General features: G+C 57.2%; 67 protein-coding genes, 2 tRNA genes and 1 pseudogene (1 of these 70 running past the window's edge). 27 read left to right on the top strand and 43 right to left on the bottom strand.

Annotated elements, in window-relative coordinates; translation table 11 throughout:
- The first annotated feature begins 226 nt into the window (after positions 1-226).
- The 10 genes from BLW70_RS15645 (at position 227) to BLW70_RS31295 (ending at position 5,611) form a co-directional block, all read left to right on the top strand.
- Positions 227-532: a hypothetical protein gene (locus BLW70_RS15645; protein ID WP_328586402.1), complete on the top strand. Its 306-nt coding sequence runs from the start codon at positions 227-229 to the stop codon at positions 530-532.
- Complete coding sequence (locus tag BLW70_RS15640; protein ID WP_074875354.1) at positions 529-744, top strand: hypothetical protein; 216 nt, start codon at positions 529-531, stop codon at positions 742-744. Before BLW70_RS15645 ends, BLW70_RS15640 begins: the two co-directional genes overlap by 4 nt.
- Positions 741-935: a hypothetical protein gene (locus BLW70_RS15635; protein WP_074875352.1), complete on the top strand. Its 195-nt coding sequence runs from the start codon at positions 741-743 to the stop codon at positions 933-935. Before BLW70_RS15640 ends, BLW70_RS15635 begins: the two co-directional genes overlap by 4 nt.
- A gap of 157 nt (positions 936-1,092) precedes the next feature.
- Complete coding sequence (locus BLW70_RS15630; RefSeq protein ID WP_074875350.1) at positions 1,093-1,845, top strand: recombinase RecT; 753 nt, start codon at positions 1,093-1,095, stop codon at positions 1,843-1,845.
- Positions 1,842-3,473: a YqaJ viral recombinase family protein gene (locus tag BLW70_RS15625; RefSeq protein ID WP_074875348.1), complete on the top strand. Its 1,632-nt coding sequence runs from the start codon at positions 1,842-1,844 to the stop codon at positions 3,471-3,473. The genes BLW70_RS15630 and BLW70_RS15625 overlap by 4 nt, the downstream gene beginning before the upstream one ends.
- Complete coding sequence (locus tag BLW70_RS30700) at positions 3,470-3,640, top strand: hypothetical protein (protein WP_159439164.1); 171 nt, start codon at positions 3,470-3,472, stop codon at positions 3,638-3,640. The genes BLW70_RS15625 and BLW70_RS30700 overlap by 4 nt, the downstream gene beginning before the upstream one ends.
- 38 nt (positions 3,641-3,678) lie before the next feature.
- Entirely contained in the window at positions 3,679-3,981 is a 303-nt protein-coding gene (locus BLW70_RS15620; RefSeq protein WP_139273388.1) for a helix-turn-helix domain-containing protein, read from the top strand.
- A 123-nt stretch (positions 3,982-4,104) separates the two neighbouring features.
- Positions 4,105-4,710, top strand: a complete 606-nt coding sequence (locus BLW70_RS15615) for a hypothetical protein (protein ID WP_139273387.1) — start codon at positions 4,105-4,107, stop codon at positions 4,708-4,710.
- Between the two features lies 1 nt (position 4,711).
- Positions 4,712-5,008: a hypothetical protein gene (locus BLW70_RS15610; RefSeq protein ID WP_074875342.1), complete on the top strand. Its 297-nt coding sequence runs from the start codon at positions 4,712-4,714 to the stop codon at positions 5,006-5,008.
- Between the two features lie 471 nt (positions 5,009-5,479).
- Positions 5,480-5,611: a hypothetical protein gene (locus BLW70_RS31295; protein WP_268877135.1), complete on the top strand. Its 132-nt coding sequence runs from the start codon at positions 5,480-5,482 to the stop codon at positions 5,609-5,611.
- An 18-nt stretch (positions 5,612-5,629) separates the two neighbouring features.
- Here BLW70_RS31295 and BLW70_RS15600 read toward each other — a convergent pair whose 3' ends face one another.
- Positions 5,630-6,448 (bottom strand): toll/interleukin-1 receptor domain-containing protein, encoded by an 819-nt coding sequence (locus tag BLW70_RS15600; protein WP_074875340.1) that lies wholly within the window; start codon positions 6,446-6,448, stop codon positions 5,630-5,632.
- A 110-nt stretch (positions 6,449-6,558) separates the two neighbouring features.
- On the opposite strand from BLW70_RS15600, the gene BLW70_RS15595 reads away from it, so the two are divergent.
- Positions 6,559-7,284 (top strand): hypothetical protein, encoded by a 726-nt coding sequence (locus tag BLW70_RS15595; protein WP_074875338.1) that lies wholly within the window; start codon positions 6,559-6,561, stop codon positions 7,282-7,284.
- Here the strand turns inward: BLW70_RS15595 and BLW70_RS15590 are convergent.
- From BLW70_RS15590 to BLW70_RS31670, 4 genes and pseudogenes are all read right to left on the bottom strand, one after another.
- Complete coding sequence (locus tag BLW70_RS15590; protein ID WP_174553765.1) at positions 7,281-7,472, bottom strand: hypothetical protein; 192 nt, start codon at positions 7,470-7,472, stop codon at positions 7,281-7,283. The genes BLW70_RS15595 and BLW70_RS15590 overlap by 4 nt on opposite strands.
- 116 nt (positions 7,473-7,588) lie before the next feature.
- Complete coding sequence (locus BLW70_RS15585) at positions 7,589-8,338, bottom strand: hypothetical protein (protein WP_074875336.1); 750 nt, start codon at positions 8,336-8,338, stop codon at positions 7,589-7,591.
- Positions 8,339-8,480: 142 nt separating this feature from the next.
- Entirely contained in the window at positions 8,481-9,428 is a 948-nt protein-coding gene (locus BLW70_RS15580; protein WP_074875334.1) for an HNH endonuclease, read from the bottom strand.
- Between the two features lie 35 nt (positions 9,429-9,463).
- A pseudogene (locus BLW70_RS31670) lies at positions 9,464-9,691 on the bottom strand (DUF7662 domain-containing protein); the annotation flags it as partial.
- Between the two features lie 412 nt (positions 9,692-10,103).
- On the opposite strand from BLW70_RS31670, the gene BLW70_RS15575 reads away from it, so the two are divergent.
- A complete protein-coding gene (locus tag BLW70_RS15575; RefSeq protein WP_074875332.1) occupies positions 10,104-10,538 on the top strand; it encodes a hypothetical protein in 435 nt (144 codons plus the stop codon).
- Complete coding sequence (locus BLW70_RS15570; protein ID WP_074875330.1) at positions 10,535-10,828, top strand: DUF4406 domain-containing protein; 294 nt, start codon at positions 10,535-10,537, stop codon at positions 10,826-10,828. Before BLW70_RS15575 ends, BLW70_RS15570 begins: the two co-directional genes overlap by 4 nt.
- 25 nt (positions 10,829-10,853) lie before the next feature.
- Here BLW70_RS15570 and BLW70_RS15565 read toward each other — a convergent pair whose 3' ends face one another.
- Entirely contained in the window at positions 10,854-11,528 is a 675-nt protein-coding gene (locus BLW70_RS15565) for a hypothetical protein (protein ID WP_074875328.1), read from the bottom strand.
- A 408-nt stretch (positions 11,529-11,936) separates the two neighbouring features.
- On the opposite strand from BLW70_RS15565, the gene BLW70_RS15555 reads away from it, so the two are divergent.
- The 5 genes from BLW70_RS15555 to BLW70_RS15545 are packed head-to-tail and all read left to right on the top strand — an operon-like array spanning position 11,937 to position 14,668.
- Complete coding sequence (locus BLW70_RS15555) at positions 11,937-12,521, top strand: hypothetical protein (protein ID WP_074875324.1); 585 nt, start codon at positions 11,937-11,939, stop codon at positions 12,519-12,521.
- Positions 12,522-12,579: 58 nt separating this feature from the next.
- A complete protein-coding gene (locus BLW70_RS15550; RefSeq protein WP_074875322.1) occupies positions 12,580-12,936 on the top strand; it encodes a hypothetical protein in 357 nt (118 codons plus the stop codon).
- Between the two features lie 50 nt (positions 12,937-12,986).
- Positions 12,987-13,157: a hypothetical protein gene (locus BLW70_RS30815; protein ID WP_162842854.1), complete on the top strand. Its 171-nt coding sequence runs from the start codon at positions 12,987-12,989 to the stop codon at positions 13,155-13,157.
- Between the two features lie 42 nt (positions 13,158-13,199).
- Positions 13,200-13,619, top strand: a complete 420-nt coding sequence (locus BLW70_RS31095) for a hypothetical protein (protein ID WP_235865001.1) — start codon at positions 13,200-13,202, stop codon at positions 13,617-13,619.
- Entirely contained in the window at positions 13,505-14,668 is a 1,164-nt protein-coding gene (locus tag BLW70_RS15545) for a tyrosine-type recombinase/integrase (RefSeq protein WP_235865038.1), read from the top strand. The genes BLW70_RS31095 and BLW70_RS15545 overlap by 115 nt, the downstream gene beginning before the upstream one ends.
- 79 nt (positions 14,669-14,747) lie before the next feature.
- Here the strand turns inward: BLW70_RS15545 and BLW70_RS15540 are convergent.
- The 9 genes from BLW70_RS15540 to thrS all read right to left on the bottom strand — a co-directional run bounded on the left by BLW70_RS15540 (position 14,748) and on the right by thrS (position 22,203).
- Positions 14,748-14,824 (bottom strand) — tRNA-Pro (locus BLW70_RS15540).
- A gap of 89 nt (positions 14,825-14,913) precedes the next feature.
- Complete coding sequence (locus tag BLW70_RS15535; protein ID WP_003179985.1) at positions 14,914-15,270, bottom strand: MerR family transcriptional regulator; 357 nt, start codon at positions 15,268-15,270, stop codon at positions 14,914-14,916.
- Entirely contained in the window at positions 15,251-15,553 is a 303-nt protein-coding gene (ihfA, locus tag BLW70_RS15530) for an integration host factor subunit alpha (protein WP_002553164.1), read from the bottom strand. The genes BLW70_RS15535 and ihfA overlap by 20 nt, the downstream gene beginning before the upstream one ends.
- A gap of 3 nt (positions 15,554-15,556) precedes the next feature.
- A complete protein-coding gene (gene pheT / locus BLW70_RS15525; RefSeq protein ID WP_074875318.1) occupies positions 15,557-17,938 on the bottom strand; it encodes a phenylalanine--tRNA ligase subunit beta in 2,382 nt (793 codons plus the stop codon).
- Between the two features lie 26 nt (positions 17,939-17,964).
- A complete protein-coding gene (pheS, locus tag BLW70_RS15520; RefSeq protein WP_007905876.1) occupies positions 17,965-18,981 on the bottom strand; it encodes a phenylalanine--tRNA ligase subunit alpha in 1,017 nt (338 codons plus the stop codon).
- Between the two features lie 109 nt (positions 18,982-19,090).
- Entirely contained in the window at positions 19,091-19,447 is a 357-nt protein-coding gene (gene rplT / locus BLW70_RS15515; RefSeq protein WP_007905879.1) for a 50S ribosomal protein L20, read from the bottom strand.
- Between the two features lie 27 nt (positions 19,448-19,474).
- Positions 19,475-19,669 (bottom strand): 50S ribosomal protein L35, encoded by a 195-nt coding sequence (gene rpmI, locus BLW70_RS15510; protein ID WP_008145659.1) that lies wholly within the window; start codon positions 19,667-19,669, stop codon positions 19,475-19,477.
- A gap of 60 nt (positions 19,670-19,729) precedes the next feature.
- On the bottom strand, positions 19,730-20,281 hold the full coding sequence (gene infC / locus BLW70_RS15505) for a translation initiation factor IF-3 (RefSeq protein WP_169857083.1): 552 nt from the start codon (positions 20,279-20,281) through the stop codon (positions 19,730-19,732).
- Entirely contained in the window at positions 20,281-22,203 is a 1,923-nt protein-coding gene (gene thrS, locus BLW70_RS15500; protein ID WP_008145656.1) for a threonine--tRNA ligase, read from the bottom strand. Before thrS ends, infC begins: the two co-directional genes overlap by 1 nt.
- 374 nt (positions 22,204-22,577) lie before the next feature.
- Here thrS and BLW70_RS15495 point away from each other — a divergent pair, with 374 nt between their 5' ends.
- Entirely contained in the window at positions 22,578-22,880 is a 303-nt protein-coding gene (locus tag BLW70_RS15495) for a hypothetical protein (protein ID WP_074875316.1), read from the top strand.
- A 292-nt stretch (positions 22,881-23,172) separates the two neighbouring features.
- Positions 23,173-23,385: a cold-shock protein gene (locus BLW70_RS15490; RefSeq protein ID WP_003179963.1), complete on the top strand. Its 213-nt coding sequence runs from the start codon at positions 23,173-23,175 to the stop codon at positions 23,383-23,385.
- Between the two features lie 72 nt (positions 23,386-23,457).
- On the opposite strand, the gene BLW70_RS15485 is transcribed toward BLW70_RS15490, so the two are convergent.
- Both BLW70_RS15485 and BLW70_RS15480 read right to left on the bottom strand, forming a co-directional pair.
- Entirely contained in the window at positions 23,458-23,778 is a 321-nt protein-coding gene (locus tag BLW70_RS15485) for an I78 family peptidase inhibitor (protein WP_074875314.1), read from the bottom strand.
- 165 nt (positions 23,779-23,943) lie between these two features.
- Positions 23,944-24,249, bottom strand: coding sequence for a hypothetical protein (locus BLW70_RS15480; RefSeq protein WP_074875311.1), 306 nt, complete (start codon positions 24,247-24,249; stop codon positions 23,944-23,946).
- Between the two features lie 132 nt (positions 24,250-24,381).
- Here BLW70_RS15480 and BLW70_RS15475 point away from each other — a divergent pair, with 132 nt between their 5' ends.
- Entirely contained in the window at positions 24,382-24,588 is a 207-nt protein-coding gene (locus BLW70_RS15475; protein WP_074875309.1) for a hypothetical protein, read from the top strand.
- Positions 24,589-24,627: 39 nt separating this feature from the next.
- Here BLW70_RS15475 and BLW70_RS15470 read toward each other — a convergent pair whose 3' ends face one another.
- The 8 genes from BLW70_RS15470 to BLW70_RS15435 all read right to left on the bottom strand — a co-directional run bounded on the left by BLW70_RS15470 (position 24,628) and on the right by BLW70_RS15435 (position 32,296).
- Positions 24,628-25,656 carry a nucleoside hydrolase gene (locus tag BLW70_RS15470; protein WP_074875307.1) on the bottom strand — a complete coding sequence of 343 codons (1,029 nt, stop codon included), beginning with the start codon at positions 25,654-25,656 and terminating at the stop codon, positions 24,628-24,630.
- A 43-nt stretch (positions 25,657-25,699) separates the two neighbouring features.
- Positions 25,700-26,104, bottom strand: coding sequence for a D-ribose pyranase (rbsD, locus tag BLW70_RS15465; RefSeq protein ID WP_074875305.1), 405 nt, complete (start codon positions 26,102-26,104; stop codon positions 25,700-25,702).
- Entirely contained in the window at positions 26,101-27,018 is a 918-nt protein-coding gene (gene rbsK, locus BLW70_RS15460; protein ID WP_074875303.1) for a ribokinase, read from the bottom strand. Before rbsK ends, rbsD begins: the two co-directional genes overlap by 4 nt.
- A gap of 57 nt (positions 27,019-27,075) precedes the next feature.
- Complete coding sequence (locus BLW70_RS15455) at positions 27,076-28,095, bottom strand: LacI family DNA-binding transcriptional regulator (protein WP_074875301.1); 1,020 nt, start codon at positions 28,093-28,095, stop codon at positions 27,076-27,078.
- Between the two features lie 3 nt (positions 28,096-28,098).
- Positions 28,099-29,076, bottom strand: coding sequence for an ABC transporter permease (locus BLW70_RS15450; protein ID WP_008145645.1), 978 nt, complete (start codon positions 29,074-29,076; stop codon positions 28,099-28,101).
- On the bottom strand, positions 29,073-30,626 hold the full coding sequence (locus tag BLW70_RS15445; protein WP_074875299.1) for a sugar ABC transporter ATP-binding protein: 1,554 nt from the start codon (positions 30,624-30,626) through the stop codon (positions 29,073-29,075). The genes BLW70_RS15450 and BLW70_RS15445 overlap by 4 nt, the downstream gene beginning before the upstream one ends.
- A gap of 56 nt (positions 30,627-30,682) precedes the next feature.
- Entirely contained in the window at positions 30,683-31,639 is a 957-nt protein-coding gene (locus BLW70_RS15440; RefSeq protein WP_074875298.1) for a sugar ABC transporter substrate-binding protein, read from the bottom strand.
- 195 nt (positions 31,640-31,834) lie between these two features.
- Entirely contained in the window at positions 31,835-32,296 is a 462-nt protein-coding gene (locus tag BLW70_RS15435; RefSeq protein ID WP_074875296.1) for a hypothetical protein, read from the bottom strand.
- 349 nt (positions 32,297-32,645) lie between these two features.
- Here BLW70_RS15435 and BLW70_RS15430 point away from each other — a divergent pair, with 349 nt between their 5' ends.
- From BLW70_RS15430 to BLW70_RS15420, 3 genes are all read left to right on the top strand, one after another.
- Positions 32,646-33,734 (top strand): asparaginase, encoded by a 1,089-nt coding sequence (locus BLW70_RS15430; RefSeq protein ID WP_074875294.1) that lies wholly within the window; start codon positions 32,646-32,648, stop codon positions 33,732-33,734.
- A gap of 171 nt (positions 33,735-33,905) precedes the next feature.
- Positions 33,906-34,196, top strand: coding sequence for a DUF1654 domain-containing protein (locus tag BLW70_RS15425; protein ID WP_074875292.1), 291 nt, complete (start codon positions 33,906-33,908; stop codon positions 34,194-34,196).
- Positions 34,197-34,200: 4 nt separating this feature from the next.
- Complete coding sequence (locus BLW70_RS15420; protein WP_074875290.1) at positions 34,201-34,890, top strand: endonuclease; 690 nt, start codon at positions 34,201-34,203, stop codon at positions 34,888-34,890.
- Positions 34,891-35,104: 214 nt separating this feature from the next.
- Here the strand turns inward: BLW70_RS15420 and BLW70_RS15415 are convergent, their stop codons facing one another.
- Positions 35,105-35,470: a penicillin-binding protein activator LpoB gene (locus tag BLW70_RS15415; RefSeq protein WP_074875288.1), complete on the bottom strand. Its 366-nt coding sequence runs from the start codon at positions 35,468-35,470 to the stop codon at positions 35,105-35,107.
- Positions 35,471-35,720: 250 nt separating this feature from the next.
- Between BLW70_RS15415 and csrA the strand changes: the two genes are divergently transcribed.
- On the top strand, positions 35,721-35,915 hold the full coding sequence (csrA, locus tag BLW70_RS15410) for a carbon storage regulator CsrA (protein WP_007938114.1): 195 nt from the start codon (positions 35,721-35,723) through the stop codon (positions 35,913-35,915).
- A gap of 179 nt (positions 35,916-36,094) precedes the next feature.
- Here the strand turns inward: csrA and BLW70_RS15405 are convergent, their stop codons facing one another.
- Positions 36,095-36,550, bottom strand: a complete 456-nt coding sequence (locus tag BLW70_RS15405) for a DUF2214 family protein (RefSeq protein ID WP_074875286.1) — start codon at positions 36,548-36,550, stop codon at positions 36,095-36,097.
- Between the two features lie 172 nt (positions 36,551-36,722).
- Here BLW70_RS15405 and BLW70_RS15400 point away from each other — a divergent pair, with 172 nt between their 5' ends.
- Positions 36,723-36,935: a hypothetical protein gene (locus tag BLW70_RS15400; protein ID WP_074875284.1), complete on the top strand. Its 213-nt coding sequence runs from the start codon at positions 36,723-36,725 to the stop codon at positions 36,933-36,935.
- 98 nt (positions 36,936-37,033) lie between these two features.
- Here BLW70_RS15400 and BLW70_RS15395 read toward each other — a convergent pair whose 3' ends face one another.
- From BLW70_RS15395 to BLW70_RS15385, 3 genes are all read right to left on the bottom strand, one after another.
- Positions 37,034-37,228, bottom strand: a complete 195-nt coding sequence (locus BLW70_RS15395) for a hypothetical protein (RefSeq protein WP_074875283.1) — start codon at positions 37,226-37,228, stop codon at positions 37,034-37,036.
- 125 nt (positions 37,229-37,353) lie between these two features.
- Positions 37,354-37,590, bottom strand: coding sequence for a hypothetical protein (locus BLW70_RS31500; protein ID WP_074875281.1), 237 nt, complete (start codon positions 37,588-37,590; stop codon positions 37,354-37,356).
- 208 nt (positions 37,591-37,798) lie between these two features.
- Positions 37,799-37,875 (bottom strand) — tRNA-Val (locus BLW70_RS15385).
- 184 nt (positions 37,876-38,059) lie between these two features.
- Here BLW70_RS15385 and BLW70_RS15380 point away from each other — a divergent pair.
- Entirely contained in the window at positions 38,060-39,343 is a 1,284-nt protein-coding gene (locus tag BLW70_RS15380) for an NAD(P)/FAD-dependent oxidoreductase (RefSeq protein WP_074875279.1), read from the top strand.
- A gap of 60 nt (positions 39,344-39,403) precedes the next feature.
- Here BLW70_RS15380 and BLW70_RS15375 read toward each other — a convergent pair whose 3' ends face one another.
- The 13 genes from BLW70_RS15375 to BLW70_RS15315 form a co-directional block, all read right to left on the bottom strand.
- Positions 39,404-40,030, bottom strand: a complete 627-nt coding sequence (locus tag BLW70_RS15375) for an RraA family protein (RefSeq protein ID WP_083383372.1) — start codon at positions 40,028-40,030, stop codon at positions 39,404-39,406.
- Positions 40,027-40,809, bottom strand: coding sequence for an IucA/IucC family C-terminal-domain containing protein (locus BLW70_RS15370; protein WP_074875275.1), 783 nt, complete (start codon positions 40,807-40,809; stop codon positions 40,027-40,029). Before BLW70_RS15370 ends, BLW70_RS15375 begins: the two co-directional genes overlap by 4 nt.
- The gene (locus BLW70_RS15365; protein ID WP_074875273.1) at positions 40,806-41,597 is read right to left on the bottom strand and encodes an ABC transporter ATP-binding protein; all 792 of its coding nucleotides are present in this window, start codon (positions 41,595-41,597) and stop codon (positions 40,806-40,808) included. Before BLW70_RS15365 ends, BLW70_RS15370 begins: the two co-directional genes overlap by 4 nt.
- Before the next feature lie 12 nt (positions 41,598-41,609).
- Positions 41,610-42,641 carry a FecCD family ABC transporter permease gene (locus tag BLW70_RS15360; RefSeq protein ID WP_074875271.1) on the bottom strand — a complete coding sequence of 344 codons (1,032 nt, stop codon included), beginning with the start codon at positions 42,639-42,641 and terminating at the stop codon, positions 41,610-41,612.
- A complete protein-coding gene (locus tag BLW70_RS15355) occupies positions 42,634-43,623 on the bottom strand; it encodes a FecCD family ABC transporter permease (RefSeq protein WP_074875269.1) in 990 nt (329 codons plus the stop codon). Before BLW70_RS15355 ends, BLW70_RS15360 begins: the two co-directional genes overlap by 8 nt.
- On the bottom strand, positions 43,620-44,540 hold the full coding sequence (locus BLW70_RS15350) for an ABC transporter substrate-binding protein (protein ID WP_074875267.1): 921 nt from the start codon (positions 44,538-44,540) through the stop codon (positions 43,620-43,622). Before BLW70_RS15350 ends, BLW70_RS15355 begins: the two co-directional genes overlap by 4 nt.
- Positions 44,533-46,380, bottom strand: a complete 1,848-nt coding sequence (locus tag BLW70_RS15345; protein WP_074875265.1) for an IucA/IucC family protein — start codon at positions 46,378-46,380, stop codon at positions 44,533-44,535. The genes BLW70_RS15350 and BLW70_RS15345 overlap by 8 nt, the downstream gene beginning before the upstream one ends.
- A 4-nt stretch (positions 46,381-46,384) precedes the next feature.
- The gene (locus BLW70_RS15340; protein ID WP_074875263.1) at positions 46,385-47,158 is read right to left on the bottom strand and encodes an HpcH/HpaI aldolase family protein; all 774 of its coding nucleotides are present in this window, start codon (positions 47,156-47,158) and stop codon (positions 46,385-46,387) included.
- Positions 47,152-49,017 (bottom strand): IucA/IucC family protein, encoded by a 1,866-nt coding sequence (locus BLW70_RS15335; protein WP_371916939.1) that lies wholly within the window; start codon positions 49,015-49,017, stop codon positions 47,152-47,154. The genes BLW70_RS15340 and BLW70_RS15335 overlap by 7 nt, the downstream gene beginning before the upstream one ends.
- A 25-nt stretch (positions 49,018-49,042) precedes the next feature.
- Entirely contained in the window at positions 49,043-50,470 is a 1,428-nt protein-coding gene (locus BLW70_RS15330) for a DHA2 family efflux MFS transporter permease subunit (RefSeq protein WP_074880586.1), read from the bottom strand.
- Positions 50,467-51,678, bottom strand: a complete 1,212-nt coding sequence (locus BLW70_RS15325) for a type III PLP-dependent enzyme (RefSeq protein WP_074875259.1) — start codon at positions 51,676-51,678, stop codon at positions 50,467-50,469. The genes BLW70_RS15330 and BLW70_RS15325 overlap by 4 nt, the downstream gene beginning before the upstream one ends.
- Positions 51,671-53,455: an IucA/IucC family protein gene (locus BLW70_RS15320; RefSeq protein WP_074875257.1), complete on the bottom strand. Its 1,785-nt coding sequence runs from the start codon at positions 53,453-53,455 to the stop codon at positions 51,671-51,673. The genes BLW70_RS15325 and BLW70_RS15320 overlap by 8 nt, the downstream gene beginning before the upstream one ends.
- Before the next feature lie 212 nt (positions 53,456-53,667).
- On the bottom strand, positions 53,668-53,692 hold the 3' portion of the coding sequence (locus tag BLW70_RS15315) for a diaminobutyrate--2-oxoglutarate transaminase (protein ID WP_074880584.1). It continues 1,352 nt past the right edge of the window; only the last 25 of its 1,377 coding nucleotides appear in the window; its start codon lies beyond the right edge, outside the window; the stop codon is at positions 53,668-53,670.

The raw sequence follows: 53,692 nt of genomic DNA, 5'->3' as shown, positions 1-53,692 counted from the left end.
GACGAAAGGCCCGCATGGCCGATGAATCCCGCCGCATTGGCTGCGGTCAATATGTTTAAAACGGATGGGTGGTCCTCGCCTACTCCACCTCGCCCATCTGGAGGCGATCATGAACACCCCGCATAGTTCGCAGATTAAACACCAGCCCCGCATGCCGCCTCCAGTGAGTAGTAGCCCGCCGAATACAGCTCGCTCTGAATGGCTTTACAACGCTGCCGAGGACCTGATGCGAGGCTCTGACGTGATCATCCAGCGCCGCATGCGCCAGCCACACGGCGTGACGGCGGATCAATTCGCGCTGGCGGTTGATGAGTACGTCAACAATCGCCTTGCTGACTGCAAGGTTCAGACCTCTGCGCTTGGCTGGCTGATCATCACCGCCGAGCGAGGACTGGCCGACAAGACCGCTACAGCCGAACTGCTGGGTCCCAGCGATCACCCACTGGGCAAGCTTGGCGAAATCGCCGAGGCGCTACTTGAGCCACTGGCCGATGAAGCTCTGATCGCCCAAGCCGAGGACAGCGAGCTGTGAGCACCCAGAAAGCTATTGCCTGTATTGAGTTCGAGATAGCGAGACTTTCGCGCTCTTTCAACCCGGTGCCGGACCGAACGTTTGTTATGGGCATGATCGAATTGGCCGAAATCGCCGAGCTTATCGATCGCGCCACGGCAAACCGTTTCCGCGATGCGCTTGATGCGAAGTTCTGCGAGCGCAATGATTTCTTGAAGAGGACTTCCACTTGAGTACTGCATCGGTTAAATCACTGATCGACGAGCAGCTCGACGAGATCGAATCGAAGCTGGTCCTGCTGGGTTTTGGCCTACCGTTCAACGAGGTGATTGGCAGGTCTCGCGAAGCCCTAGTTGCCAGCCTGCCACGCCGTCTGGCGGCAACCATGAAAGGCGGCCGGATCGCGGTGAGAATTCGGCCATGACTGCCTATCAGCGCGCAAAGCGCTTTTGGTTCTGGCGCGGCTCAGCCATCGCCCTGCTCTTCTTTACCGCCTGGATGCTGGCAAGCGCCTACTGCTCGCAGCTCACTCAATAACCCACAACTTCAAACGCTGCGTGCATCGCGGCAAGGATTCGCTCGTGTCCGAATTAACCACAAAGCAAAGCTTCAGCCTGACGCCGTCGTCGCTTACCGAGGCAATGGCTTTCGCCGACATCCTGGCCAAGTCGACCATCGTGCCGAAAGAGTTCCTCGGCAACCCGGGCAACATCTTGGTTGCAATCCAGTGGGGTTTGGAGCTGGGCCTGCAACCGCTGCAAGCAATGCAGAACATCGCGGTCATCAACGGGCGGCCAGCGCTTTGGGGCGACGCAGTGATCGCCTTGGTGCGCGGCTCGCCTCTGTGCGAGTACGTCTACGAGAGCGACGACGGCCACACGGCCACTTGCCGGGTGAAGCGCCGCGGCGAAGACGAGCAGGCTCGCACCTTCGACATGGAAGATGCAAAAACGGCAGGCCTGATGGGCAAACAAGGCCCGTGGACACAGCACCCGAAACGCATGCGCCAGATGCGCGCCCGGGCCTTCGCCTTGCGTGACGTATTCCCTGATGTGTTGCGCGGTATGCCGGTCGCCGAAGAGCTGCAGGACATGCCGAAAGAGCGCGAGAACGGCCAGCCTCTGGCCAGCGTAGCCAAGATCGAGGCACCGACGGAGCTAGAGGCGTATCCCGACGAGAAGCTGACAGAGAACCTGCCGAAATGGCGCAAGGCGATCGAGGGCGGCAAGTCTCCCGAGCAAGTGATCGCCACTGTCAGCAGCAAATACACGCTGACCGCCGAACAAATCGACTCCATTAACCAGCTCAAGCCACTCGAAGGTGAAGCAGCATGAAAATTCACAACGTAGCTCAAGGCTCCGCCGAGTGGCACGCACTGCGCGCTCAACACTTCACCGCCTCCGAAGCCCCTGCAATGAAGGGTGCCTCGAAATACCAGACCCGCACCGACCTGCTGACCCTGAAGAAGACCGGCATCACCCCGGACGTCACGCCGTCGCAGCAGTACATCTTCGACAAAGGCCACGCCACTGAAGCATCAGCCCGTCCGCTGGTTGAAGCGATGATCGGCGAAGAGCTGTATCCGGTTGTTGGCACGCTGGGAAATCTGCTGGCCTCAATGGACGGCGCGACGATGCTCGGCGAGACGTTGTTTGAGCACAAGCTCTGGAACGAATCGCTGGTCGCCCAGGTGAAGGCTGAAAACCTGGCCCCGCACTATTACTGGCAACTTGAGCAACAGCTGCTGGTCAGCGGCGCCGAGCGAGTGATCTTCGTTTGCTCAGACGGCACCGCCGAGAACTTCGTCAGCATGGAATACCGTCCGGTCGCTGGCCGCGCCGAACAGTTGATCGAAGGCTGGAAGCAGTTCGAAGCGGACCTCGGCGTCCATGTAGTGGCTGATGCCCCTTCGATCGTCGTCGGCAAGGCGCCCGACGAACTGCCAGCGCTGCGTATCGAACTCACCGGCATGGTTACCGCGAGCAACCTCAAGCTGTTCGAGCAATCAGCACTGGCGGTCATCGACTCGGTGAAAACCACGCTGCAAACGGACCAGGACTTCGCGGACGCCAAGAAGGCCGTGAAATGGTGCGGCGATGTGGAAGAAGCCGTCGCCGCGGCGAAGAAGCAGGCGCTGTCGCAAACCGCAACCATCGACGAGCTGTTCTCGTCGCTGGATCGCGTCTCGGCACATGCCCGCGAAACTCGCCTGAAAGTAGACAAGCTGGTGAAGGCGCAGGAACTGCTGGTGAAGACCAACATAAAACAGAAGGCCGAACAGGCGCTGATTGATCACATCGCCGCGATTAACAAGACCCTGGGCAAAGTGGTTCTTCCAAACGTGGCCGCTGACTTTGCTGGCGCCATGAAAAACAAGCGCACCATCGCCAGTCTGCAGGATGCTGTTGATACCGAGCTGGCCCGGGCAAAGATCGATGCGAGCCAGGCAGCTGACTGCATTCGTCTGAACCTGACCAGCCTGGCCGAGCTCGCCACCGACCACGCGTTCCTGTTCAACGACATCCAGCAGTTGGTGACAAAAGCCAATGACGACCTGGTGACGCTGATCAAATTTCGGATATCGGAGCATGAGAAAGCCGAGGAAGAGAAAGCCGAAGCCACTCGGAAGCAAATTCGTGAGGAAGAGCTGCAGCGGATCGCCGACGATGAAAAGGCCAAATTGGCCGTCGCGCCTGTTGTTGAAACTGCACCTGTAGTGACACCCGCGCCAGTAAGAGCAGCGCCAACAATGCATCAGGCGGCATCCAAACCTGTGACGGCACCAGCGGTGAATATGCAGGCCGAGGTCTTCGATCTTGAGGTGCTGGTCAAAGCCGTGGCTTGCGGCCAGGCCCCTCTATCGATTCTGTCTGTCAACTGGGAAGCGCTCGATGCTCTTGTCGCGAATCAGGGCTCCAAGTTCAGCATGGCCGGCGTGAGGCTGGTAAAGGTGGCCGCATGATCAGCAACCACCTCAACATCATCAACGAGCGCCAGCCGGTGGCCAACGAACTCGCCGCCCGAGTCGCGCAGTTCCTGGCCATGGGCGGAGAGATCCACGCTCCGGAGTCCAATGCGCCCCTCAGGTCTTTATCCGCCAGCCTCCGAACTTCCAACGGCCCGCGGTGAAATCCGAAACGTCGCAGCAGATTTCGCGGATCCGCGCCTTGGCCAAGAAACTGACCAGGTCCGAAATATGCGAGCAAGAAAGTATAACGATGGGGGTTCTTCGGGGCATTGCTGCGCGCTACGCCATTGAGTTCACCGCCGGCCCGAAGAAGGCTTTCGCGCCGAACAAGACGGCGCTTGAATCCGATGCATTGCTGGTCACCCAGGTGAAGGACTGCATAGCCAAAGGCATGAACCGAACGCGATGCTGCGCAGCCCTGGGCATCAGCTCAACGCTGCTCTACCGGTTGATCAAGGATTACGACATCGATTATCCGAAGCTGGAGCCGACGTTTCGATGAAGAGCCGGTCACAACAACGCAAACGACAAACCTGGCTGGATATACTGCCAAGCGGGATATCAGGGATAGAGGCCGCCAATGACAGTAAAAATAACGCTACCGAAGTGGGATGGAGTCAGTCGCGTGCTGACGTATACAGAGAAAAAGCGAGTCCGCGCTGCCGAAAAGGCTCTCTGGAATGCTTTGACACGTGAGCAGCAGCTTGAGAAAGAAGGCGCTGCCTACGACGCTTACTGCAAGGTTCTCTACAAAAACGATCCAAATAGCCTGAGCCGGCAAGTGCTGAGCACTCGACCAGGACTCAGCGAAGAGTACGAAGACTGGAAAGCCAGAAACAACATACCTAGTCGTCGGGAGATGGCAAGGCAGCACGGCCTCAAGCGATACGCATCGCAAAAGCAGAGAACGCCCACCTTCAACGAAGAGTTTGACCGGTTTGTTTGGCGAGAACTCTGCTTGTTGCGAGCCGACAGAGAGAAAGCAACCGGCATCCGCTGGGCCATTGATCACATGCTCCCGCTGCAGGGTAAGCGAGTATCGGGGCTCCACACTGCTCATAACTGGCAACTGATCCCTCGCTGGATGAATAACGACAAGCTTAACCGTGTCGTGCTCACGCAGCCGGATGAGTGGATCGCCTACCTGGGTCACAAATGGCTTCCTGCTGACCTCTTCTGCCAGCGCTGGAGGTCGAGCCCGAATTACGACTTCTACTCAGTGGACTACTGAAATGGCCATGACAGCACGTGAGCGATCGGCGTTGGCTGCGGCCAAACGCGAGATCTACGCAGAAAAAGAGCTGAGGCACCGGGTTCGTCCAGGCATCGAGAAGATGTTGGCTGACCTGATGGCCTGGCATCAAGTCGGCGAGCAGAACGAAGCTATTCAGAACTTGATCCTCAATGCGCACGCCCTGGGCCCCGAAGGCTCGACAGACGCAATGCGCACTCCGCGACACGAAATAACAGTCAGTAAACGTGTCGCGGAAATGCTCGACGCGTTTGTTGCGCCGCCAGAAGACGATTAGCCGCCTGCCTGTAACCGCTTAGCTTGGTGTCGTGTACAAGTGACTAACGCATGTTCCACAGACCGCCCGCCCTTTAGCTGCGCAAGCGATCCGAGCCTCTGCCTCGGGCTTGCAACCAAATTCTTGGCCGCCGCCTTCAGTGTTGTTCATTTTCTTACATATCGATTTGAAAGGGACTGAGCAATTCACATTCACTTCCCCTGCGATCCACTCCCCTTGGAACAAATGATACTCATTGGAATCAGCCTTTTTCCAGAGCGTATAAACAGCCATTTTACTTCCCTGCTTGATGATGGCGACTTGCCAACAAGCGGTGTAATCCAAATCGGCAACGCCTGCAATCATCAAAAAGCAGCATAACCACACCCCACTGTCGCATCCGGTCACGGAGGACGGTGACTGACTGGAGCAAGCCCGCGCCGACGACAGACATGGCTGGATATACCAGCCCAGGAATTGAAGAGGCAGGCCATGGCCGAAAAATTGGAGCAGGAGCAGGAGCCGACGGAGGAAGTCTTCCGGCTCTATTGCCGGTCCGCCGTGATAACTTACCGCAACCTAAATTGCCACTACTATATCCTGCGCGTCAACGGTGAGAGTTGAGATTGAATATGCATAGCTTTAGGCAGCAGTTATCGGGCCAACCTGCACACCATGACTTAAACTACTCTTAAGGACTGTCCCCTTTCGGAACTTTCTTAATAACAAATCCAAATTTTCCCTAGGAAAATTCAACTGATCTGCAACACTTATTATTTTTTCTACCGGCACACTTTGTTCTATCAAAGCTTTCAAGTAAGAAGCTTTTTCATCGAAATTGAATTCTGGAACTCGGTCTTCAGACGACACAACTCTCGACTCTAGATCCCTGATCCTATTAGAAAGAGATCGAGTATTTGCCAAAATTTCAGCAAGCATACTTTCTTCCGATCGTGGAACGACCTCCACCCCTAGCGGATTAAGATCAAGCGCCAGTTGAAACTTAGATTCAAACTGAGGCCAGTACGTATCAAAGACTTGACGGAGAACTCTTTCTTCTAATTTATTAGAATCCAAGCAAGTATTCAAAGATGAGATAAGTCCCCACATTGAAACTTTTTCAGGAAACGTATGATTAAACTGGGCCAGTGGATCTTCGATTTCGCTTGATTCAAGATCTATCAAAAATGTACACACTCTGTTAGTGCTCAGACCTTTGGCCAGTGCTCCAGTTTCGAACAGTATCCAAGGTTTATTTTTGTTTTCTTGAGTCAAACAAACAATCCCAGCAGCAGTATCTTTTAGTTGATCTGCAATCTCAGAAAACCAAATGGCACCCTTATCAATATCTCTCGTCGAAATCCAAGGCTGTGAAGCCTGTAGAACACACTTTATCCAATCACTTATTAATTCAGCAACAGCCTTGCTTCTTTGACCAGACCAACTGACAAAGACTTTCATTGACTAGCTACCTACGCTGATAAATAGACTCGAAAAATCTCATATTTTTGCCCAGAAAGCCATAACTGCCCCCCGATGCCGTCGAGATTCAGTCGTCTACAGGAATATTTATGATTCACTATCATGGAACCCCGATCGGCGGGACTCGTCAGGACGGTGCCCGCTTCCTCGGCGGCCGGCATGCGCTGGTGCCGTTTCCACGCAAGGACGACATGGGCATTGTCGCCGACGTCTGTCAGTCATTTGTCTTCGACAACGGCGCGTTTTCAGTCTGGAAGAAAGGCGGCACCCTTGACGTCGACGGATATACCCGCTGGGTTGAGCAGTGGCACCGGCATCCCGGTTTCGACTGGGCACTCATCCCGGACGTGATCGACGGTGACGAGTTTGCGAACGACACGCTTATCGCGGCCTGGCCCGAGGAATTACGAGGTGTCCCGGTCTGGCACCTTCATGAAACGCTTGATAGGTTGCAGCGGCTGGCGAGTAAATGGCCAACAGTGGCTATCGGCAGTTCCGGTCAGTGGGCAAGCCCAGACACAGCGTCATGGTGGAAACGAATCGGCGCGGCGATGGATGCAATCTGCGACGAACACGGGAGGCCAACGTGCCGCCTTCACGGCCTGCGCATGCTCGACCCAGCAATCTTCCAAAACCTGCCCTTCACTTCAGCCGACTCGACAAACGCCGCAGTGAACGGAGGCAGCATCAGCCGGTTCGGTATGTACGCCCCGCCAACCGCCGGTCAACGCGCCAACGTCATCGCCGACCGGATCGAGTCGCACAATAGTTCACCAATTTGGCGACGGGAAATGCAGGTTGAGATGGCTCTCTAGGGAAGCACAGCATTTGCATCCAAGACCCGCCAAATCTCCCCCGGCGTTCCGTCAGTTTCTACTACGAGAACCGTCTCTCCATTCTGATTGCTTTCGATATCAACGACGATGCCGATTCGGCAGTCCACCGCGTGTTGATCGACTACAGGATCGCCAACTTCAAAAATAAACTTTTCACCAATGATCACAATCGTCTCCTTGATCCGGCTCCATGCCGGGTCGAAACACAAATACTCATATTCCACATTCCTAGCCAGTGATGTGGCGCTTTGCCATGGACGCTTAAGTCTTATTCAGAAACGCTTCAGATCGTATTTTTGGACGTCGAACGAAACGCGTGCGGGGTCATCCCGCTTTTGACTTTAATAATAAAACTCTTGAATGCTTCTTCAAAACGACTTGATTCCGCCATCAGGTGCAAATCAGCATCAATCATTCCAAACTTACTGATGCGCCCTAGCACCGAACACAAGTTACCTATATACCTACTCACATTTTCCTCATTAAAGCCACTTGGTGTATAGCCACTCATATAAACTTGCTCAGTCTCCACTGAGACATTGCGCACACATATCTCACTAGTCAAAATCATAACCAAAACCATCCATCGTTCAATCAGCAGATCTCCAGGATGACGAAGATATTCAATTACTGAAAAATATGACCTCTTCCAACTCTCAAGCTTCTCCAAGTCACCTTCTACTTTAAACTGCAACAACGGATTCCGATTAGTAGGAAAAACCCTATCATACAAAGTAATACGATCATAAAAAACAACACCTAAATCCAGCTCAGTCTGAGTCAGCATTTCATCGAATTGCTTTCGGTGCTCTGCCGAATTACTTAGTCTTTCGCTACTACGACTTCCAGCGGCCATTTGCGCAGAAATTTTAGCACTTTGCCAAGCTGCAATTGCCGCAGCCAAAGTTCCTAAAGCAGAAATCATCCCAATAAAGTCTGTCAAACCCAACTGCCCAGGGACAATTTTTGAAAAAACAATCCCAGAGGCAAACAAAGAGAAACAAAGCGCCCAAACCAACCAATCCCTACCCAATTTCCCACTCCACTTCGCTGAACATTCCTACGCGCCAACAAGCCCGCTGCACTTTAGATAAAACCCCACACAAATACCCCACCTCAACGAATCACGCCAGCGGGCAAGGATCCTGTATGCGCAATAAAAGCCCCCCTCCGAATCAGCTCCTCGCTTCAATGCTGCCTTTAAACACTTTATTTCGGTGGTGCTCAAGATAACGGCACTGTCCCACGCTGAACTTCCCGACATTTTTCTTCAGGTCAACATTCCATGCCGCCATCACCTGTTCCGCCCCGGGCACTGACAGCAGGTCTCCATTATCACTAAAAGATATCCATCCGCGATCAAATAGCTTATCGATGTGAGGCGCCAGCATTAGGCCGTTGCAACCATCTAAACGCTCATCATTAGCGCAGTCCTTCCAGGGTTTGATGTGACTAGCTATCAAAAAACTTTGATCTTCAACACCTGTGATACGGCACCGCGATTCGATCGCCAAGGCTCGCAAACGAAAAACGCCCTGCCCGCGTCGAGATCGAATCAGTTGCTCTTTCTCTGTTTCAGGAATGGCTTCAGAGGCCTGAATTTCATCCTCGGCGACGTCTGCCTCTACCAGTTGTTTTAGGTCCTGGATTGACTGAACTACATCTGGGTTAAGTTTGCTGGCTACATCAAGAACCAGATGGCCTAGCTCCGATGAAATCGCTGCTAGGTAGCAGCCTTGATTTCCATTTCCGTTTGCTTGCAGGGGGGAACTCTTACTAGGTAACAATGGCTGAACGCGGGCGATATGGCTCTTTGGAGAAATAGGAGAAGACAAAGCAGTCCATTCGATCGGCACAAGCCACCCACGGTCAGCCCAGTTGGCGCCTGCCGAGCCAAACTCTTCAGGCTTCAAAGCCTCAGAACAATGCTGTTTGGCGACACCGATGGCTTTGATTTTTCCATCAGCGTAGGACACAACAACATCGCCAGCCTTCACCTGTGTCAAATTATCGTATGTTCTATTGCGGGCCCCGTTCTTGTTAGTTTTGGGTGACCAGATATAACCGCCTTCAAACTCAGATTTAAAAGTCTGCTTGTGGTTGACCCACCAGAAGCTCTGCACTTGTTTTTTAAGCCAGCTAGAATGCGCTGAAAAACTACTGTTTCATTTACCCTATCAAGCGACCCGCACTCCCACCCAGCAGCGATCCACTGGTGCGCCCAAGAATGAGTGTCATCCGTCCGCGAGTTAGCCCACCAAGCGTCATGGTTTCTTGCGCTGGGCGGTAGACCATTGACTAACATATCAATCTGAGCAAATCCCAGCTTAACGGAGTCGAGGGCCTGGGCTCTCAGATAGTCTGCTAACGGCGCATATTTGCTCACGGCTCACCTCCTTGCTTGAGGATGAGAGCATATTGACATCACGTTGCGACCGCAACACCGTCAGCCCGCCTCCGATGGCAGCACTGCCCCGGGCTAACGATCCTTGGCGCGCAATTGAACGCCTAGCCGCTGCAGCGTAATCACGCGAATAAGGCCTGCCACGGCATCGTGTTGAGCCATTCGATGAGTCGACCCAAAAGGGTTATCACTTGGTCGGTCAGGAGCTGTAGCAGCAGATCTTCTAGAAGTCGAAACATCAGCGTTTACCGCCTATCAACGAACCGGCATATCCGGCGACCGCTGATGTTACTGCGACCAAAAAAAGCGAAAGGCGATTTACGTAATTAGTTGTGGCAGCAGCTCCCTTTTCCCTCTCCCCATCGCCCGGGCATGACCCGGCATAGGACGCCCCATGCGCAAAGAAAACAAACTTGCCCTGAAGCGCCAGCGCGCCGAGCAAGTGAATCAGGCAATCCAGATCATCGCCGACCACGGCCGCCGGTTCTTTTACAGCCAGACCGTGAATCGCTACGCCAGCATGGAAGTAGATCACCGCGGCAAGGTCTGGTTCATCGATTACTACAGCGGGAAGCGCGTCTTCACGCATGAAACGGTGTGGGGTGGCCGGTGGCGCGGGTTCACTCACGGCGGCATGCTGAAGGATGTGGTCAAGGCGTTCCGGGACTACATCTGTACCGGCGAGCCGATGCACCCTGGCTATCTCGGGCCCGAGCGGTCCTTCGATGAAAGCAACATATGGGGTTACGACGACGAAGGCATGAAGGTTGTGCGCGAACAAGCCGGTGCCCTTCCAGTGTTTCGCCAGCCAGTCGCGGTGACAGCATGAAGCGTTTCTACCTCCGCGGGCCAATGACCGGCCTGCCCGCCCTCAACTTCCCTGCCTTCGCCGCAATGACCGCCAACCTGCGCGCCGACGGCCACACCGTCACCAACCCCGCCGAACCCAACCCTGACGGCGACTCCTGGAACGACTGCATGCGCCGCGATATCGCCGACTTGATGGACTGCGACAACGTGGCCACGCTCCCGGGCTGGGAGCATTCAAAGGGCGCCCGCCTCGAAGTGCTGATCGCTGAACGACTCGGCATGACGGTTGTGAATGCCCATGATCTGTAGATGAAAGAGATTTCAACGCGAGCGGCTATTGCGTGATGGTTTCCGTGTCTTTGATAGAAACTTTTTTAACGCCGACACCTGAACCGTCCTCATCATGGTACGTATAGAGCTCAAATTTTTGATGATTTGCGCGACCGCTTAACTTCACATAATTAACCTTAACAAACAACTTACGATAATCATCAGACACATCATGCAAAAGAAAAACACGATCCACGCCATTGTATAATGGCTCCAAGCCAATTGGGTACTGATCAACTCCGTCAATAGACAAAACAACATTAACACCCTCACAATAACTACCAATATTGGTTAGTGAAAACCCCGAATAGTAGTCGCCTTCGTTCTCATGATTGTTCGTATATTTCAACTGAAGTAAAGGTTCCAGCGATCTCTCATGATTTTCTAAACTAAGTTGTTGAGCAGCTACAAGTGCTGTCTGCTGTTGTACTGAAGCCTTGAGCTCATCAGCCTGCATCCGAAGCGCATCAGCGCTAACACGAAGCTCTGCTCCCTGCTGCATAAAGCCCAATATCAACCAGAAAAAAGCTATTGGCCCGAAGGCCCCAGCCAAGAAGTCTCCAACACTGTTTAGCTCCATAGTTTGAAGCTGAGGCAAACGATCAAAAATAAACCAGGTAAAGCCGACTAAGTAAATTGCCGTAAATATCGTACCCACCCAAGCAAGCTTATTACGCATACATTCCTCATGCCGTAGCTAAAAATGTGCCGATCATATTCTATGTGCACACAACCAGCTACATCCCTCCCCCTTCAAAGTCAGCCGCTATAGAGGATCAAAATCCCCTAACCGATCGCGGGCGATTGGGACGGCGTACTCAAGCAGCTCGAGTGGAACATCCTGTTCGAACAGGGTTACTTCAAAACGCAGTGTTTCATCGTTTCGAAAGATTTCAAAAACCGGCCCGCGGTCACCTCGCCAACACTCCAGTGCAAGGCCATCGTGGCCTTCGACAACGCTCGATGCGTTGCAAAACTGATATTCAATTCCGTGTACGACCACATCACACCTCCATTTTTTTATGGCGGCAACGATACCTCTCCCTCATGTGAATTTGATAGCCGCTATAGCGGCAAAGGAACAGTCATGCCTGAAGAAAAGGTTGTGATGTACGAATCGCCGGAAGCGGCCAGCATTCAAACCGTCACCGGCTGGGTCGGCGCTGATGGTCGTTTCTGGGGTAATGATGAGCATATGGCCCGATATTGCGGCTCTACTCATCGCCGCTGCGAGAAGAATCCAGATCACTCAATCTTCGAAGTGCGCAGTTGGTGCAAGCAGTGCTATCAGAAAAGTCGCCAAGCGAAGTTCGCGGCGATGCCCGTCAAGGAGTGGTCCGGCGAGCCACTGGTTATCTTCGATGGAGATACGTACTTCTTCGATGAAGACAGCCTGCGCGACCACATCATCGACAACGATATCGATCTGGCCGGCCTGCAGCTTTGCATCTGTGAGCCGAACATGCCGAGCGAAATTGACCCGTCAGACGTCTTCTGCGATGACCTGCCGGAAGACGGTGAGATCCGGGATGAGCAGGTCGTGGCGGCATTCGACCTGCTAAACGAGGTGATCCGACAGTCTGAGCCACTGTCGTGGTCGGAGGGGAAGTTTGCCGCAAAACTCCCTCAGGCGCTTCTCGATGAGGTCATCGCATCCAGGGTAACGCCATGATCATCCCAGTTTATGCCCTCGCCTACATGGCCTGGCTCATCTACAAGGGGCCACGGTGATGAAAGCTCGCATCGAGAAGAAGCTGAGCAAGCGCCTGTTTCAGTTGCACCCCGGTCACTATCGACGCGCCTGGATCGACAAAGACGAACCCAGTGAGCTTGCGTACAGCCAGCGTACCCGTGTGAGCCACGTATGGAGTGTCGGCGGCGGCACCGACTATTGGGGTGAAGGTCTGGACGCGTACACCGTATGGGCTGACTGGAAATCGAACTGGTTCTGGCACGGTCCGTTCGAGGCGCACCCTGAAGGGCATGAGTTTGAAGGCTACCCGGACACCGGAAGCTTCAGGCCGACAACCCTCAACCTTTTGAAACTGGCCGCTGACTGCGAGCTGGCCTCCAAAACAGCAGCCTAACCCCTCTTCCACCTACCAGCCTGCCGGTGAACGGCGGGCGAGGAATCCCTATGTCTGAAGAACAGAAAGTGCAGTGCACTCGCTGCCGGAACAAGCACCTGCACAGCGAACGCGTATGCGTGCCGAGCAAATGGCTCAGCGGTGCTCGCGATCTGGTCTGCCCGCGCTGCAACTGCCGCAACTATTACAAGCTCGACGCCGACGGCAAGCGAGCGGCGTAACCCATTCCCACCCTCTGCCGCCACGCGCGGCATGGAGCACTTATGTCTGCAGAACTGGCGCAGGCGCCCTTCCGGCCCCGGCGCGAAAACATCCTTCCCCGCTTCATCCGTGCCGGTGCCGCGCCCATCTATCTGGGCATGTGTCGCGCTGAGTTCGACAAAACAGTCCGCCCCTATGTCAGCGAGTTCCCGATCGGCGAGCGCGGTGTTGGCTTCGACCGGGAAGAGCTCGACGACTGGGCTACGGCCTATGTCGCAGCAAAGGCAATTGATAAAAATGGCGCTTCGGAGCAACAATCGCCCCGCAGCGAGCGCCAGAAAGGAGATAAATCATGGCGCGAAAATCGATCACAGGCCTCTCCGAGAGGAAAGGCATCTGGCATATCGACAAGAAAATCAATGGAGAACGACTTTACGAAAGCACTGGAACTGGTGACCGGGAAGAAGCGGAGCGCTACCTGATCTACCGGCTGGAGCAGATCCGGCAACAGAAGGTGTACGGCGTAAAGAAGGTCAGGATCTGGCGGGAGGCGGCAACACGCTTCCTGCTGGAGTTCAAGGATCAACCTTCAATCAAGCTTTCAGCTCACCACCTTTCTCAATTGGACCCGTTCATAGGCGATATACCGCTGACCCACATTGATGACCAGGCCTTAGCGCCGTTCATCAAGGACAGGCTGGCGACAAAGAAGCTTGAGGGCGGCAAGGTAAAGAAAGGTGTCAGCAACAGGACGGTGAATATCTCGATCGAGCGTGTGGTTCGGGTTTTGTCGTTGTGTGCCAGGAAGTGGCGAGATGATGAGCGCAGGCCGTGGCTAGATAGCGTGCCGATGCTCACGAAGCTGGAAGAGAAGAAGTCGAGCCGCAAGCCGTACCCGATGTCGTGGCCGGAGCAGTCGATTCTATTTGCGGAACTGCCGGCCCACCTGCAAACAATGGCGTTGTTCAAGGTGAACACCGGCACCCGGGAGCAGGAGGTTTGCAAACTGCGATGGGATTGGGAAATTTCGGTGCCGGAGCTCGGGACCAGCGTGTTTCTGATTCCGGCTGATTTTGGCGGCAGACACGAACGGGCTGGAGTGAAGAACGGTGACGAGCGGCTGGTCGTGCTCAACAACGTGGCTAAGTCCATCATCGAGAAACAACGCGGTGTGAGCAAGGAATGGGTTTTCCCTTACAACGGCACCGCGATGCATCGAATGAATGACACGGCTTGGAAGAAGGCGCGGGTGAGAGCGGCGAAACTCTGGCAGGAGGAAAACCTTCGCCCCGCTCACCCAGGTTATGCATCCATAAGGATCCATGACCTCAAACACACATTTGGCCGTCGGCTGCGCGCAGCTGGAGTAACCGAGGAAGACCGCAAGGCTCTTCTTGGCCACAAGAACGGCAGCATCACCAGTCACTACTCGGGTGCTGAGCTCGGGCATCTGATTGAAGCTGCGAACATGGTCTCAGCAACCGATTCGCGTGGACCGGTACTGACAATTCTGAAGAGGAAGCAGGCGTGAAAATTAGAGAAGTCACGCAAAAGTCACGCACATGAAAAAGGCCAGTGCTGTGAACACTGGCCTAAGACACTGAATTATATGGTCGGGACGGAGTGATTCGAACACTCGACCCCTAGCACCCCATGCTAGTGCGCTACCGGACTGCGCTACGCCCCGACTAGGCGTTAAATCCGTTCCTCTTCTCGAAGAACGCTCAAGAATATATCGCAAGCTTTTGAAAACTGGAAGTATTTAAAAGCAGGAATTTATTTCTTGAGTACCACCAGAACATCTTCCAGCTCGGCAATCATCTGGCGGATCATTTGCTTGTATTGGGTCGTGTCATCTTTGGCTTCATCGCCGGATAAACGCAAGCGTGCGCCGCCGATGGTGAACCCCTGATCGTAAAGAAGCGCGCGGATCTGCCGGATCATCAGCACGTCTTGTCGCTGATAATACCGGCGGTTTCCGCGGCGTTTGACGGGGTTGAGTTGAGGAAACTCCTGCTCCCAGTAGCGCAGCACGTGTGGTTTTACCGCACACAGCTCGCTGACTTCACCAATGGTGAAGTAGCGTTTACCTGGGATGACGGGTAGTTCGTCGTTATGACTTGGTTCCAGCATAAGCCTCAACTCGGGCCTTCAACTTCTGCCCTGGACGAAAGGTGACCACACGGCGAGCCGTGATCGGGATTTCTTCACCCGTTTTCGGATTGCGGCCAGGCCGCTGGCGTTTGTCCCGAAGGTCGAAATTGCCGAAACCGGACAATTTGACTTGTTCGTTGTCTTCAAGAGCGTGCCTGATTTCTTCAAAAAACAGTTCGACCAATTCCTTGGCCTCCCGTTTATTCAGGCCCAACTCTTCATACAGACGTTCCGCCATCTCAGCTTTCGTCAGAGCCCCCATACGTCACTTCCTTAACGTGGCGTTCAACCTTTGTTCGAGCGAGGTGAGGATGTTTTGCGTCGTGGTATTCACCTCATCGTCATTAAGAGTGCGCGATGGATGCTGCCAGGTCAAGCCGACTGCAAGGCTTTTTCTATCAGGATCAATGCCTTTACCCTGATATACGTCAAATAGCCTGAGGTCCGTCAGCCATTCCCCTGCATTTTCACGGATTACGTCCAGTACTGCACTGGCTGCGACGTCTTTTTCGGCGATCAGTGCAAGATCACGACGCACTTCAGGAAAGCGCGATAACTCCTGGAATTTAGGCATTTTACCCAATGCCACTTCCGCAAGAACGAGCTCGAAGGCGAAGATTGGGCGGTCAAGACCGAGGGTTTTAGACAATTCGGGATGGATAGCGCCGACAAAACCGACCAAACGACCTTCACGCTCAATACGAGCGGTTTGACCCGGGTGCAACGCAGGGTGTTTACCTGGTACGAAAGTGAACGAATCAAGCGCCCCGGCAAAGCCCAGCACCGCTTCCACATCGGCTTTGACGTCGAAGAAGTCCACTACATCGCGACCTTGCGCCCAACCTTCCGGCAAACGACTACCGCAAACAACACCTGCCAGCATCGGCTCTTGCTTCAGGCCTTCCAGCTGACCGACGAAACGCAGGCCGCTTTCGAACAGGCGCACGCGATCCTGTTGACGGTTCAGGTTGTGCTGAAGCGCCTTGACCAGGCCTGGCCACAAAGATGAGCGCATGGCGGCCATGTCGTTCGAAATCGGGTTGGCCAACAACAGTGGCTCGACACCTGGATTAAACAGTTCAAACTGTTTTGGATCGATGAAGCTGTAGGTGATCGCTTCCTGATAACCACGGGCTACCAGCAGACGACGCAGTTCAGGCAGATCGCTCCGTGCTTCAGCCTTGGCCTGCGGTGCCAGACGAGCTTGCGGGTAACGAACTGGCAGACGGTTGTAACCGTACAGACGGGCGAGCTCCTCGATCAGGTCGACTTCCAGGCTGATGTCGAAGCGATGGCTTGGCACTTCTACGCGCCACTGCCCTGCTCCATCGGCAGAAACCTTCAGACCCAAGCCACTGAGCAGTCGCTCGACTTCGGCCGAATCCATTTCCATACCCAGCATCTGAGTGATGCGTTGCGCCCGCAGGGTAACTGGCGCAATCGACGGCAGGTGCTGCTCGCTGACGGTTTCGATGATCGGGCCAGCTTCGCCACCAGTGATATCCAGAAGCAAGCCGGTGGCACGCTCCATGGCTTCACGGGCCAGTTGCCAATCCACGCCACGCTCGTAGCGGTGCGAGGCATCGGTGTGCAGCCCGTAGGAACGGGCCTTGCCAGCAACAGCAATCTGATCGAAAAACGCGCTTTCCAGGAATACATCGCGAGTAGTCGCAGTGTTGACACCACTGTGTTCGCCACCCATCACGCCGGCGATGGCCAAGGCGCGGGTATGGTCGGCAATCACCAACGTATCGCTACGCAGACTGACTTCCTGACCATCGAGCAGTACCAACTTCTCGCCTTCTTCAGCCATGCGTACGCGGATGCCGCCATTAATTTCGGCGAGATCAAAGGCATGCAGTGGTTGACCCAACTCCAGCATCACGTAGTTAGTGATGTCGACGGCAGCGTCGATGCTGCGCACGTCACCACGACGCAGACGCTCGACCATCCACAGCGGCGTTGGTTTGGACAAGTCAACGTTACGGATCACACGACCCAAGTAACGCGGGCAAGCGGCTGGCGCCAGCACTTCGATCGAACGCACCTCGTCGTGCACGGCCGGCACTACAGCAACCACCGGGCGGGTGACTTCAGCGGCGTACAGCGCGCCGACTTCACGAGCCAGACCGGCCAAGGACAGACAGTCACCGCGGTTCGGGGTCAGATCGACCTCGATGCTGGCGTCGTCCAGGCTCAGGTATTCACGAATGTCCTGACCCACTGGCGCATCGGCCGGCAATTCCATCAGGCCATCGTTGCCTTCACCGACTTGCAGCTCGGCTTGCGAGCACAGCATGCCATTGGACTCAACGCCCCGCAGCTTGGCTTTCTTGATTTTGAAGTCACCTGGCAGTTCGGCACCGATCATGGCGAACGGGATCTTCAGGCCCGGGCGCACGTTTGGCGCACCGCACACGACCTGGAAAGTCTCCGAGCCATTGCTGACCTGGCAAACGCGCAACTTGTCGGCGTCCGGGTGTTGCTCGGTGCTCAGCACCTCGCCCACTACCACACCGGTGAATTCGCCGGCGGCCGGCGTAACGCTATCGACCTCAAGACCGGCCATCGACAGACGAGCAACCAGCTCGTCACGACTTACCTGCGGGCTTACCCAGCCACGCAGCCATTGTTCACTGAATTTCATCCTGCTCTCCTAAGAATTCGTTACGACTAGCGAAATTGCGCGAGGAACCGCAAGTCGTTGTCGAAGAACAGACGCAAGTCGTTCACGCCGTAACGCAGCATGGCCAGACGCTCAACGCCCATGCCGAAGGCAAAGCCCGAGAACTCTTCCGGGTCGATCCCGGACATGCGCAACACATTCGGGTGAACCATGCCGCAGCCCATCACTTCCAGCCAGCCAGTCTGCTTGCAGACGCGGCAGCCTTTACCGCTGCACATCACGCATTCCATGTCGACTTCGGCGGATGGCTCTGTGAACGGGAAGTACGAAGGGCGAAAACGCACGGCCAGTTCTTTTTCAAAGAACACGCGCAGGAACTCTTCGATGGTGCCTTTCAAGTCAGCGAAGTTGATATCACGGTCGACCAGCAGGCCTTCGACCTGGTGGAACATCGGGGAGTGGGTGATATCGGAGTCGCTACGGTACACACGGCCTGGGCAGACGATGCGGATCGGCGGCTGTTTCGATTCCATGGTGCGGACCTGTACCGGCGAGGTATGGGTGCGCAGCAACATGTTGGCATTGAAATAGAAGGTGTCATGCATCGACCGGGCCGGGTGATGGCCTGGGATGTTGAGTGCTTCGAAGTTGTGATAGTCGTCTTCGACCTCAGGGCCTTCGGCAATGCCGTAGCCGATATGGGTGAAGAACTGCTCGATTCGTTCCAGAGTGCGTGTGACCGGATGCAGACCACCCGAGGTCTGGCCACGGCCAGGCAGGGTCACGTCAATGGACTCGGCAGACAGTTTGGCGGCCAGGTCGGCCTCTTCAAACAGTGCCTTGCGCGCATTGAGAACCTCTGTGACACGCTCCTTGGCAACGTTGATCAGCGCGCCGACTTGCGGACGTTCTTCTGCCGGCAAATTCCCCAGGGTCTTCATCACCTGAGTCAATTCACCCTTTTTGCCAAGGTAGTGAACCCGGATTTGCTCCAGGGCATTGATATCTTCAGCGCTTTGCACAGCCTCTAGTGCTTGAGAGACGAGCGCATCCAGGTTTTCCATGTACAGACTCCAGATACAAAATAGGGGAAGAGCTTGAAGGCTCTTCCCCTATTTATGACGTTTAACACCTGACCCCACAGAGATGAGACCGGGTGACTGTCGGGGGTACTTAAGCCAAGGTGGCTTTAGCTTTCTCGACAATCGCAGCAAACGCCGCTTTTTCGTTCACTGCCAGATCAGCCAGAACCTTACGGTCGATCTCGATGGACGCTTTTTTCAGGCCGGCAATGAAACGGCTGTAGGACAGACCGTTGATACGTGCACCAGCGTTGATACGAGCGATCCACAGAGCGCGGAACTGACGTTTTTTCTGACGACGGTCACGGTAGGCGTATTGGCCTGCCTTGATTACCGCTTGCTTGGCAACACGGAATACGCGCGAGCGAGCGCCGTAGTAGCCTTTAGCAAGTTTCAGAATTTTTTTGTGACGTTTACGGGCAATGACGCCACGCTTTACACGAGCCATGAGTTACTTCCTCTATTCTTGACTAAATTAACGAAGGCGCAGCATGCGCTCGACTTTTGCCACGTCACACGGTGCCAGCAAGCTGCTACCGCGCAGTTGACGCTTACGCTTGGTCGACATTTTAGTCAGGATGTGGCTCTTGAAAGCGTGCTTGTGCTTGATACCGTTAGCAGTTTTCAGAAACCGCTTAGCAGCACCACTTTTAGTTTTCATTTTTGGCATGTTCGGATACTCCGCATTCAGTTGATAAACATAATCAGAAGGCCTGCCGTGCCCTATTGATTACTTCTTCTTTTTCGGGGCGATGACCATGATCAGTTGGCGTCCTTCCATCTTAGGATGCTGTTCGACCGAACCGTACTCGAGCAAGTCACCTTCAACTCGCTTGAGGAGTTCCATCCCCAGCTCCTGGTGGGCCATCTCACGGCCGCGGAATCGCAAGGATACCTTGGCCCTGTCCCCATCACTCAGGAAACGTACCAGGTTGCGCAGTTTTACCTGGTAATCCCCTTCCTCCGTCCCTGGACGAAACTTGATTTCTTTAACCTGAATCTGCTTCTGGTTTTTCTTGGCCGCGGCAATCTGCTTCTTCTTTTCGAAGATCGATTTGCCGTAGTCCATCAGTTTGCAAACAGGGGGTACTGCATCGGCGGAAATTTCCACCAGATCCAGTTTGGCCTCTTCAGCCTTAAGAAGCGCGTCTTCAATTGACACAATCCCAAGCTGTTCACCTTCAGCCCCAATTAACCGAACCTCGCGTGCCGAGATATTCTCGTTGATCGGGGCCTTCGGTGCAGCTCGTTTATCTTGTCTCATTTCACGCTTAATAGTAATTACTCCGAATCTGGGCGACCACGCCGGGAAACCGCTTGAGCGAGGAACTCGGCGAACTGGGCGACGGGCATCGAGCCCAGGTCAGCACCTTCACGAGTACGCACAGCGACAGTCTGCATCTCGACTTCCCGATCTCCGATAACCAAGAGATAAGGAACCTTGAGCAAAGTATGCTCGCGGATTTTAAAGCCGATCTTTTCATTTCTCAAGTCAGACTTGGCACGAAATCCGCTTTCGTTGAGAGTTTTTTCAACCTCAGCGGCGAAATCAGCCTGTTTATCAGTGATATTCATGATCACTGCCTGGGTCGGAGCCAGCCACGCAGGGAATGCACCCTCGTAGTGCTCGATCAGGATTCCGACGAAACGTTCGAAGGAGCCAAGGATCGCCCGGTGCAACATAACCGGGTGCTTGCGACTGTTGTCTTCAGAGACGTATTCGGCTCCCAGACGGACAGGCAGGTTAAAATCGAGCTGAAGGGTACCACACTGCCAGACGCGACCGAGGCAATCTTTCAGCGAAAATTCGATCTTCGGACCGTAGAACGCACCCTCGCCCGGCTGCAGATCGTACGGCAGGCCAGCACTATCAAGGGCTGCAGCCAGGGCCGCTTCGGCGCGATCCCACAATTCGTCGGAACCGACGCGTTTTTCCGGACGAGTGGACAGCTTCATCTCGACGTCTTTGAAGCCGAAGTCGGCATAGACGTCCATGGTCAGTTTGATGAACGCAGCGGATTCAGCCTGCATCTGCTCTTCAGTGCAGAAGATGTGGGCGTCGTCCTGAGTGAACGCGCGCACACGCATGATGCCGTGCAGTGCGCCCGATGGCTCATTACGATGGCAAGCACCGAATTCGGCCAGGCGCATTGGCAGTTCACGGTAGCTTTTCAGGCCCTGATTGAACACCTGCACGTGGCAAGGGCAGTTCATCGGCTTGATGGCGTAGTCACGGTTTTCCGACTGCGTGGTGAACATGTTGTCGGCGTAGTTGGCCCAATGCCCGGACTTCTCCCACAGACTGCGGTCAACGACCTGCGGAGTTTTGATCTCCAGGTAACCGTTGTCGCGCTGAACCTTGCGCATGTATTGCTCGAGCACCTGGTACAGAGTCCAGCCGTTCGGATGCCAGAACACCATGCCCGGCGACTCTTCCTGGGTGTGAAACAGACCCAGACGCTTGCCGATCTTGCGGTGATCGCGCTTCTCGGCTTCTTCGATGCGCTGGATGTAAGCCGCCAGCTGCTTTTTGTCTGCCCACGCCGTGCCGTAAACGCGCTGCAATTGCTCGTTCTTGGCATCGCCACGCCAGTAAGCGCCGGACAACTTGGTCAGCTTGAAGGATTTCAGGAAGCGCGTGTTCGGCACGTGCGGGCCGCGGCACATGTCGACGTATTCTTCGTGATAGTACAGGCCCATGGCCTGTTCGTTCGGCATGTCTTCGACCAGGCGCAGTTTGTAGTCTTCGCCACGGGCCTTGAACACTTCGATCACTTCGGCACGCGGAGTGACTTTCTTGATGACGTCGTAATCTTTTTCGATCAGCTGCTGCATGCGCTGTTCGATGGCGGCCAGGTCGTCCGGAGTGAAAGGACGTTCGAAGGCGATGTCGTAATAGAAGCCTTCGTCGATGACCGGACCGATGACCATCTTGGCCGTTGGGTACAACTGCTTGACCGCATGGCCAACCAGGTGGGCGCAAGAGTGACGAATGATCTCCAGCCCCTCTTCATCCTTTGGCGTAATGATTTGCAGCGTAGCGTCGCTGCCGATGATGTCGCTAGCGTCGACCAGCTTGCCATCGACCTTGCCGGCCACGGTGGCTTTGGCCAGGCCTGCACCAATGGATGCAGCGACCTCGGCAACGGATACCGGGTGATCGAATGAACGTTGACTGCCGTCGGGAAGAGTAATAGTTGGCATGGCGCCTCCTCTCCTAGTGGTGACCCCTACCAAAGGTCACGTGGGTTGGGATGAGCCAGTACAAGATCCGATCCAGGCCATTCAATGACGAACGCCTGCCTTACAGCGGCAGGAGCCTTGCGGCCAACCGGAAAACCGAACCAGAGTGACTGGGATTCAAATCAGGGTTATTCGCACATTTGCCGCTACCGGGACTGAAGGCCATCCGGAGCCTGCAAACGCCCGAGCGGGGCATGCTAGCACAGATGAACGGTCGTCGATGCACCGAGGCTTTGTCTAGGGGCAAATCGGGTAATTTTATGCCAGAGTGCTGAACTAGAACCCTGTTTTACCCCTCAGATAACAAGACATTGACCCACAAGGAGCATCCCAGCATGCATCTGAAACGTTTATTCGCAGTAGTCGCCCCTATCGTTTTGCTGCTGCCACTGGCCGCCCATGCCGATTGGCCGAAGGGCGAACGCGAGAAATACATGGCTCAGTGCACAGAAGCAGCTACGCCACAGATCGGAGCTGCAGCAGCGAAGTCTCACTGCGCTTGCGGCGCCGATGCCATCAAATCGTACCCTGCCAAAGACATCCAATCCCTGATGGACAACACCGCCAGTGATGCCCTGAAACAAAAAGCATTGACCCAAATCTCGTCGTGTAAAGCCGAAAACAAAGCGAAAAAATAAGCCCGACAGAGCGCTTTTTTCGCCTGCAACGACTGTAAAAAGCCTCTGAAAACCGATTTTTCGTACAATTTATGCAGGTTTTACAGGTTTTTTTATCGTCTTTACTTTCGGCTGAAAGCCTTGTAAAACGGGGCTTTCAGCTACATCAAGCAGCAAACGGAACGCGACTGCTGGGCAAACAGCACGTCCGGGGGGCTCCCAAAGCGAACATTTCGACTATGATACCCCGGTGTGCCCAGTTGGCCTGAGCAGCACAGCACTACTGAAAATATATGTTTCTTGGAGATACACCATGTCTAATCGCCAAACCGGCACCGTTAAATGGTTCAACGATGAAAAAGGCTTCGGCTTCATCACTCCTCAAGGTGGCGGTGACGACCTGTTCGTACACTTCAAAGCTATCGAAAGCGACGGTTTCAAAAGCCTGAAAGAAGGCCAAACCGTTTCCTTCGTGGCTGAGAAAGGCCAAAAGGGTATGCAAGCTGCACAAGTTCGCCCAGAGTAAGTTTCTGGCGCACTAAAAAAACCCCGTCCATGTGACGGGGTTTTTTATGGGCGAAACAAAAGCGCGAAATGATCAGCCACAGTTGACTCGGGTCACAACCCGGCTGGCATCGGTGTTCAGGTTAAGACGATCGGAGCGGTACTCCAGGGTCACCATGTCGGTGGGCAAGAGGAACCGTGCATTTTGCGCACCTGCGCGAGTGCGTGCCTGCTCCAGCAGTTCAGGCGAAGCCTTTTTGCCAATGGTGAATTCGGCAGCTTTTGCCTCACAACGGCTGTGGCCCGTGTCAGTCGTGGTGACAGGGTCTGTTGTCGACTCGGTGGAGGTAGTGCTGCAACCGGCCAACATGGCAACGGCGAACAAAGTACCCAATGACGCGAGCTTCCAAGGCATGAAGCCTCCTTTTTCAATAGTTAAGCTGAGATCGTGCGACCGCCAATCTGGCGTTTTGTTTCACGGAGAGTACTAGCACCCTGCCCTCTATTGGGACACGCGGCGAGTTTGCCTGAGCATTGCCCTGCCGTTTACCACTCAATCGTGACTGAATATGAACAGCGCTCAATAGACGTCAATGTAGTCAAACGGCGGAATCGGCCAGTTCTCTTTCAGCGCGTTGAAAATCTGCATGACCCAGACCTCGTCACTGGCCGCGACCAATCCTACATAACCGGAACCCTTGGCCCACGTCTCCAGACGAAACAACAGTCCACTGATATCAGTACCGCCTACAACGCCTGACGAAATGTAGGCGATGCCGCCCTTGGTGACTCGCAATTGAGTGTGCTCATCGTCGCTGGCAGAGGCCAGCAGCTGACGCACCGCCTCAAGGGTCAAGCCGTCAGGAGTGTTCAAATCGATCTGCACAGCACAGTCCTTGAAAAATCGTCAAAGACCAAGTGTCGCATAGCCCTCCCCTCATGCCTAAGTCGGAGTGTCAAAAGCCGCCCAAAATGGTTTACTCGACACTCAGACTTTCCCGACTTCACGAGCGCCATCATGACCACCGTAAGCATCGACGCCGACATCAAAGCCAAGTGGCCCCAGGGCCACAGCTCTTACAGCCCGGGCAGTCCGGAAGAGTTGGCGATCATTGGTATCGATCTATTAGTCAAGGAATTGGGAACCCAAGCCGCCCAGATATTCATCGCACAGGTATTCGAGAAGTACCCTGCCGACTTTATTGGCCTGATAGATAGCGAGTGACGGAAAAAACCCGCAGGCTGGCACCTGCGGGTCTATGGCTTACTTCAGACGAGCCAGGCGCTCGGTCAGCAGGTCAAAGAAGCCCTGGGCGTCGCCACTTTCTACCCAGAAAGCGTTTTTCGGCGCTTTCAAGCCGTCATACCAGTCGACGATGGTTTGGCCGAACGTCGGGCCTTCACGACTATCAACCACCACATTCACCGAGCGACCGGTGAACAGCTCCGGCTTGAGCAGGTAGGCGATGACCGTCGCGTCATGCACCGGGCCACCCGGAATGCCGTAGTGCTCCATGTCGCCTTTGACGTACTCATTGAGAATATCGCCCACCAGCTTGCTGGCATTGTTGTTGATAGCCGCGATCTGTTTAAGACGCGCGTCACTGGTGAGAATCTTGTGGGTTACGTCCAGCGGCAGGTAGGTCAGCTTCACTCCGCTTTTCAGCACCACTTCTGCAGCCTGTGGGTCGGCGAACAGGTTGAACTCAGCCACCGGAGTAATGTTGCCACCATTGAAGTGCGCCCCGCCCATGATCACCACTTCCTTGATGCCCTGAACGATCTCAGGTTCCTGGATCAGCGCCAGGGCCAGGTTGGTCTGCGGACCGAGCATGGCGATAGTGATGCTGTGGGGCTTGGCGGCTTTCAAAGTGTCGATCAGGTAATTGACCGCATTGCCTTGGGCCAGGCCTTTTTTCGGCTCATGTACGGTGACGCCCGAAAGTCCTTCCTTGCCATGGATGTTCTCGGCATAGATCGGCGTACGCATCAGCGGCTTCGGAGCGCCCGCGTAGACCGGCACCTCCTCGCGCCCCGCCCACTCACGGGCCAGCCGCGCATTACGCGAAGTCTTGTCCAGACGCACATTGCCGGCGACGGTGGTCAGTGCACGAATGTTCAGCTCTTGCGGCGATGCCAGCGCAAACAGCAAGGCAACCACGTCATCGGCACCCGGGTCGGTGTCGATGATCAAGTCGATCTTTTCCGCCGCCTGGGCGCTTGTTGCGGTAATCAGGGACAAAAGCAGCAAACTCCGGAGCAGGTGGTGCAGTTTCTGAGCATAGCGGTACATAGCGCACTCGTTGTGCGTGGGACAACAGAAAGACAACAGCGAGTTAGAACGTAACCCCTGCCACCAGCACGATGTTGCAGTACGGCTGACATTCGCCCGTACGAACAATCGCCCGTGCCTGTCGGCTGAGGACTTTGAACTGGTCATGACTGAGCAGCTCACGCCGACCCAGCGCACCGTCGGCATTCAGCTCATCGAGCGTTGCCAATGCCGAAGGCTTTTTGCCCAGGATCTCATGGGCCAATACATGGCTCTCGACCTGCATTTCGCTGAGCACAACCTTCAATGTGCTGACGAAGTCCGGGATACCGTGGGTCAGGGCCAGGTCAATCAGCTCAACGCCTGGCGGCACCGGCAGACCCGCGTCGCCAATTACTACTATGTCGCCATGGCCCAGGGAGGCGATCAGCCGCGATAACGCGACATTGAGCAAAGGGGTCTTTTTCATGGTGCGTTAAAGGCCTGTACGTCGGACAAGTTGGGAATCGAGGGTTGCGCGCCAGCACGGGTCACCGACAGCGCGGCGGCGACCTGGCCGAAACGGATCGCGTCGGCTTCGCTTTTGCCAGCCGCCAGCGCAGCGGCGAAACCACCGACGAAGGTGTCGCCAGCCGCCGTGGTATCGACAGCTTTCACCTTCGGCGCAGGGAAGTGCTCGAAGCCTTTGCCGTTGGCAAACAGCGAACCTTGAGCACCGAGGGTGATGATGACCTTGCCGGCGCCCAACGAGATCAGCCGGGATGCAGCGGTTTCGGCAGATGCCAGGGAATCCACTGGCACACCACTCAGTGCCGCAGCTTCGCTTTCATTGGGAATCAGATAATCGATGGACGCGTACCATTCCGCCGGCAGCGGACGGCTGGCCGGCGCCGGGTTGAGGATCACGGTCTTGCCCAACTCACGGCCGCGCTTGAGCGCATGACCGACCGTGGCATCCGGGACTTCCAGCTGGCAGATGATCACGTCCGCCGCCTGCAACACGGCGTCGAAACGATCAATTACCTCTGCAGTCAGCGCACCGTTCGCACCGGCAACGATCACGATTGCGTTCTGGCTGTTGTCATCGACCACGATCAACGCTACGCCACTGGAATCGTCGACGGTGCTGACCGCTTGGCAATCGATCTGCTCAGCCAACAGCGCCCCGCGCAATTGTTCGCCGTAGGCATCGCTGCCCACGCAACCAACCATCGACACCTGCGCCCCCAGTCTCGCCGCGGCAACTGCCTGATTCGCGCCCTTGCCACCGGAAACCGTGGCAAACGACTCGCCGATCAGCGTTTCACCACCACGGGGCAGCCGTGGCGCCCGGGTGACCAGGTCCATGTTCAGACTGCCGATAACCACTACTTTTGCTGGCATACGTCACTACTCATCAATTCTGTTTCAGCGGTGCTGTTGATTTTGCGACTTTCCATTTCAACGGAACTGCGCGAACACGCTGGCCAGCGGCGCAGTCGATTCCCGCAGGACAATACTGGGCGTCACGATCCGTTGATCGGTGGCCATGTCCGGTGTGGCGATTCTTCTTAAAAGCACTTCGGCCGCCATCTCGCCGAGCTGCAGGATCGACTGCCCCACGGTGGTCAGCGCCGGGTACACATAGCGGCTCATTTGAATATCGTCGAAGCCGATTACCGACAGTTCCGTCGGCACGCGAATATTGCGCTCGGCCGCCGCTCGCAGCACGCCGATACCGATCATGTCGTTACCGGCAAAGATTGCGCTGGGCGGGTTGTTTTCCAGCAGGATCGCGGCAGTGTTGTAACCGCCAGTACTGGTGAAGTCGCTTTCCAGCATGCGCTCGCGTGCTACTTCGACACCTGCCTCTTTCAGGGCACGGCAATAACCCGCCAGACGCATCTGCGCCACACTGGTACTCGCCGGGCCACCAATGGTTGCGATGTCCCGGTGCCCCAATTCCAGAAGGTGGCGGGTTGCCAGATAGGCGCCGTATTCGTGATCGATCCGCACCATGTCGGCATTCACACCTTCCAGTCCACGGTCGACGATCACCATCGGCGTGCGCACGCCTGCCAGCCCCTCCGCCAGCCCCGCGTCACCGCCCGCCGAAGCGACAATCAGCCCGTCGATGCGCTTTTCCAGCAGCACGCGCAGGTAACTGCGCTGCTTGTCCGGGTTGTCATCGGAGTTACAGAGAATTACGCAGTAGCCATTACGCTCGCAGTAATCCTCGATGCCGCGCGCCAGTTCGGCGAAGTACGGGTTGAGGCTGTTGGGCACCAGCAGTCCGATGGTCGCCGTGGTTTTGGCCTTGAGGGACCGGGCCACGGCGCTGGGCACGTAGTCGAGGGTTTTGATCGCAGCCTCAACCTTGACCCGCACCTCTTCGCTCACCGGCCGGGTCTTGTTCACTACGTGGGAAACCGTGGTGTAGGAAATCCCCGCGAGCGCTGCCACATCCTTGATTGTTGCCATGTCTCAGGTCCGCCGGCTTGCGCGCTGACTGCGATAAGTATCAAGCACCACCGCCACCACGATCACTGCGCCGGTGATGATGCGTTTGGTGGGTTCAGTCGCGCCGATCTGCGCAAGACCGGCCGCCAATACGGAGATGATCAGAACCCCGAAGAACGTACTGATGACCGAACCGCGACCGCCCATCAGGCTGGTGCCGCCGATCACGACCGCGGCGATCACTTGCAGCTCCAGCCCGGAGCCGGCATTCGGATCCGCCGCTTCCAGACGGGAAATCTGGAACAGCGCGGCAATACCGGCCAGCAGCCCCATCAGACTGAATACCAGAATCTTGTAGGGCTTCGGATTGATCCCTGCCAGACGCACCGCCTCTTCGTTGGTGCCGATGCCGATCAGGTAGCGACCGAACACGGTACGCGTCAGCACTGCCTGGGCAATGAAGATGATCAGCAAGGCAATGATGAACGACGGCGAGATGCCAAAGGCGATCGGGTTGGACAACCAGGCGAAGGCGTCACCGATGTAGGCCGTGCGCGACCCGGTCATCTGATACGCCACGCCACGGGCCATTTCCAGCACGCCGAGGGACACGATGAACGACGGAATCCGCCATGCCACAGTGATCGAACCGGTGATGGTCCCGGCCAGCGCTGCCGCCGCCATTCCGAGCAGCGCCGCAGGCAGCACGCTCCAACCCCAACCGAGAATCGCCACGCTGACCGTTGACGCCGCCAGCGCAAGCACCGAACCCACCGACAGGTCGATGCCGCCGATGATCAACACGAACGTCATGCCGACCGCCAGCACCATCAAGTCCGGAATCTGGTTGGCCAGGGTGCTGAAAGTGTCATAGGACAGGAAATGGCTGCTCAGAACCGAGAACAGCGCAACCATTGCCAGCAAGGCACCGGCCAGTCCCAGATAGGTACCGAGGCCATAAAAGTTGCCACTACGTTTGCCGGCAGTCACTGCAGTATTCATGCGAGATCCCTAGGCGCTGCTTCGTTGAGCAACGCGTCACGTTTTTGGTAGCCGGCGAACGCGGCGGCAAGCAAATCATCCTGGGTCCAGCTGTCACGCTCGAAGGTGTCGATCAGACGTCCCGCCGAGAGCACGCCGATGCGGTCGCAGATCAACATCAGCTCACGCAGGTCGCTGGACACCACCACCAGCGCTTTGCCTTGACGGGTCAGCTCACCGAGCAAGGCGTAAATGTCAAACTTGGCGCCGACATCGATGCCACGCGTTGGCTCGTCGAACAGCATTACCGAGCAATCACGCTCAAGCCAGCGGCCGATCACGACTTTCTGCTGATTGCCGCCGGACAGTTCCGACACCAATTGCGTCGGGCTGGAGCTGCGGATGCGCATGGCGTCGACCTGACGCTGGGCCAGCGCCATCTCGTCACCCTTGTTGACAATGCCCGCGCTGGAAATCACCGGCATATTGCCCAAGGCAATATTCGCGCTGATCGACTGGGTCAGCAGCAGGCCTTCGCCCTTGCGATCTTCGGTGATCAAGGCGATGCCATGACCGACCGCGTCAGCCGGCGACCGGATACTGACAACCTGTGCTGGCGAGCCGAGTGCAACCGTGCCGCTGTCCGCTTTATCGGCACCGAAGATCAAGCGCAGCAACTCAGTGCGCCCTGCCCCGATCAAGCCGGAAATCCCGTAGATCTCGCCGGCGCGCACCTCGAAGGACACATCGCGAACCTTGTCGGAACGGGTCAGCCCGTTGACCGTCAAGGCTGGAGCGCCGATCTTGCGCGGGCCCATATCGATGTGTTCGCCGAGTTCACGACCGACCATCAGCGTTACCAGTTGCTCGCTGTTGTAATTGACCATCGGCTCGACGCAAACCAGGTTGCCATCGCGCAGTACCGCAATACGCTGGGCGACCCGCGCCAGTTCTTCGAGACGGTGCGAGATATAGATGATCGACACGCCGCGAGCTTGGAGGCGGGTGATCTGCTCGAACAGCATCTCGACTTCACGGTTGGTCAACATCGCGGTCGGTTCGTCGAGGATCAGCACGTGGCAATCGCCGATCAGATTGCGGGCGATCTCCACCATTTGCTGGTGACCGATGCCCAATTCGCCCACCAGCGTGTCCGGGTCAATCGCGTCGAGGCCGACCTGGGCCATCGCTTCGATCGCCGCCTTGCGCAATTGCTTGCGACTGATCCAGCCGCCATTGCTGGGCAAGTTGTCGAGAAACAGGTTTTCCGCCACCGACAGGGTCGGCAACAGATTGAGCTCCTGCATCACCATGCGAATGCCGAGGTCTTCGGCCTGAGCGCGGCTTGCGGGGCGGTAATCCTGCCCCTGGAATTGCATGTGGCCGGTGGTCGGCGTGACCAGCCCGCCGATGATCTTCGACAGCGTGCTTTTCCCCGCGCCGTTTTCGCCGGTCAACGCCAGCACTTCACCGCGCATCAGCGTCAGGTCGATGCCGGTCAGGACCGGTTGGGCGTAGGTCTTACCGATACCGCTGACCGAGAGGACAGCGTTCGGGGCGGAAACTGACATAAAAACTCTCCATGCGCTCGCCCCGACGGGCGAGCACCGTTGTGTCGCCAGAAGGACTACTTGGTAACCAGCTCTACCGGAGTTTCGATCACACCATTGGTGCCGCTGTCGACTTTTTCACCCTTGATGATCTTCAGCGCAGTCTCGATGCCGAACACGGCTTGCTTGGCCGCAAACTGGTCAGCGGTGGCCAGGACACGGCCATCCTTGAGCATTGGCTTGATGGCGTTGATGTTGTCGTAACCGACCACTTGCACCTTGCCGGCCTTGCCCGCTGCACGCACGGCAGATACTGCGCCGACGGCCATGCTGTCGTTGCCGGCCAGCAGGGCTTTGACTTGCGGGTACTCGCTGAGGATCGAGGCAGCCACTTTGTTGCCCTTGTCGATTTCCCAGTCACCAGACTGCAAAGAGACGACCTTGATCTGCGCCGCTTCCATCGCATCCTTGAAGCCTGCGGTTCTTTGCTGTGCGTTGGTGGTGGTTGAAACGCCTTCGATGATGCCGACTTCGTCTCCGGCCTTCAGTTGCTTGGCCAGGTACTCGCCCACCAGACGCGCGCCTTTGCGGTTATCCGGGCCTACGAACGGTACAGTGATGTTTTTGCTTTTGACCACAGCCGGGTCCAGCTGGTTGTCGATGTTGATCACGGTGATACCGGCATCGATGGCTTTCTTGATCACCGGAACCATGGCCTTGGAGTCAGCCGGCGCGATGACCAGCGCATTGACCTTGGCCAGAATCATTTGCTCGACGATGCGTGTCTGGCCAGCTGTGTCGGTTTCGTCTTTGATGCCGTTGGAGATCAGCTCGAAATCGCTGGAGTGGTCTTTCTGATAGGCCTTGGCGCCGTCTTCCATGGTCAGGAAGAATTCATTGGCCAGGGATTTCATGACCAATGCGACTTTGGGTTTTTCAGGCGTTTCGGCGAAGGCCGAAGAGACGGGTAACGCGACGGATGCGGCAGCCAGCATAGCGACAGCGAGAAGACGTCCAGCGAATGGCAGCTTCATGGGTTCACTCCGATCTTATGATTATTTTGAGCAACGCTTGCGCTGGCGTAGGCTTCATTGCGCTCACAGATGGATAACCACCACGAGCACCGCGCAAACGTTTGCGAGACCGAACTATGCGAACCCTGCCGACATTTGTCAACGAGCAGAGAGGACCATTTATTTGAACTGGCTGGCAAAAGCCGGGCATTCAAGTCATGCCGTGGTGTTGACCACCGTTCCGGTGCTGGAACCCTTGGCCAGTTCCTTGACCAGGGCCGCGGACACTTCCAACAACGCCCCATTGGTGTCGGCAATCTGTCCTTGAAATGCCATGACCACAGTGGCCTTGGCTTCCGGTGTCGGATAAGACGCCGCCTGCGCTGCGGCTAATTGTTGCTGTTGCTCGCGCAGTTGCTGTTGTAGCTCTTGCATGCGTTTGAGCAGGACTTTCACCGCCACACTCTGGTTGCTCTCGTCTGGGGTTTCGGTCTGCGCGCCCGCGCTTTTATCCAACCCCAAAGGGCCAGTCTTGACTTGATTACCATCGCCTTCCATTGTGCCCAGCGCTTTGTCGGCAGCCTCTACGGTGGCGTCATTCAAAGCTCGGATCGTAGCGGCGGATTTGCCACCAATGGTGACGCCTGCAGCGTTTGAGATACCAATGGATAACGACATGTGAACTCCTGAGTAGAAAGATCCTTTAAAGGAGCATCGACCGAAGCGCGGGTTTCTTTAGCAATGATTCGTAATCTTGCAGGACGATTTACTCGACAGAGGTTGTAGTACTTTTCGGAGAGCCGAACACAAACACTCAACGCGTTCGGAAACCCGGACAACCGGCGGTGCACTCCCTCCGGAGACACAGATAAATATTTATATAAATCATCAAGTTAAAAGTTTTTCTCATTCAAAGTACGACTGGTACAGATCCTGCTCATCTCATTCACCCCAAGCGTTCAGATCCGCTGGGGGCGCATCTAGATGAACCTGCATCAGCACCGTCTCACTACTAGAGAGAAAAATAATGACATCTGCTTTCAAGACCTTCGTTCCGGGCGCTTTGGCCCTCTTGCTGCTCCTGCCTACTGCCCTTCAGGCAAAAGAAGTCGAAACCCAACAGAAACTGGCAAACGTGGTGATCCTGGCCACCGGCGGCACCATTGCTGGCGCGGGCGCCAGCGCCGCCAATAGTGCGACCTATCAAGCGGCAAAAGTCGGCATCGAACAATTGATCGCCGGGGTTCCGGAACTCAGCCAACTGGCTAACGTTCGTGGCGAACAGGTCATGCAGATCGCGTCCGAAAGCATCACCAACGAAAACCTGCTGCAACTGGGTCGTCGCGTGGCCGAACTGGCAGACAGCAAGGACGTCGACGGCATCGTCATCACCCACGGCACCGACACCCTGGAAGAAACCGCCTACTTCCTGAACCTGGTGGAAAAAACCGACAAGCCAATCATCGTTGTCGGCTCCATGCGCCCGGGCACCGCCATGTCGGCCGATGGCATGCTGAACCTGTACAACGCAGTGGCCGTGGCCAGCAGCAAAGAGGCTCGCGGCAAAGGCGTACTGGTGACCATGAACGATGAAATCCAGTCGGGTCGTGACGTCAGCAAAATGATCAACATCAAGACCGAGGCATTCAAAAGTGCCTGGGGCCCGCTGGGCATGGTGGTCGAAGGCAAATCCTACTGGTTCCGCTTGCCGGCCAAGCGTCACACCATGGACTCGGAATTCGACATCAAAAACATCAAGAGCCTGCCTGATGTCGAAATCGCCTATTCCTACGGCAATGTCAGCGATACCGCTTACAAAGCGTTGGCTCAGTCTGGCGCCAAAGCCATCATTCACGCCGGTACTGGCAATGGCTCCGTCTCGTCCCGTGTAGTCCCATCACTGCAAGCCCTGCGCAAGGACGGCGTGCAAATCATTCGTTCGTCCCACGTCAACGCCGGCGGTTTCGTACTGCGTAACGCTGAACAACCAGACGACAAGTACGACTGGGTTGTAGCGCACGACCTGAACCCGCAAAAGGCTCGCATCCTGGCCATGGTCGCACTGACCAAGACCAACGACAGCAAAGAGCTGCAGCGGATGTTCTGGGAATACTGATTGGCCCTCGCCCGACCGGCTCCGGTAGGGCACCGCTTCCACCACTCGCCAAACCCAGGCGAGTGGCTTACAAGCCCTCCCGATATTTCGATAAAAATTTTCCCTTCGTCCTACACCAAACGGAAAAAATTGCTGTCAGAGGATTTTCTTGAATTTTAAGCAGTTGCGAAAATGCTTACAGTTAAATACTGTATGCACGTACAGCTTAATAAGGATAATTCCGTGGCCAACACCTCTGCCTCTCCTGACTCCTATGCACGCATGGGTATGCGCGTTCAAAAAATCATCAATTCCCCCTCCGCCCAAAAAGCCAAAGCAGCGTTGATCTTCCGTCTGCCGGACGAACCCGTGGATGAGTGGGAACAATTGCTCGAAGAAATCGACGAGAACGACAACGTCACCCTCGCCTATCGCGACGATGGCGGCGTGCAGATTTTTTGGGTTGTGCCGAAGGAAGATTGAGTCAATGAGTGTCCGCTGGCTTGCTTTGCTGTTTTTGTTCATCACCCTCGGCGCCCAGGCTGGCGCCCCACGCACCTTCAACGAAGCCAAGAAAGTGGCCTGGAAGCTCTACGCACCGCAATCCACAGAGTTCTATTGCGGGTGCAAATACACCGGCAACAAGGTCAACCTCGCAGCCTGCGGTTATGTACCGCGTAAAAACGCCAAGCGCGCTTCCCGCATCGAGTGGGAGCACATTGTTCCGGCCTGGCAGATCGGCCATCAGCGTCAGTGCTGGCAAGAAGGTGGGCGCAAGAACTGCACGCGTTATGATCCGGCCTACCAGAAGGCCGAAGCCGACCTGCACAACCTGGTGCCGAGCATTGGCGAAGTGAATGGCGATCGCAGCAACTTCAGTTTCGGCTGGTTGCCGGTGCAGTCGGGCCAATATGGCTCGTGCCTGACCCAGGTCGACTTCAAGGCGAAGAAGGTCATGCCCCGCCCGTCCATACGCGGCATGATCGCTCGAACGTATTTCTACATGAGCAAGCAATATGGTTTGCGCCTGTCGAAACAGGATCGACAGCTCTACGAAGCCTGGAATAAAACCTATCCGGTAGAGGCCTGGGAACGACAGCGCAACCAAAGCGTGGGGTGCGTCATGGGACGCGGCAACGAGTTTGTCGGCCCCGTCGATATGAAAGCCTGCGGTTAAGCGCTCGCTGAAAACACAAAAGGCCTCGGGTTTGATATCCGAGGCCTTTGTTCGTTTCTAACCGCCGGCTTTGTGGTAGCGCCAGTAGCCCATCAGGCTGAGTGACTTCTTGGCATCTCCACGGCGATCCAGCCGTAGAAGCCATCACGGGCAGATTCGGCCGTTCCCCCAGAGCGTCACGCATCAAATGAGGACTGCGCCTGGAAAAGGATTGTTACTGGGCTACGGGATGGTCGACAACCAACAGTTCGATGTTCTGTTTCTTCGCCCGGGTGAGCGCCGCGCGCACTTCTGCCTGTTTGGCTTCGGCCTCTGCTTTCGAACCGAATGGCCCGAGCAGAATCCGGGTCTTTCCATTTTCCTTGACGATATTGGAAACGAAACTGTGCTCAATCAACCAGCCGCTCAAATCGCTGACCGCCTGAGGTGTTTCGCCTCGAACTTCAAGATCCCATTGCGGACCGGAGACCACCGAAGGTGCAGTCGCGGCTGCCGGTTGCGGCTTTTGCGCGTCAACACTCTTGCCTTCACCGCATCCCGCCAGCGCCAATACCGCAATTACCAAGACCATTTTGCGCACAACGCGTCCCTCAGAATGCTTAAAGCGGCGATTTTAGCATCCATGAATACTTCCCGAGTGCCGCAAAATGGGCTTAAAACAACGAGAATGATGGTTGCGGCCTCTGTATAGTTACGCCTTGGGAATTAATGCAGCATCTGCGCGTCAGAAAGAGGCACCCAAACCATGAGACTTCGCACTAATCTATAGATACCACCGACCTCTGCACTGTCCGAATCAGGTGCCCTACAAAGCAATCAAGGAGAAGACCATGCTGATACTCACCCGCAAAGTCGGTGAAAGCATAAATATTGGCGATGACATTACGATCACCATTCTGGGCGTTAGCGGCCAGCAAGTCAGAATAGGCATCAATGCCCCGAAAGACGTTGCGGTTCATCGCGAAGAAATCTATCAGCGCATTCAGGCTGGCCTCACTGCTCCAGACAAACCGCAGACTCCCTGAATCCTGTTGCAGTCAGTAGCCAGCCCGTTCGTTACAGCGCAATGGCTGGCTAAAGATTCATGCTCGGCATTTTGCTGGGCACTCGCCTCCTCCCCGATTACGTGAAGCCGATGCTACCGGCTTCGGCCACGCCGTGACTGTCAGATTATTCGCTTTAACCCCGACGAATCCCGCCGTTCTTAGCCGAAGGTCACGCCGCGCGCCATGCCGGTGGCCGCAATCACCATCAACATCAACAACAGCGCTTCGACATGGCTGATGCGTGCAAACAGCCTGGCTCGACCCTGGTCAATCGAAGCGCCCCTGCCCAAGGCGATCCGCCACTTGATCAAGGTGATCATGGGGGCCACTTCAAGCAGCAGAATGATCACGAACAGCGTCATCTTCAAATGGAACAATGGCTGATGAAGGTAATAGTCAGTGCCTTTTTCGTACCCGCCGAAGGCCCGCATCAAACCTGTGATCAGCAAAATACCCGCACAGATGCCCCATACGTTATCGGCAACCAGCACACTGCGAACCGGCGCCGTACCGACAGCCAGGCGGCTTAACGCCGCACCTCGGGTGAGCACCGCCCAAAGGCCCAAGGCAACAGCCAAGAGATGGATCGCCGCAAGAAACCAGTGAAACAGCATAGGGATGCTCCAGACAGGGACAAGGAAACGGGCTTGTCAGTAGTAGTCCAGAATCTGGAAATCTGCCTGCAGGCCGTGACATGACTGGCGAAGAGCCAGCTATCCCCCTATCATGCCGCCCACTGGCCCTTGCGTAAGGAGCCAGAGGATAAACATTCAAAAGGGAATAGACGTGAAAGAGTTCGTAATTGGCGTAAACAACGTTGTTCTGTACGTCGCACTGGCCGTTATCTGGATCGTCGCAGTGGTCATGATCTTCGTTCAGGGCTTCTGGTCCGGGGCAGGCGTCTTCATTACCGGCACCCTGACGTGGTGCATCATCTCCGGCTTCTGGTTCGTACAGTCGGCGACTTATGAAGAACTGAAGAAGCTGAACGCCAAGTAAGATTAGTTTTAGTTGGTAGGGCCTACCAAGCAGGTCCGACAGGATCGTCTTGCACGAGATCCAGATGTGAAGAGCCCAGCGCGATGGCTGGGCTCTGGTTATTTTCTGTTTTCCATCATCTTGTCGGCGAGAGCTTTGGCCCTTTCAATCAACAGATTCTGCCTGTCTTCATGCGTAGCGCCTCCTACAACCGGTGCCGTCAAATTGCTTTCCGCAATCAACGCAGCGCAGAAGTATTGATCCCAAACAGCTCTGTCCTCAGATACCTGCTTGTTCATTTGGTCGGCGATCATATGCGGCTCCTTTTGATGAGGTAGCACCGCTATCTTACGCCTGAATCACTGGCAATCCGTGCCGCTGAAGCTGATCGGCAAACCGGGCGATCATTGACCGGTCCGAGGGCCGATGGCCAGCGCCTTCAGTCGTCTCTATCGTCACGATCACGATTGCGGTCATACCCATGATCATGGTCACGACGATCATATCGGCGGTCATACCCGCGATCATCGTCATACCCGCGGTCGTATCCACGACGGTAATCATGATCCCGATCACGATCTCGACCGTACCTTTCTCCGTCGTCCCAGTGAGGCCCACAGCCTCCCAGCAGGAGAGAACCTGAAATAACCATGAACATTATTACTGCACGCTTCATTTGAACGCCCTGAATGCAAAGTCAGCGATATGACCGTGAGGCCGCTGAATGATTCACAGGGTAGATACAACAAGCCAAATCCAAAGCCTGCCTGGAGGTGGGCGTTGAGTTGACGTTTTGAGGTGGGAGTTTTGCAAATCGCAGGCAACAAAAAAGGGCCCACCTTTCGGTGAGCCCTTCTAGACCGCCCAGCAGAGCGGATTTTGTTTGGTAGGCGCGATTGGACTCGAACCAACGACCCCCACCATGTCAAGGTGGTGCTCTAACCAACTGAGCTACGTGCCTGCTGTGAGGCGGCATTCTACGGAATTCCGAAGGGGTGTCAACACCTTTTTTCGAGCTAACCCTATGAATATGCAAAATATTTAATTTTGCGGCTGCAAAGAAGATTTTGCGGTGGCTGGCGGTCGATTTTTATCTCGGGTAGGATCGATACAACTCGTAAAATATATTAAACAGAGGCTGCAGGATGGCGAACACCCCCTACCCGGAATCCTATTACGCCGCATCGGCCAATGCGGTTCCGCCGCGCCCGGCTTTGCAGGATGACGTAGAGACTGACGTCTGTGTGATCGGTGCCGGTTACACCGGCCTGTCCTCTGCCCTGTTTCTGCTGGAAAACGGTTTCCGGGTCACGGTGCTTGAAGCGGCGAAGGTAGGTTTTGGTGCGTCGGGGCGTAACGGTGGCCAGATCGTAAACAGTTATAGCCGCGACATCGATGTGATCGAGCGCAGTGTCGGTCCCAAGCAGGCTCAGTTGCTGGGGCAGATGGCGTTCGAAGGTGGGCGGATCATTCGTGAACGGGTTGCCAAATATAATATCCAGTGCGACTTGAAGGACGGCGGTGTTTTTGCCGCCATTACCGCCAAGCAGATGGGCCATCTGGAATCCCAGAAGCGTCTGTGGGAGCGGTTCGGTCATAACCAACTCGAATTGATGGATCAGCGTCGCATCCGTGAAGTGGTCGCGTGCGATCAATACATCGGCGGCCTGCTCGACATGAGTGGCGGGCATATTCATCCGCTGAACCTGGCGCTGGGCGAAGCGGCAGCTGCGGAGTCGCTGGGCGGCACCATTTATGAGCAATCGCCGGCGGTGCGTATCGAGCGCGGCGCGAATCCGGTAGTGCATACACCTCAGGGCAAGGTCAGGGCCAAGTTCATCATCGTTGCGGGCAACGCGTATCTCGGTAATCTGGTGCCGGAACTGGCCGCCAAATCGATGCCCTGCGGGACTCAGGTGATCACCACTGAACCCTTGGGCGACGCATTGGCCAAGAGCCTGTTGCCGCAGGATTACTGCGTCGAGGACTGCAACTATCTGCTCGACTACTACCGTTTGACCGGCGACAAGCGCCTGGTCTTCGGCGGTGGAGTGGTATACGGCGCGCGGGATCCGGCGAACATCGAGGCGATTATTCGGCCGAAGATGCTCAAGGCCTTCCCGCAGCTCAAGGACGTGAAGATCGATTACGCCTGGACCGGTAATTTCCTGCTGACCTTGTCGCGACTTCCCCAAGTCGGACGCTTGGGCGACAACATCTACTATTCCCAGGGTTGCAGCGGCCATGGCGTGACGTACACCCACCTGGCAGGCAAGGTCCTGGCCGAAGCGTTGCGTGGTCAGGCCGAGCGTTTCGATGCGTTTGCCGACCTGCCCCACTACCCGTTCCCCGGCGGACAACTGCTGCGTACACCATTCGCTGCGTTGGGCGCCTGGTATTACGGATTGCGCGACAAACTCGGCTTCTGACCGACCGACGCAAAAAAGGGGCAACTGCACAGTTGCCCCTTTTCATTTCCGCTCGGGAAATCAGCCCCTTCGCTGATTGAGCCTCTGCAAGAATTCGGCCCTGCGCTGCTGGTCCATTTGCTCTTTGGCCAGGAGTTCGGGAAGCAGCTCGGCCGCACGCCGGGCCTCAAGGATGTAGACACCGTCATCATCACCAACGGCCAGATCCCCAGGCTGTACCTGAACCCCGCCCACATTGATCGACTGATTGACTTCCCCATGAGCGCCAATGCCGCGAGTCGTGTACGAACTGACGTCCCGGCAAAAGATCGGCAACCCATGGCGGCGCAATGCACTGACATCCGTGACCGCACCCGACACCACCACCCCGGCCAACCCTTTGATCAATCCGGCCAGGGTGCGCAGTTCGCCCCAACAGCCACACTCCTGGTCGTTCACACATTCGATCACCAGCACGTCGCCCGGCTCACTCAGCAACAGCGCTTCACGCAAAATGCTGCCATCCGGCGGGAAGACTTTGACGGTGACGACAGTGCCGACCATACGGATGTCGTTGAACAGCGGCTTGATCCCGCGCAGGAAGCCCCGATCGGAAAAATGGCCGATGGTCGACGAAGGGATCGACTGGTAGGCGTTGAGCAGCTCCGGGGTAACGAGCTGCTGGCGAGGGTTGATCTGATAACTCATCGGCATTTCCCGGGACGCAGCAGTGGGCAGGTCGAACAATATTCAGCGGGCTCGGTAGCCAGGTAATAGAAGCAACAGGTTCGTCGAAAGCGAATGCTGCGCTGCCCCTCGTCGACGAGTGTCGGCGGTCGGCGGAAATGGCTCAGCGGGTTGTAATCAAGGCCGAACAGCGCAGGTTCTGCTTGGGTCAGCAACCACCTGAAGTCGGCTTCATAGCGCTCGCGTATCGATGGATCATCGATTTTCGCCATGCGTTTTTCATACAACGAATACACGCGCACGGCGGTGTTTTCCCACAAGATGCGCCGTGAAACACCACTCACCCGGTTGAAGGTTTGCCACAGCGGCTTCAGCAGCCCGGCAAACAGTGACTGCACCACGGCTTCCCGCCAGGCCTCGCGCTCACCTGCGCCGTACGTCAGCGGCAGGGAATGAGCCAGCGGCATCGAAGACGTCCACAGCCCGTCATCGTGGCCGTATTCGACCACCGTGTTGTCCAGCGTCAGCAGCAGTCCTTTGTCGTACACCGACATGGCGTACAAACAGGCGCCGGTGGCCAGGAACGACAGGCGTTTGCCCAGCAGCGAGGCAGTGATTTTCCGCGACGGTGAGCCAATGACCGGGCCCAATGCGTCCAGCAAACGCTCGCACACTTCTTCCTGCAACAGGTCACGCGCCATCAGCGAGCGTAATGGGTCACGTTCGGCGCAGTCCTTCAACCGCAACCCACCGCCCAGCACGTTCCATTCTTGTGCGGTGAAGTGGCGAGCCAGACTCATTGCGGCAATTCCCGACCAAACGGAATGCACATCGGCGTACCGAAGAACGGATCAGGAATAATCCTGCAGTTGAGGTCGAACACGGTTTTGACCAGTGCCTGAGTCAAGACGTCCTCAGGCCGGCCTTGGGCAAATGCCGTACGCTCATGCACCGCCACCATATGATCGGCATAACGACAGGCCAGGTTGAGGTCGTGAAGCACCATGATGATGGTTTTGTTCTCGAGCCGGTTGAGGTCGCGCAGCAGGTCCAGCACTTCAATCTGATGAGCCAGGTCGAGGAAGGTCGTCGGCTCGTCCAGCAGCACGATGCCGGTGTCCTGGGCCAGGGTCATGGCGATCCACGCACGCTGGCGCTGCCCGCCGGACAAGGCATCCACCGGCCGATCCGCCAGCGCTTGCAGACTGGTCTGCGTCAATGCGCGATTGACCATGGTTTCATCCTCGGCCGACCACTGTTGCATCCAGCTTTGATAAGGGTATCGGCCCAGGGCCACGAGCTGGCGAACGGTAATGCCCTCGGGCGCCATTGGTGTCTGAGGCAGGATAGCCAACTCGCGCGCCACCGCCGCCGTGGATTTTTGCTGGATATCCACGCCGTTGAGAATCACCGAGCCTTGCTGCGGTTTCAACAGTCGGGCGAAGGATTTGAGCAAGGTACTTTTGCCGCAGCCGTTACTGCCAATAAGTACCGAGATCTTGCCCTTGGGCAGTTGCATGTCCAGCGCGTCAATAATCACCTGGCGCTGATAACTCAGGGTCAGGCCGCGACTTGCAATCGACGTCATACGTTGAATTCCTTAATGACGCTGTTTGATCAACAAATAGAGAAAAAAGGGCGTGCCCAGCACCGCGACGAAGATCCCGGCCGGCAAATCCAGGGGCAGGAACAGCGTGCGTCCGACCAGGTCCGCCAGCATCACCAGGTTTGCGCCAATCAGGGCTGCCATCACGGCCTGCCCAGCGAAACCGGGGGCTACCAGGCGCTTGGCAATATGCGGCGCGATCAGCCCGACAAACGCAATCGCGCCACCCCAGGCAATGGCCGCACCGGCCAACGCCACACTCACCAGCAACAAACCGGCCCGCAGCCATTGCACGCGCACACCGATGCCCTGGGCCAGATGGTCATCCAACTGTTGCACCATCACTTGACGGGCCAGCAGCACGAGCAGCGGACAAATGCCCAACAACCAGCCAGCCAGCGCCAGCGGTTCGGGCCAACTGGCGCCGTACACACTGCCGGTCAGCCAGACGTAGGCCGACAGGGTGGTGGTCAGCGGACTGAACACCAGAATGAAGGTGGTCGCGGCCGTCAACATCGCCGAGACGCCCACACCGATCAGCACCAGTCGCAGCGGTGAGGCCCCCTGCTTCCAGGCCAGCAGATAAATGGCCAGTGTCGCCAACGCCGCACCGAGCATCGCGGCCAAGGGCAAGAATTGTTGCCCCAGCGTCGCGGACAACAACGACAGATAAAGCACGGCAGCTGCACTGGCACCGCTGGTGATGCCCAGCAGGTCCGGCGATGCCAGCGGGTTGCGGATGATGCTTTGCAGGATCAGCCCGGACACCGACAACGCAGCGCCCACCAGCGCCGCCAGGACAATACGGGGAAAGCGCAGTTGCTCGACGATCAACGTCAGGCTGGCGTCCTGAGTGGAAAACAGGATTCGTATCACCTCGAGGGGTGAGAGGATGACTTTCCCCAGCGACAACGAGCCGAGCATCACCAGCACCGTCAGCAGCAGCGCCGCGGCCAACCGCAGCCACGTGGAGAGGTTGACCCGCCGGGAATACCCGCCCCGGCGCCAGGTCACCACCTTATCCATAACGACCTCCACGCCGGGCCAACATGATAAAAAACGGTGCGCCGAACAGCGCCGTCATCACGCCTACCGGCACCTCCTGAGGCAGGATCAAAACCCGCGACAGCGTATCCGCCAACAGCAGCAGAATCGCGCCGAGCAGCGCACAACCGGGCAGCAACCAGCGATGGTCGATGGACAACCCCTTGCGCACCATGTGCGGTACCAGAAGGCCGATGAAACCAATGCTGCCGGCCAATGCCACTGCGCTACCCGCAAGGCAGATCACCAGCACGCTCATCAGCAGCCGGATCAGGCCGGTTCGCTGCCCCAACCCCGTGGCAATCTCTTCCCCGGCGTTCAGCACATTGAGCTGCCCGGCCAGCAACAGCGCCCCCGCCAACCCGAGCACCGCGCACAGCAACAACGGCGCAGCGGTCGACAGGCTGCGTTCGGTCAACGAACCGGCCATCCAGAACAGCACCGTGTCCAGGCCATCCTGATTCACCACCAGCAGCGCCTGGCTGAAAGCGGAGAACAACGCGGCGATCGCCGCGCCTGCCAGCACGATGCGCAGCGGACTGAGACTGCCTTGCCCCATGTTGCCGATCAGCCACACCAGGCAACCCGCCACGCCAGCGCCAATGAACGCCGACCATAGCCAGGCATCCGGGGATGACAGCGAGAAGATCGAGGAAAACAGGATGATAAAAAAAGTCGCACCGGCATTGATCCCGAACAGTCCGGGTGATGCCAGCGGATTGCGGGTCAGTGCCTGCATCAGTGCGCCCGCGACCGCCAGGCTGGCGCCTACGGAAATCGCCATCAGGGTTCGTGACAGGCGCGTAGTGGTCACCAGCACATGATTGATGCTCAACGGGTCAGGATCGACAAACGCCGCGGCAATCTGTGGCAGTGGAATCCAGGTGGCACCGACCGCCAGGCTCAACACGCAGCACAGCAGCAACACAACACCGGCGCTGCACAGCTTTACTCCCGGACTCATGAAGCCACCTGCGCGGCGGCCACGCGGGCCACGTCATCGAGCATCAGGTTAGCCCCCAACATCCCGCCCGACAGACTCCACGCGACGCCATCGACCTGCCACACCTGTCCTTGCTGCGGGGCACGCATCTGCTTCCACAACGGGTGTTGCACCAGGCTCTCGTAGTTACGCTGCACCGCCGCGTTTTGCGCACGCAGGAAGACAAAAAAGATATCGGCATTCACCACGGCAAGGCTTTCCTTGCTGGTGAGCTTGATCGACACCCCGCTCGCCTCCCGGCTGCTGTCACTCCAGTTGAACCCCAGCTCGGTGAGCACCGAGCCCGGAAAACTCGCCGGCAGGTAACTGCGGATGTGGTCTTCGCGGATGTCCAGAATCGACACCGTGGGTGGCCAGCGTCCGGCAAATGTCTGCCGCAGTTGCTCGCACAGCTGTGCCACGCGCTGCTGCCATCGATTCAAAATCTCGTCGGCCCTCTGTTGCTGGTGTAATGCAGCGCCCATCAGCGCCAGGGTCTTTTTGAACTCGAACACTTCCTCCAGCATCAGCACCGGGGCGATCTGCTTGAGTAACGGCGCAATGCGCTCATGGCGAAAGCGCGAGGCAACGATCAAGTCCGGCTTGAGCAGCGCGATGTCTTCAAGGCTGGGCTGGGTCTCCAGTCCGACATGGGGCACCTGGTCCAGTGCCGTGCGCAAATAGCGATAGGTCGGTTTTTCGCTCCAGGAATCAACCACGCCACACGGGGTCACGCCCAACATCACGGCGCAGTCGGTGGCGCCCTGAAACAGGGTGACCACCCGCAGCGGCGCGGTGTCGGCCGCGGCCCACGCCGGCGCAGAAAACCTGAGGGCGAGCGCCCCCAGGGACAGGCGCAACAGCGTGCGCCTGGAGGGTTCATGTCGCGGTTCAGGCATTACGATCGAGCCTGTGAAACGGGTTGACCACATGGCCTTTGCCAAACGGCATGCTGCCGGGGCCGCCCGCGCGTTCGATCATCGGGGTGAGCAGCAATTTCTGCGGCCAGTGCGGCGATTCGAATAACTGGTGCTTGATCATGATCCGCGCCTCGGCATCAAATTCGATTGTATCGATCAACTCGTTGAGCACTTCGCCCATCGCCTTCCACAATTGAGTGGCCGGCAATGCGTAGACCTCAGCCAGCGTATCGATGATGGCGCGGAGGTTGACCTGAATACCCAGTGTCTGCAACCAGAACAACAAGTCTTCGGGGCGATCGTGGTACAGCGTGTTGGCGTGCCCCTTCTTCAACCGGTAAGCCGGGTCGGCCAGGCCGTTGCGTTCCAGCCATGGCACGAAGATGCGCAACGAATCGTGATCGCGCAACAGCAAGCCCTGGGCGTAACCGGCCTTCCACACCAGCACCGCGTTCTGCCCGTGAATTTCACCCAGCATGCCGATGCGGAACATCCGCAGGTTGATATCGAAGAAGCTGTGGCACAGCTCGCGGAACAGGGTCATCACCGACGCGGCGTTGGCCGGCAGTTGACGGTAGGCCATCCAGTCATCGAAGAAGTGTTGATTGCTTCCGGGCAACGGCGTGCCGAGGGCGGCCATGGGCACCAGTCGGGTATCCGAATCTTCCAGCAGCGCGGGCGGATAGCCGCGCACCATGGCCGACAGGTGACGCGGCGCTTCGTCAAACAGCGTCGCGTCTGGCGGCATGAATGCCCACCATTTGGTTTCGTCGCATAGGTGCAGCGACTGCTGCAGGGTTTGATCCTTGCCCAGTGCCTGGCGCAGCAACGCCTCACTCAAGCCGCCGTTGATCATTTTCACCGCGGGCAGATAACGCGAAGCGCCCAGCGAATAGATCGCCATCGGCAACTTGAGGTAATCGGCACTGTTGAAGCACGGCGTCATCGAGCGCAACGACGAAGTGGCGAAGAAATCAGCGTCGCTGAAGTCCAGGCGATGGCAGTCACCCTTGGCGAACGCGTCGCCGAGTTGCGCCTCCAGCACATGTTCGAACTGCCACGGGTGCACCGGCAGCGCGATGTGGCTGTGGGCAATGCCCCGCTGCTGCAACTCTTGTTGCAAGTTGGCCTGCAACGGCGGCGGCAACAGGTACTGGGCGGGATAGCTCTGCGCCAGGTCAGTCACACCGCCGCCGCATTGCAGCAACGTGCGGTCGACCGCGATCCAATTGAGTGCCACCGGCCGGGCGAATTCCGCCTGGTATTGCTGATATTCGACGTCGTCCAAACCCTGCTTGGCTTTGGCCAGCGGATGGTAGGGACGATCACGCAGCGAAGCCCACTGCTCCATCGCCAGGAAGAAGTCCGCGTTGCTCTTTTCCAGCAAGCGTTCGCTGTCGACACGATGAGCCAGGGACAACTCGGTTTGCCGGACGCTGGTGCGCAGCACATCCAGAAACAGGGCGAAGCCTTTTTCATTGTCCGGGTAGCGATCGGTCATCCCGGCCAACACCTGGGTCGTGAAAGCCTCGGGTGACAGCGCGGTCAGCTGGTCATTCTGTCGCGCCCAAACCGGCGTGCCCGGTACCTTTTCCCATTGCTGGGTAATGCCGGGACGCAGGGCAATGACGATGCAACCTTGGGGATCGATAGGCCATTCCCAGATCCGTTGTTCGGCGCTCAACCCGGTAAACGGCTGATCGGCCGATGACGAGGGCGCCAACAGGTTCAGCGGCTCGGTCCCGAAAAAATGTTCGGCCAGCAAACAATCGACCAGATCCTGCATCACCTTGTCGGCGGCCATTGTGGTGAAGTTCATCCGATTATTTTCCTTCTGCTGAAGTGGCGGCCAATTTGGCCTGGAGGGCACGAAAAGCGATGCCACGCTCGTCACCCAAAACAAAACTTTTTACGCCGCGCGCCAACCATCGTTGGTGGTCACCCGGCTGACGCGGAATCGCGCAATACGGCACGCCTGCGGCACTCGCCGCTTGCCAACTGGAGAGCAGCGCTTGCTGCACCTCCGGTCGGTCGATCTGCCAGGGCATGCCCATCGATTGCGACAAATCGGCAGCCCCTTCGAGGATCATGTCGAGGCCGGGCACGGCGGCAATCTCTGCCGCCCGCCGCACACCTTCGGCACTTTCGATCATCGCCACGACCATGATTTGCTCGTTGGCCAGTGCGACGTACTCCGCCAGGCTGTGTTTGCCAAACGCACCGGGGCGCCCGGCATTCAGGCTGCGGGTGCCCTGCGGGTGGTATTTGCAGGCTCGAATGCTTTCGGCCAAAGGCTCGGGGCCTTCGATCATCGGCAACACAATGCCCTGGGCGCCGCCATCGAGCAGGCGCAGCAGGGTTTTCGGGTTGAGGTCCGCCACTCGCACCAGCGGGGTCAGCGCGTAACTCTCGGCGGTGCGGATCATGTTCTCCACGGTCTCGGGGTTGATCAGCACGTGTTCCATATCGATGATCACGAAATCGAAACCGGCTTCGGCAATCAGTTCGATGGCCGCTGGCGACGGAATCGAGCTGATCAGGCCGTAGACCGGCTCACCTGTTCTGAGCTTCTGCTTGAGCAGATTGGTCCTCAGCATGATTGCGGCCGGAACGCGTGCAACGGATTCGGCACCGATTTGAAACGACGTTCGCCGTCGCCCAGCAGGCGGCGCTTGGTCAACTCTTCCACTTCATAGAACGGCGCGAACACATCAAACGCGGCATAACGCGGACGGTGTTGCGGATGTTCAGCCTGGTAAGCAGTGATGACCTCGGCAGTCATCTGCCAGAACAGGGCCTCTTCGAGCTGATAGTGCTGATGCAGGAAGATCGCCATCTCGGCCAGGGCGATGAAAAAGAATGAATCACAGGAAAAATCCCGGACCGCATCCAGGTCGTCGGTGAGGATGAACGAGTTGCGATTGAGCTTGGCGTGGCTGGCGGGCAGCGGCACCAGGGTCGGGCACAGCTCGGGGCGACCGAGGTGTTGCGGCGAATAGCGCACGCCGTCATGGAAGTCTTTCAGGGCGATACGTTGCGGCCAGCCCTGCTTCACGATCAGGACGATGTTCTGCCCATGGGACTCCATGCCGATGCCTTCGGCGTAGAGCATGTGGATGATCGGCGACACCGCGACTTGCAGCAGTTGGCGGGTCCAGGCGTGCAGGCCGTATTGCTTGATCCAGGCATCGATAAACGGCTTCTGTTCACCGCTGCCGTAGCGGTTGTCCACGGAGCTCAAACCATTGAACGGCACCGCTTGCTCGTCGTCTTGCAGGTATTGGTGAATGCTCTCGCGCCATAGGCTGCCCATCGTGCCGTAGGCCTGGGACATCCGCGTGGCAGGCAGGTGATCGTAGTCAAAGCTGACGCCGACCACTTCGCCGAGAATCACAAAGCCAAGGTCGCGGGCGGTGCTGTCGCTGCCGATCAACTGCTGCAACCAGTCGGTGATGATCGGGCCGTTCATCACCGTATGCCGGGCCAGAATTCGCGTGCTGGAGGTGTTGGTCATGCTCAGCGCGAGCTTGACGTAAGGCCGCTTTTTCTCCGTAACGTTGGCCAGGGTGCGGATCGACTGTTGCGCCTGATACCGGTCATTGGTGGTGCCCAGATGGATCACTTCGCCGCTGACCAGCTCCGGGTAGAACACCGGAACGATGATGTTTTCCCACTGCCACGGGTGCACCGGCATCAGCCAGTAATCGCCCATCGCCTTGCCTTGATCGGTGAGGCTTTCAGCCAGTTCCTGCCAGCGCTGAAGTCCGAATTCCTGCTGGATAAAATCGTCGTAATTCAGGTGCCGCGAGATGTTCATCGCCCCGCAGGTTTTCGCTACTGCCAGCCAGACGATGGCAACAGGCGCGGCAAATTCCGGTCCGTAGCTCGCGTTGTCTTTCAGCGAGAAGCCGATGCGCGATTTGTAGCAAGGGTGATAGCTGTGGGCGTCCATGAAGTGCTGTTCCAGCGCATCGACGTCCAGTTGATGGGATGGCTTGGCCGCTTGATAACCCTGACTGCGCGATTGCAGATCCTTGAGCATCGTTTGTTCAAGCTCATGGGTGAAGCGTGGCAGGTGCGGGCTGTCCTGGAGTTCGCTCAGCAGCTCCGCCAATGCTTGATGGAGGTGCGGCCGGCGGCGTGCGCCCAACGCGTCAACGCGTTCGAGGCTGGCATAGTCGACGCGGATCAGCTCGAAGCTTTCGCTGAGCAATCCATTGCAGTGGTACTCCACCGGTTGTTGCTGCGCGTCGATACCGCTGACAACAAAACGGTACTGGCCGCCATCGAGGGGCGAATGGCGATACGGCAAGACGTTTTCATACAACAGCGTTTGCAGCAGTTGACCCACCACGCGCTGTTCCACTTGCTGATAGTGGCGCGGATCGGCCGTTGCCAGCCAGACGCCTGGCGCAGAATCCGCAGCCTGTTGTGTTGCCTGTGAAGAAGTCGCCATAGTCATAACCTTGTCCGTGAAAGAATTAACGGTGTTCGAGGGCCGAGGGCAATGCCTCGGCCGGCTCGTCGGATGCGTGAACGGGAAAACGCCAGGCACAGGGCAATGCCAGCAGGATGAGGATGCCGGTGGCCATGAAGACCTCGCTGATCGCCCCCGAACTGGCCATCGAAGCCACCCCGCCCCCGGTCTCGGCAGTCAGCCGGAGTTCCAGCCACAGGGACGCAATCACGATGGCCAGCGACGAGACGAGACGACGGGAAATGTTGTTCATCGCCGCGCCTTGCGTGACCATCGGTTCAGGCAGCGCATCGAGCCCGGCGGTGGTGATGGGGATGTAGGACAGGCCCAGCCCGGCGCCGCGGACCATCATCAGGAAAAACACCACACCGATTGAAGCGCCAGCCCCCAGCATGCCCAATCCCAGCGTGGCGCCCCCGGTCAGCAGCAACCCCCAGAACACCACGCCGCGCGGGCCGTGACGGTCCAGCCACTTGCCGCCCAGATGCCCGAACAGGCTGGCGAACAACGCCGTGCACAGCAGCGACAGGCCGGTCCAGATAGCGCTGTAGCCCATCACCACTTGCACCAGCAGCGGCAGCAGCACCAGGCACTCGAACATGCCGACCGACTGCACCACGGCGATGATCACGCTCAAGCGATAACCGCGCAGGGCAAAGATGCGCAGGTTGAGCAGCGGCGAAGTCCGGTTCAGTTCCAGTCGAACAAACGCGACCAGACACACAATGGCTGTCAGCAGCATGCCGAGGTTGAGCGGATCAGTGAGGGCCTCGGCATGGCGCAGGCGGCCAACGGCAATCATCAGCAGGCCGATGCCCGTCGCGATCAACAGGTAACCCGCCAGGTCGAAAGGTTTGCGTTCCAATGCTTCGCAAGCCGGCAGCACGCCGACGCCAAGGATCAGCGCCAACAGGCCAATCGGCACATTCATCAGGAACAGCGAGCGCCAACTGAACCACTCCAGCATCAGGCTCCCGCACAAGGGCCCCAACGCCGGCGCCAACATGACCGCCGCGCCCCACAGGCCAGTAACCCTGCCCCGCTCGCCCTTGGCGTACACCGAAAAAATGATCGCCAGCGACAGCGGAATCATCAGCCCGCTGGCAATGCCTTGCACCACGCGCGCGGCAATCACCAGCGCGATGGAGTTGGCCAACGCCCCTAGCAGCGAACCGCAGACAAACAACGCCACGCCCCACAAATAAAGGGATTTGCGCCCCACCCGCTGGCTGAGAAAACTGGTGAGCGGCATGGTCATGCCCATGCTCACCATGAACGCGGCCACGATCCAGGTGGCCAACAGCGGACCGATATCAAAGGCCTCCATGAACGCTGGCAACGCCGGATTCAGCGAGCTGTTGTTCAGGCTGACCGTCAGCGTGCCCAACAGCACGTTGACCACCACCAACCAGCGCGGCACGGCAAACGTCAATCCCACGGTGCGACTCCGGCTTCTTGCACAAACACCTGCGGTGGTCGCGGATGACAGAGGAAATCGGCGTGGGAGATGTTGTAGCCATAGGCACCGGCCAGGGGCAGTACCAGCATGTCGCCGATCTCCACCTCCGTGAGCGGGCAATCGCGGCTCAGCACATCCTTTGGCGTACAGAGTTGCCCAACGACCGTCCACTGCTGTTGTGGCGCTGTTGACGTGACGCGATGCCGGGGCAGATGAATGACCGGGTGATCATGGCCCTGGGCAACCGGCAAACGGAACTGATGAGTGCCGCCCCGACAGACCAGGAAGTGCTTGCCGTGACTGGTTTTCCTGTCCAGCACTTCAATGGCGTAATAGCCGCAGAAGGCGCTGATGAAACGACCGGGCTCAAAGCGCACGATGGGCGCATCGGCACAGGCGGCAAGGCTCTGCGCCAAATGCGTACACAAGCGCTGCCAGTCGAATTGCTGCGGCCCGAGGTAATTGACGCCGATGCCACCGCCCACGTTGAGGTGAGTGACCGCTGCGGGATCGGCCGACAACGCCTTCCATTGCGGCCAGCGCTGCAAGTACAGATCGAGCAATTGTTCATGGCGTTCCACCAGCGACTGATGGGACATCGCATGCACATGGAAGCCCTTGAGCCGCAGGTGGCTGGCGTTATCAACCCAACTCACTGCCTGAGCCAGTTGCGACTCATCGATTCCGAACGGTGTCGCCGTGCCGGCCATCGCCAGTTTGCTGGAGAGTGGTGACGGCAGTTCAGGATTGATCCGCAGCAAGACGTCTTGCACGCGCCCCGCTTCCAGTGCCAACCGTTGCAGGCGGACGATCTCGTTCAGGCTTTCGATGTGAATCGCTTCGACTTGATGTTGCAGCGCCGAACGCAGGTCGGAATCCAGTTTGCCGGGGCCGGAAAAGATGAATCGCTTGCGCGTCGGGCAGGCATGGAGGCGATCGATCTCACCGCCGGAGGAAATCTCGAAGCCATGCACCAATGGCGCCACAGCGGCGAGGATTTGCGGTTCGCTGTTGGCCTTGATCGCGTAGTAAAGCTCTACGCCGTCGGGCAGCGCTGCCATCACTTGCGTCACGTGCTGTTTCAGCGCGTCCAGGTCATAGATGAACAGCGCCAGCGGATCTTCGTGTTGAACGCGGGCTTCGTCGATGGCGGCCAATACCGTTTCGGGCAACTTATCCATGCTTGGCTTCCTTGCCCCACGGGGACACCAGACTGACGTAGCTGGCCTGGCGATCGGCCTTGGCTGCGAGGCGGACTTTCAGGTTGGTTTTGCAGGCAATCGGCTGACCGGCGATCAGGGCATCCAGCTCCGGCGCAGCGCGGGTCAATTCGGCGCGGATGCTGACCAATTGCTGCTCCACCCGTTGCCACATCAGCGGCGCCAGGTGCGGACGTTCCCAACTCAAGGCCAGTACAGCCTCGGACAAGTTGTTGACGAACAGACAATAGACGATGCGATTCCAGCCTTGCTGGCGAGAATACAGCAGCGACTCGCGCACCCGTGGGTGAACGTCTGCATCGATCCGCGAGGCCCCCAGTTCGTCGGTCAGTTTGACCCCTTCGAAATCCCGCAGCAGCAAGCGTTGCGGGCGACCGTTATCATGCACCAGCACGCTGTTCTGCAAGTGCGGTTCCATGACAATGCCGTGGTTGAAGAACAGCGCCAGCACCGGCCGTAGCAACAGCGCCTGATAGTCGTCGAACCAGCTCAACAGCGTTTGATCGTCGATGTCATTGCCGTTGAACCGGCTCAGGAACTCATGCACCAACGGCGGCAAATGCAGGCCACGAGCGAACAACGTACCGGCCATGATGCTGCAGTCGGTGCCGGTGTCGAGGCAGAAGTTTTCCCGCAGGATTGCCCCGGTCTGTTCGCGGAACCAGTGGTTATCGGCTTCGCTGGCCTGTTGCGGCGCCCAGCTCAGGTTGCCCGGCTCAGCCACCACCGACAGCCCGCCCAGAGTTTCGGGTTGGGTCAATTGGAGGTTACGAAAGACCCGGTCGATCATCAGTGCGCTTTCCAGTTCGTACCAGGCGTTTTTCCTGACGCAGTTGGTGATGCGCACGTTCAGCGAGCCCTTGATGAAGAACTCATGGCCCTCGATGTACCAGGTTCGGATGGACGCCGTGGGGTTGGCCATCAGCCCTGTGGCGCCAAGATCGACAATGGCCGCGGATTTCAACAAACGCTGAACCCGGCCATCCTGCATGAACAACTGCGCCTGCACCGGATGCATGCAGATAACCGCGCGCCCTGGCCGTGCCTGCGCTTGATCGGCAAAACCGGCCAGCACTTGGGCCTTGCTCAGGCCGTTGGCCCCGACGTTCAATCCTTCCAGCGGCACCTCGAACAGGTGCAACGGCGTGCGAGCCTGGAATTCCGGGGCGTAGGTTTCCTGGGCCAGATGCGCTGGCCACAGGCGCGCCTTGGGTGCCGGGTGGTTCGGATGACCGAACCACAAGCCCTGTTCGCTGGCGAGGTAACCACTGAGCGGTGCCGGGTGCTGACCGTCCATGTTGTGGCCGACGATGGCCGCGGTCAGCAACTGGCTTTGCAACACCTGATCCAGCAACTCATCATTGCTGGCACGGGTCATGTGTTCGCAGGCCGCGAGCAACTGCTCGACGAATTCGGTGAATCTCAGGCACGACCAGTCGCCCTCGCCACGCCGGGCATAAACGTCCGACAGGTAACGGTGACTGCCCAGACCATCACGGCGGTCCACCATCACAAAGAACTGCTGCTGGTTGGGCAGGCTGATGGTCAGGGGAATGCCCTTCCATTCCAGGCCCTCGAGGTAACTGCCCGGGGGGATACCTTGCATCTGTGTCGGCCAACTGTAACTGAGGCAGTTTTCCGGCAAGGCGAACTCTTTGATCAAACAATTAAGCAACGCGCGCGTCGTCGCCAACTCACTGACCATATTCGATAAAACACTGCGATCTGGATGATTCATGGGTGCTCCACAATAGCCCGCGAGGCCACTGGACACGTTATATGGCGAAGAAATTAGTTGCTGATCGATCTGTTTAACAGCCGACGAAACCCCACGTAACGACATCACTTCATTGAACCTTTTTAAACAATCAGATGAACATCAAAGTTACTCGCAGCACTGCCATCAAACAGTGATTCGACAGACTGCCACCGCAACTTCGATTGACTCATTCAAGGGCGTAACTGCAATAACGCT

The organism is Pseudomonas frederiksbergensis (assembly GCF_900105495.1).
Taxonomy (GTDB): Bacteria; Pseudomonadota; Gammaproteobacteria; order Pseudomonadales; family Pseudomonadaceae; genus Aquipseudomonas; species Aquipseudomonas frederiksbergensis.
Note: the sequence above shows the minus strand (reverse complement) of the source record. Positions and strands in the feature narration are given on the sequence as shown.

What these genes read in the sequence shown, in the direction of transcription:
- BLW70_RS15645 (WP_328586402.1), top strand. Translation starts at nt 227, where the DNA reads ATGCGAGGCTCTGACGTGATCATCCAGCGCCGCATGCGCCAGCCACAC.
- BLW70_RS15625 (WP_074875348.1), top strand. Translation starts at nt 1,842, where the DNA reads ATGAAAATTCACAACGTAGCTCAAGGCTCCGCCGAGTGGCACGCACTG.
- BLW70_RS30700 (WP_159439164.1), top strand. Translation starts at nt 3,470, where the DNA reads ATGATCAGCAACCACCTCAACATCATCAACGAGCGCCAGCCGGTGGCC.
- BLW70_RS15610 (WP_074875342.1), top strand. Translation starts at nt 4,712, where the DNA reads ATGGCCATGACAGCACGTGAGCGATCGGCGTTGGCTGCGGCCAAACGC.
- BLW70_RS31295 (WP_268877135.1), top strand. Translation starts at nt 5,480, where the DNA reads ATGGCCGAAAAATTGGAGCAGGAGCAGGAGCCGACGGAGGAAGTCTTC.
- BLW70_RS15600 (WP_074875340.1), bottom strand. Translation starts at nt 6,448, where the DNA reads ATGAAAGTCTTTGTCAGTTGGTCTGGTCAAAGAAGCAAGGCTGTTGCT.
- BLW70_RS15595 (WP_074875338.1), top strand. Translation starts at nt 6,559, where the DNA reads ATGATTCACTATCATGGAACCCCGATCGGCGGGACTCGTCAGGACGGT.
- BLW70_RS15575 (WP_074875332.1), top strand. Translation starts at nt 10,104, where the DNA reads ATGCGCAAAGAAAACAAACTTGCCCTGAAGCGCCAGCGCGCCGAGCAA.
- BLW70_RS15570 (WP_074875330.1), top strand. Translation starts at nt 10,535, where the DNA reads ATGAAGCGTTTCTACCTCCGCGGGCCAATGACCGGCCTGCCCGCCCTC.
- BLW70_RS15565 (WP_074875328.1), bottom strand. Translation starts at nt 11,528, where the DNA reads ATGCGTAATAAGCTTGCTTGGGTGGGTACGATATTTACGGCAATTTAC.
- BLW70_RS15555 (WP_074875324.1), top strand. Translation starts at nt 11,937, where the DNA reads ATGCCTGAAGAAAAGGTTGTGATGTACGAATCGCCGGAAGCGGCCAGC.
- BLW70_RS15550 (WP_074875322.1), top strand. Translation starts at nt 12,580, where the DNA reads ATGAAAGCTCGCATCGAGAAGAAGCTGAGCAAGCGCCTGTTTCAGTTG.
- BLW70_RS30815 (WP_162842854.1), top strand. Translation starts at nt 12,987, where the DNA reads ATGTCTGAAGAACAGAAAGTGCAGTGCACTCGCTGCCGGAACAAGCAC.
- BLW70_RS31095 (WP_235865001.1), top strand. Translation starts at nt 13,200, where the DNA reads ATGTCTGCAGAACTGGCGCAGGCGCCCTTCCGGCCCCGGCGCGAAAAC.
- BLW70_RS15535 (WP_003179985.1), bottom strand. Translation starts at nt 15,270, where the DNA reads ATGCTGGAACCAAGTCATAACGACGAACTACCCGTCATCCCAGGTAAA.
- ihfA (WP_002553164.1), bottom strand. Translation starts at nt 15,553, where the DNA reads ATGGGGGCTCTGACGAAAGCTGAGATGGCGGAACGTCTGTATGAAGAG.
- pheT (WP_074875318.1), bottom strand. Translation starts at nt 17,938, where the DNA reads ATGAAATTCAGTGAACAATGGCTGCGTGGCTGGGTAAGCCCGCAGGTA.
- pheS (WP_007905876.1), bottom strand. Translation starts at nt 18,981, where the DNA reads ATGGAAAACCTGGATGCGCTCGTCTCTCAAGCACTAGAGGCTGTGCAA.
- rplT (WP_007905879.1), bottom strand. Translation starts at nt 19,447, where the DNA reads ATGGCTCGTGTAAAGCGTGGCGTCATTGCCCGTAAACGTCACAAAAAA.
- rpmI (WP_008145659.1), bottom strand. Translation starts at nt 19,669, where the DNA reads ATGCCAAAAATGAAAACTAAAAGTGGTGCTGCTAAGCGGTTTCTGAAA.
- thrS (WP_008145656.1), bottom strand. Translation starts at nt 22,203, where the DNA reads ATGCCAACTATTACTCTTCCCGACGGCAGTCAACGTTCATTCGATCAC.
- BLW70_RS15495 (WP_074875316.1), top strand. Translation starts at nt 22,578, where the DNA reads ATGCATCTGAAACGTTTATTCGCAGTAGTCGCCCCTATCGTTTTGCTG.
- BLW70_RS15490 (WP_003179963.1), top strand. Translation starts at nt 23,173, where the DNA reads ATGTCTAATCGCCAAACCGGCACCGTTAAATGGTTCAACGATGAAAAA.
- BLW70_RS15485 (WP_074875314.1), bottom strand. Translation starts at nt 23,778, where the DNA reads ATGCCTTGGAAGCTCGCGTCATTGGGTACTTTGTTCGCCGTTGCCATG.
- BLW70_RS15475 (WP_074875309.1), top strand. Translation starts at nt 24,382, where the DNA reads ATGACCACCGTAAGCATCGACGCCGACATCAAAGCCAAGTGGCCCCAG.
- BLW70_RS15470 (WP_074875307.1), bottom strand. Translation starts at nt 25,656, where the DNA reads ATGTACCGCTATGCTCAGAAACTGCACCACCTGCTCCGGAGTTTGCTG.
- rbsD (WP_074875305.1), bottom strand. Translation starts at nt 26,104, where the DNA reads ATGAAAAAGACCCCTTTGCTCAATGTCGCGTTATCGCGGCTGATCGCC.
- rbsK (WP_074875303.1), bottom strand. Translation starts at nt 27,018, where the DNA reads ATGCCAGCAAAAGTAGTGGTTATCGGCAGTCTGAACATGGACCTGGTC.
- BLW70_RS15455 (WP_074875301.1), bottom strand. Translation starts at nt 28,095, where the DNA reads ATGGCAACAATCAAGGATGTGGCAGCGCTCGCGGGGATTTCCTACACC.
- BLW70_RS15450 (WP_008145645.1), bottom strand. Translation starts at nt 29,076, where the DNA reads ATGAATACTGCAGTGACTGCCGGCAAACGTAGTGGCAACTTTTATGGC.
- BLW70_RS15445 (WP_074875299.1), bottom strand. Translation starts at nt 30,626, where the DNA reads ATGTCAGTTTCCGCCCCGAACGCTGTCCTCTCGGTCAGCGGTATCGGT.
- BLW70_RS15440 (WP_074875298.1), bottom strand. Translation starts at nt 31,639, where the DNA reads ATGAAGCTGCCATTCGCTGGACGTCTTCTCGCTGTCGCTATGCTGGCT.
- BLW70_RS15435 (WP_074875296.1), bottom strand. Translation starts at nt 32,296, where the DNA reads ATGTCGTTATCCATTGGTATCTCAAACGCTGCAGGCGTCACCATTGGT.
- BLW70_RS15430 (WP_074875294.1), top strand. Translation starts at nt 32,646, where the DNA reads ATGACATCTGCTTTCAAGACCTTCGTTCCGGGCGCTTTGGCCCTCTTG.
- BLW70_RS15425 (WP_074875292.1), top strand. Translation starts at nt 33,906, where the DNA reads ATGCTTACAGTTAAATACTGTATGCACGTACAGCTTAATAAGGATAAT.
- BLW70_RS15420 (WP_074875290.1), top strand. Translation starts at nt 34,201, where the DNA reads ATGAGTGTCCGCTGGCTTGCTTTGCTGTTTTTGTTCATCACCCTCGGC.
- csrA (WP_007938114.1), top strand. Translation starts at nt 35,721, where the DNA reads ATGCTGATACTCACCCGCAAAGTCGGTGAAAGCATAAATATTGGCGAT.
- BLW70_RS15405 (WP_074875286.1), bottom strand. Translation starts at nt 36,550, where the DNA reads ATGCTGTTTCACTGGTTTCTTGCGGCGATCCATCTCTTGGCTGTTGCC.
- BLW70_RS15395 (WP_074875283.1), bottom strand. Translation starts at nt 37,228, where the DNA reads ATGATCGCCGACCAAATGAACAAGCAGGTATCTGAGGACAGAGCTGTT.
- BLW70_RS31500 (WP_074875281.1), bottom strand. Translation starts at nt 37,590, where the DNA reads ATGAAGCGTGCAGTAATAATGTTCATGGTTATTTCAGGTTCTCTCCTG.
- BLW70_RS15380 (WP_074875279.1), top strand. Translation starts at nt 38,060, where the DNA reads ATGGCGAACACCCCCTACCCGGAATCCTATTACGCCGCATCGGCCAAT.
- BLW70_RS15375 (WP_083383372.1), bottom strand. Translation starts at nt 40,030, where the DNA reads ATGAGTTATCAGATCAACCCTCGCCAGCAGCTCGTTACCCCGGAGCTG.
- BLW70_RS15370 (WP_074875275.1), bottom strand. Translation starts at nt 40,809, where the DNA reads ATGAGTCTGGCTCGCCACTTCACCGCACAAGAATGGAACGTGCTGGGC.
- BLW70_RS15365 (WP_074875273.1), bottom strand. Translation starts at nt 41,597, where the DNA reads ATGACGTCGATTGCAAGTCGCGGCCTGACCCTGAGTTATCAGCGCCAG.
- BLW70_RS15360 (WP_074875271.1), bottom strand. Translation starts at nt 42,641, where the DNA reads ATGGATAAGGTGGTGACCTGGCGCCGGGGCGGGTATTCCCGGCGGGTC.
- BLW70_RS15355 (WP_074875269.1), bottom strand. Translation starts at nt 43,623, where the DNA reads ATGAGTCCGGGAGTAAAGCTGTGCAGCGCCGGTGTTGTGTTGCTGCTG.
- BLW70_RS15350 (WP_074875267.1), bottom strand. Translation starts at nt 44,540, where the DNA reads ATGCCTGAACCGCGACATGAACCCTCCAGGCGCACGCTGTTGCGCCTG.
- BLW70_RS15345 (WP_074875265.1), bottom strand. Translation starts at nt 46,380, where the DNA reads ATGAACTTCACCACAATGGCCGCCGACAAGGTGATGCAGGATCTGGTC.
- BLW70_RS15340 (WP_074875263.1), bottom strand. Translation starts at nt 47,158, where the DNA reads ATGCTGAGGACCAATCTGCTCAAGCAGAAGCTCAGAACAGGTGAGCCG.
- BLW70_RS15335 (WP_371916939.1), bottom strand. Translation starts at nt 49,017, where the DNA reads ATGGCGACTTCTTCACAGGCAACACAACAGGCTGCGGATTCTGCGCCA.
- BLW70_RS15325 (WP_074875259.1), bottom strand. Translation starts at nt 51,678, where the DNA reads ATGGATAAGTTGCCCGAAACGGTATTGGCCGCCATCGACGAAGCCCGC.
- BLW70_RS15320 (WP_074875257.1), bottom strand. Translation starts at nt 53,455, where the DNA reads ATGAATCATCCAGATCGCAGTGTTTTATCGAATATGGTCAGTGAGTTG.